Source organism: Pseudomonas sp. B34(2017) (genome assembly GCF_002112915.1).
Lineage (GTDB): Bacteria > Pseudomonadota > Gammaproteobacteria > Pseudomonadales > Pseudomonadaceae > Aquipseudomonas > Aquipseudomonas pharyngis.
In genome coordinates, this window is the sequence record NZ_NEJA01000004.1 from 566,491 (window position 1) to 623,574 (window position 57,084).

General features: G+C 61.5%; 51 protein-coding genes and 2 pseudogenes (2 of these 53 cut by a window edge). 28 read left to right on the forward strand and 25 right to left on the reverse strand.

Going from position 1 to position 57,084, the window contains the following annotated elements; all coding sequences use genetic code 11:
- On the forward strand, positions 1–903 hold the 3' portion of the coding sequence (locus tag CAF80_RS16035; protein WP_085667476.1) for a LysR family transcriptional regulator. It extends 33 nt beyond the left edge of the window; only the last 903 of its 936 coding nucleotides appear in the window; its start codon lies off the left edge, out of view; it ends in the stop codon at positions 901–903.
- A gap of 21 nt (positions 904–924) precedes the next feature.
- Here CAF80_RS16035 and CAF80_RS29220 read toward each other — a convergent pair whose 3' ends face one another.
- The 3 genes and pseudogenes from CAF80_RS29220 to CAF80_RS16045 form a co-directional block, all read right to left on the reverse strand.
- Positions 925–1,746 (reverse strand): methyl-accepting chemotaxis protein, encoded by an 822-nt coding sequence (locus tag CAF80_RS29220; protein WP_371855536.1) that lies wholly within the window; start codon positions 1,744–1,746, stop codon positions 925–927.
- An 84-nt stretch (positions 1,747–1,830) separates the two neighbouring features.
- Positions 1,831–2,607 (reverse strand): annotated as a pseudogene (locus CAF80_RS29225) (cache domain-containing protein); the annotation flags it as partial.
- Between the two features lie 212 nt (positions 2,608–2,819).
- A complete protein-coding gene (locus CAF80_RS16045; protein WP_039770253.1) occupies positions 2,820–4,136 on the reverse strand; it encodes a Na+/H+ antiporter family protein in 1,317 nt (438 codons plus the stop codon).
- A gap of 1,457 nt (positions 4,137–5,593) precedes the next feature.
- Between CAF80_RS16045 and CAF80_RS29230 the strand changes: the two are divergent.
- Positions 5,594–5,740, forward strand: a pseudogene (locus CAF80_RS29230) (HAMP domain-containing protein); the annotation flags it as partial.
- A 102-nt stretch (positions 5,741–5,842) separates the two neighbouring features.
- Positions 5,843–6,598, forward strand: a complete 756-nt coding sequence (locus tag CAF80_RS29235; protein ID WP_371262551.1) for a methyl-accepting chemotaxis protein — start codon at positions 5,843–5,845, stop codon at positions 6,596–6,598.
- A gap of 234 nt (positions 6,599–6,832) precedes the next feature.
- Here the strand turns inward: CAF80_RS29235 and CAF80_RS16055 are convergent, their stop codons facing one another.
- The 4 genes from CAF80_RS16055 to CAF80_RS16070 are packed head-to-tail and all read right to left on the reverse strand — an operon-like array spanning position 6,833 to position 9,434.
- Positions 6,833–8,146 carry a sensor histidine kinase gene (locus CAF80_RS16055; RefSeq protein ID WP_085667473.1) on the reverse strand — a complete coding sequence of 438 codons (1,314 nt, stop codon included), beginning with the start codon at positions 8,144–8,146 and terminating at the stop codon, positions 6,833–6,835.
- The gene (locus tag CAF80_RS16060) at positions 8,143–8,811 is read right to left on the reverse strand and encodes a response regulator transcription factor (protein ID WP_074689156.1); all 669 of its coding nucleotides are present in this window, start codon (positions 8,809–8,811) and stop codon (positions 8,143–8,145) included. The genes CAF80_RS16055 and CAF80_RS16060 overlap by 4 nt, the downstream gene beginning before the upstream one ends.
- 3 nt (positions 8,812–8,814) lie before the next feature.
- A complete protein-coding gene (locus CAF80_RS16065) occupies positions 8,815–9,126 on the reverse strand; it encodes a PepSY domain-containing protein (protein WP_039770259.1) in 312 nt (103 codons plus the stop codon).
- Positions 9,126–9,434 (reverse strand): PepSY domain-containing protein, encoded by a 309-nt coding sequence (locus CAF80_RS16070; RefSeq protein ID WP_039770261.1) that lies wholly within the window; start codon positions 9,432–9,434, stop codon positions 9,126–9,128. Before CAF80_RS16070 ends, CAF80_RS16065 begins: the two co-directional genes overlap by 1 nt.
- Positions 9,435–9,580: 146 nt before the next feature.
- Here CAF80_RS16070 and CAF80_RS16075 point away from each other — a divergent pair, with 146 nt between their 5' ends.
- The 8 genes from CAF80_RS16075 to CAF80_RS28975 all read left to right on the forward strand — a co-directional run bounded on the left by CAF80_RS16075 (position 9,581) and on the right by CAF80_RS28975 (position 17,155).
- The gene (locus CAF80_RS16075) at positions 9,581–10,660 is read left to right on the forward strand and encodes a patatin-like phospholipase family protein (protein ID WP_085667472.1); all 1,080 of its coding nucleotides are present in this window, start codon (positions 9,581–9,583) and stop codon (positions 10,658–10,660) included.
- An 86-nt stretch (positions 10,661–10,746) separates the two neighbouring features.
- The gene (gene queD, locus CAF80_RS16080) at positions 10,747–11,103 is read left to right on the forward strand and encodes a 6-carboxytetrahydropterin synthase QueD (protein WP_007955941.1); all 357 of its coding nucleotides are present in this window, start codon (positions 10,747–10,749) and stop codon (positions 11,101–11,103) included.
- Between the two features lie 85 nt (positions 11,104–11,188).
- Positions 11,189–12,001 carry an alpha/beta fold hydrolase gene (locus tag CAF80_RS16085; RefSeq protein WP_085667471.1) on the forward strand — a complete coding sequence of 271 codons (813 nt, stop codon included), beginning with the start codon at positions 11,189–11,191 and terminating at the stop codon, positions 11,999–12,001.
- 172 nt (positions 12,002–12,173) lie between these two features.
- Positions 12,174–13,445, forward strand: a complete 1,272-nt coding sequence (codB, locus tag CAF80_RS16090; protein ID WP_011335109.1) for a cytosine permease — start codon at positions 12,174–12,176, stop codon at positions 13,443–13,445.
- A 13-nt stretch (positions 13,446–13,458) separates the two neighbouring features.
- Positions 13,459–14,694 carry a cytosine deaminase gene (gene codA / locus CAF80_RS16095; protein WP_085648185.1) on the forward strand — a complete coding sequence of 412 codons (1,236 nt, stop codon included), beginning with the start codon at positions 13,459–13,461 and terminating at the stop codon, positions 14,692–14,694.
- 114 nt (positions 14,695–14,808) lie between these two features.
- Positions 14,809–15,465 (forward strand): carboxymuconolactone decarboxylase family protein, encoded by a 657-nt coding sequence (locus CAF80_RS16100; protein ID WP_085667470.1) that lies wholly within the window; start codon positions 14,809–14,811, stop codon positions 15,463–15,465.
- Between the two features lie 128 nt (positions 15,466–15,593).
- Complete coding sequence (locus CAF80_RS28970; RefSeq protein ID WP_218191732.1) at positions 15,594–16,433, forward strand: alpha-amylase family glycosyl hydrolase; 840 nt, start codon at positions 15,594–15,596, stop codon at positions 16,431–16,433.
- Positions 16,430–17,155 (forward strand): glucan 1,4-alpha-maltotetraohydrolase domain-containing protein, encoded by a 726-nt coding sequence (locus CAF80_RS28975; protein ID WP_218191733.1) that lies wholly within the window; start codon positions 16,430–16,432, stop codon positions 17,153–17,155. Before CAF80_RS28970 ends, CAF80_RS28975 begins: the two co-directional genes overlap by 4 nt.
- A gap of 10 nt (positions 17,156–17,165) precedes the next feature.
- On the opposite strand, the gene CAF80_RS16110 is transcribed toward CAF80_RS28975, so the two are convergent.
- Entirely contained in the window at positions 17,166–18,161 is a 996-nt protein-coding gene (locus CAF80_RS16110) for a diaminopimelate epimerase (protein WP_085667469.1), read from the reverse strand.
- A gap of 136 nt (positions 18,162–18,297) precedes the next feature.
- Here CAF80_RS16110 and CAF80_RS16115 point away from each other — a divergent pair, with 136 nt between their 5' ends.
- Entirely contained in the window at positions 18,298–19,449 is a 1,152-nt protein-coding gene (locus CAF80_RS16115) for an MFS transporter (protein WP_085667468.1), read from the forward strand.
- A 133-nt stretch (positions 19,450–19,582) separates the two neighbouring features.
- Here the strand turns inward: CAF80_RS16115 and CAF80_RS16120 are convergent, their stop codons facing one another.
- The 7 genes from CAF80_RS16120 to CAF80_RS16150 form a co-directional block, all read right to left on the reverse strand.
- Positions 19,583–22,006 (reverse strand): TonB-dependent receptor, encoded by a 2,424-nt coding sequence (locus tag CAF80_RS16120; protein WP_039770275.1) that lies wholly within the window; start codon positions 22,004–22,006, stop codon positions 19,583–19,585.
- Positions 22,007–22,104: 98 nt separating this feature from the next.
- Complete coding sequence (locus tag CAF80_RS16125; RefSeq protein ID WP_039770277.1) at positions 22,105–23,088, reverse strand: FecR family protein; 984 nt, start codon at positions 23,086–23,088, stop codon at positions 22,105–22,107.
- Between the two features lie 40 nt (positions 23,089–23,128).
- Positions 23,129–23,629 (reverse strand): sigma-70 family RNA polymerase sigma factor, encoded by a 501-nt coding sequence (locus tag CAF80_RS16130; RefSeq protein ID WP_039770278.1) that lies wholly within the window; start codon positions 23,627–23,629, stop codon positions 23,129–23,131.
- Positions 23,630–23,836: 207 nt separating this feature from the next.
- The gene (locus CAF80_RS16135) at positions 23,837–24,820 is read right to left on the reverse strand and encodes a hypothetical protein (protein ID WP_085667467.1); all 984 of its coding nucleotides are present in this window, start codon (positions 24,818–24,820) and stop codon (positions 23,837–23,839) included.
- 197 nt (positions 24,821–25,017) lie between these two features.
- Entirely contained in the window at positions 25,018–29,487 is a 4,470-nt protein-coding gene (locus CAF80_RS16140; protein ID WP_085667466.1) for a hemagglutinin repeat-containing protein, read from the reverse strand.
- A gap of 94 nt (positions 29,488–29,581) precedes the next feature.
- Positions 29,582–31,309 carry a ShlB/FhaC/HecB family hemolysin secretion/activation protein gene (locus CAF80_RS16145; protein ID WP_074689175.1) on the reverse strand — a complete coding sequence of 576 codons (1,728 nt, stop codon included), beginning with the start codon at positions 31,307–31,309 and terminating at the stop codon, positions 29,582–29,584.
- A gap of 105 nt (positions 31,310–31,414) precedes the next feature.
- On the reverse strand, positions 31,415–32,548 hold the full coding sequence (locus CAF80_RS16150) for an MFS transporter (protein WP_074689177.1): 1,134 nt from the start codon (positions 32,546–32,548) through the stop codon (positions 31,415–31,417).
- 97 nt (positions 32,549–32,645) lie between these two features.
- Between CAF80_RS16150 and CAF80_RS16155 the strand changes: the two genes are divergently transcribed.
- From CAF80_RS16155 to CAF80_RS16165, 3 genes are all read left to right on the forward strand, one after another.
- On the forward strand, positions 32,646–33,410 hold the full coding sequence (locus tag CAF80_RS16155; RefSeq protein ID WP_074689179.1) for a helix-turn-helix transcriptional regulator: 765 nt from the start codon (positions 32,646–32,648) through the stop codon (positions 33,408–33,410).
- A 97-nt stretch (positions 33,411–33,507) separates the two neighbouring features.
- Positions 33,508–34,629, forward strand: coding sequence for an HlyD family secretion protein (locus CAF80_RS16160; protein ID WP_074689181.1), 1,122 nt, complete (start codon positions 33,508–33,510; stop codon positions 34,627–34,629).
- The gene (locus CAF80_RS16165; protein WP_074689183.1) at positions 34,626–36,218 is read left to right on the forward strand and encodes a DHA2 family efflux MFS transporter permease subunit; all 1,593 of its coding nucleotides are present in this window, start codon (positions 34,626–34,628) and stop codon (positions 36,216–36,218) included. The genes CAF80_RS16160 and CAF80_RS16165 overlap by 4 nt, the downstream gene beginning before the upstream one ends.
- Positions 36,219–36,222: 4 nt before the next feature.
- Here the strand turns inward: CAF80_RS16165 and CAF80_RS16170 are convergent, their stop codons facing one another.
- On the reverse strand, positions 36,223–36,663 hold the full coding sequence (locus tag CAF80_RS16170) for a carboxymuconolactone decarboxylase family protein (protein WP_007955895.1): 441 nt from the start codon (positions 36,661–36,663) through the stop codon (positions 36,223–36,225).
- Positions 36,664–36,903: 240 nt separating this feature from the next.
- Here CAF80_RS16170 and CAF80_RS16175 point away from each other — a divergent pair, with 240 nt between their 5' ends.
- The 4 genes from CAF80_RS16175 (at position 36,904) to CAF80_RS16190 (ending at position 41,266) form a co-directional block, all read left to right on the forward strand.
- The gene (locus tag CAF80_RS16175; RefSeq protein WP_085613166.1) at positions 36,904–37,410 is read left to right on the forward strand and encodes a sigma-70 family RNA polymerase sigma factor; all 507 of its coding nucleotides are present in this window, start codon (positions 36,904–36,906) and stop codon (positions 37,408–37,410) included.
- A complete protein-coding gene (locus CAF80_RS16180; RefSeq protein ID WP_039770287.1) occupies positions 37,410–38,369 on the forward strand; it encodes a FecR domain-containing protein in 960 nt (319 codons plus the stop codon). Before CAF80_RS16175 ends, CAF80_RS16180 begins: the two co-directional genes overlap by 1 nt.
- Positions 38,370–38,468: 99 nt before the next feature.
- The gene (locus tag CAF80_RS16185; RefSeq protein ID WP_085667465.1) at positions 38,469–40,898 is read left to right on the forward strand and encodes a TonB-dependent receptor; all 2,430 of its coding nucleotides are present in this window, start codon (positions 38,469–38,471) and stop codon (positions 40,896–40,898) included.
- 77 nt (positions 40,899–40,975) lie between these two features.
- A complete protein-coding gene (locus CAF80_RS16190) occupies positions 40,976–41,266 on the forward strand; it encodes a hypothetical protein (RefSeq protein ID WP_074689191.1) in 291 nt (96 codons plus the stop codon).
- A gap of 60 nt (positions 41,267–41,326) precedes the next feature.
- Here CAF80_RS16190 and CAF80_RS16195 read toward each other — a convergent pair whose 3' ends face one another.
- The 3 genes from CAF80_RS16195 to CAF80_RS16205 all read right to left on the reverse strand — a co-directional run bounded on the left by CAF80_RS16195 (position 41,327) and on the right by CAF80_RS16205 (position 44,579).
- Entirely contained in the window at positions 41,327–42,898 is a 1,572-nt protein-coding gene (locus CAF80_RS16195) for a GGDEF domain-containing protein (protein ID WP_085667464.1), read from the reverse strand.
- Positions 42,899–43,085: 187 nt separating this feature from the next.
- Positions 43,086–43,859: an aldolase gene (locus CAF80_RS16200; RefSeq protein ID WP_085667463.1), complete on the reverse strand. Its 774-nt coding sequence runs from the start codon at positions 43,857–43,859 to the stop codon at positions 43,086–43,088.
- A 12-nt stretch (positions 43,860–43,871) separates the two neighbouring features.
- On the reverse strand, positions 43,872–44,579 hold the full coding sequence (locus CAF80_RS16205; protein WP_039770295.1) for a haloacid dehalogenase type II: 708 nt from the start codon (positions 44,577–44,579) through the stop codon (positions 43,872–43,874).
- Positions 44,580–44,688: 109 nt separating this feature from the next.
- On the opposite strand from CAF80_RS16205, the gene CAF80_RS16210 reads away from it, so the two are divergent.
- Complete coding sequence (locus tag CAF80_RS16210; protein WP_039770296.1) at positions 44,689–45,546, forward strand: LysR substrate-binding domain-containing protein; 858 nt, start codon at positions 44,689–44,691, stop codon at positions 45,544–45,546.
- A 21-nt stretch (positions 45,547–45,567) separates the two neighbouring features.
- Here the strand turns inward: CAF80_RS16210 and CAF80_RS16215 are convergent, their stop codons facing one another.
- From CAF80_RS16215 to CAF80_RS16225, 3 genes are all read right to left on the reverse strand, one after another.
- On the reverse strand, positions 45,568–46,056 hold the full coding sequence (locus CAF80_RS16215; RefSeq protein ID WP_371855537.1) for a hypothetical protein: 489 nt from the start codon (positions 46,054–46,056) through the stop codon (positions 45,568–45,570).
- A gap of 138 nt (positions 46,057–46,194) precedes the next feature.
- A complete protein-coding gene (locus tag CAF80_RS16220) occupies positions 46,195–46,788 on the reverse strand; it encodes a hypothetical protein (protein WP_237233729.1) in 594 nt (197 codons plus the stop codon).
- A gap of 137 nt (positions 46,789–46,925) precedes the next feature.
- Entirely contained in the window at positions 46,926–47,585 is a 660-nt protein-coding gene (locus tag CAF80_RS16225; protein WP_074689200.1) for a ribonuclease T2, read from the reverse strand.
- 165 nt (positions 47,586–47,750) lie between these two features.
- Here CAF80_RS16225 and CAF80_RS16230 point away from each other — a divergent pair, with 165 nt between their 5' ends.
- The 6 genes from CAF80_RS16230 (at position 47,751) to CAF80_RS16255 (ending at position 53,058) form a co-directional block, all read left to right on the forward strand.
- Positions 47,751–48,233 (forward strand): hypothetical protein, encoded by a 483-nt coding sequence (locus CAF80_RS16230; RefSeq protein WP_064598036.1) that lies wholly within the window; start codon positions 47,751–47,753, stop codon positions 48,231–48,233.
- Positions 48,234–48,328: 95 nt separating this feature from the next.
- Positions 48,329–50,032, forward strand: a complete 1,704-nt coding sequence (locus tag CAF80_RS16235) for a copper resistance system multicopper oxidase (RefSeq protein WP_074689202.1) — start codon at positions 48,329–48,331, stop codon at positions 50,030–50,032.
- 11 nt (positions 50,033–50,043) lie between these two features.
- A complete protein-coding gene (locus CAF80_RS16240; protein WP_085667462.1) occupies positions 50,044–50,934 on the forward strand; it encodes a copper resistance protein B in 891 nt (296 codons plus the stop codon).
- A 31-nt stretch (positions 50,935–50,965) separates the two neighbouring features.
- Entirely contained in the window at positions 50,966–51,340 is a 375-nt protein-coding gene (gene copC / locus CAF80_RS16245) for a copper homeostasis periplasmic binding protein CopC (RefSeq protein ID WP_011335143.1), read from the forward strand.
- Positions 51,341–51,343: 3 nt separating this feature from the next.
- Positions 51,344–52,207 carry a copper homeostasis membrane protein CopD gene (gene copD / locus CAF80_RS16250; protein ID WP_074689206.1) on the forward strand — a complete coding sequence of 288 codons (864 nt, stop codon included), beginning with the start codon at positions 51,344–51,346 and terminating at the stop codon, positions 52,205–52,207.
- A gap of 59 nt (positions 52,208–52,266) precedes the next feature.
- Entirely contained in the window at positions 52,267–53,058 is a 792-nt protein-coding gene (locus CAF80_RS16255; protein WP_170844902.1) for a transporter substrate-binding domain-containing protein, read from the forward strand.
- Positions 53,059–53,061: 3 nt separating this feature from the next.
- Here CAF80_RS16255 and CAF80_RS16260 read toward each other — a convergent pair whose 3' ends face one another.
- On the reverse strand, positions 53,062–53,271 hold the full coding sequence (locus tag CAF80_RS16260) for a hypothetical protein (RefSeq protein ID WP_074689210.1): 210 nt from the start codon (positions 53,269–53,271) through the stop codon (positions 53,062–53,064).
- Positions 53,272–53,423: 152 nt separating this feature from the next.
- Positions 53,424–53,783, reverse strand: a complete 360-nt coding sequence (locus CAF80_RS16265) for a DUF6124 family protein (RefSeq protein WP_007955862.1) — start codon at positions 53,781–53,783, stop codon at positions 53,424–53,426.
- A 928-nt stretch (positions 53,784–54,711) separates the two neighbouring features.
- On the opposite strand from CAF80_RS16265, the gene CAF80_RS28660 reads away from it, so the two are divergent.
- Positions 54,712–56,433, forward strand: a complete 1,722-nt coding sequence (locus CAF80_RS28660) for a hypothetical protein (RefSeq protein WP_134333855.1) — start codon at positions 54,712–54,714, stop codon at positions 56,431–56,433.
- 342 nt (positions 56,434–56,775) lie between these two features.
- On the opposite strand, the gene CAF80_RS29090 is transcribed toward CAF80_RS28660, so the two are convergent.
- Complete coding sequence (locus CAF80_RS29090; protein ID WP_256575073.1) at positions 56,776–56,934, reverse strand: hypothetical protein; 159 nt, start codon at positions 56,932–56,934, stop codon at positions 56,776–56,778.
- Here CAF80_RS29090 and CAF80_RS16270 point away from each other — a divergent pair.
- A protein-coding gene (locus tag CAF80_RS16270) for a hypothetical protein (RefSeq protein ID WP_254778411.1) crosses the window boundary here: on the forward strand, positions 56,933–57,084 show its start. It continues 379 nt past the right edge of the window; the window shows 152 of its 531 coding nt (coding positions 1–152); its start codon is at positions 56,933–56,935; its stop codon lies off the right edge, out of view. The two genes, CAF80_RS29090 and CAF80_RS16270, sit on opposite strands and share 2 nt — an antisense overlap.

The window sequence follows — 57,084 nt, forward strand, 5'->3', positions numbered from 1 at the left end:
CTAAGGCTGTTTGTGGCGGTGCTCGACCACGGCAGTTTTTCCGAAGTCGCCCGCCGCGAGGGCGTGGCGCCCTCCTCGATTTCCCGACAGATCCAGTTGATGGAGCAGGCACTGAACCAGCAACTGCTCTACCGCCACACCCGCGCGGTCACGCCGACCGAAGCCGGGCGCATGCTCGGCCACCACGCGCGGCTGGTGCTGGTGCAACTGGAAGAAGCCGAACAGGCCTTGCAGGAACAGCAAAGCGAACCGACCGGCCTGGTACGGATCAACGCCCCGGTGGTGTTTGGTCAGCGCCACCTGACGCCGTGGCTGGGCCGTTTGTGCGAGCGCTATCCGAAGCTGCAACTGGACATCCAGCAGACCGACCACTACATCGATCCGTTGCAGGAAGGCGCCGACCTGCTGTTCCGCATCGGCCCGCTGCACGACTCAAGCATGCAGGCGCGGATCCTCGCGCCGCACCGCTTTCAGGTCGCGGCCAGTCCCGCGTATCTCAAGCGCTTCGGCACGCCACAACATCCCGAAGACCTCGCCCGCCACCAGTGCCTGGCCTACAAGGGCGCGACCGGCCTGCAGCGCTGGTTCTTCCGGCAGGATCAGGGCGAGTGGACGCCGTATGCAGTCAAGGGCCCGATCACCGGCAACCATGCGGACACGTTGACTCAAGCCGCTGTGCAAGGCCTGGGGCTGGTGATGTTTCCGTCATGGCTGATCGGCGAGGCCGTGCGTGAGGGCACGCTGGTGCCGGTGCTGGGGGATTATCAGGTTTCGAACAGTGTCGAGCCGCAGCAGATTTCGGTGCTATGGCCGGGGAGCCGGCGGTTGTCGGTGAAGGTGCGGACGGTGATTGATTTCTTTATGGAGTGTTTTGGCGAGGTGCCGTATTGGGACAGACCCTGACGGTCTGTCCCGACAACGCCCTCAGATACGGAACTGCCCAACCAGTTTGCCCAACCGCTGCCCCAGGTCAGCCAGACTCCGCGAAGTCTGCGCCCCCAACTGTGTCTCATCCGCCACGTTATCCACCGCCACCGCAATCTGATGCACGCTGCGGTTGATCTCTTCGGCCACCGCCGTCTGCTCCTCGGCAGCACTGGCGATCTGCGCGTTCATCGAATTGATCGTCGCAATCAGATCCGCCATCGCATCCAGCGACGCCCCCGCCTGATTGGCCTGGGCCGACGTGCCGTCACCCGCCTCGCTTGAGCGGCGCATGGCCTCGACCGCCGACTGCGTCCCCGCCTGCAAGCGGTCGATCATGCCCTGAATTTCCTGAGTGCTGATCTGCGTACGCGACGCCAGTGCCCGCACCTCGTCCGCCACCACCGCAAACCCGCGCCCGGCCTCGCCGGCCCGCGCCGCTTCAATCGCAGCATTGAGCGCCAGCAGGTTGGTCTGTTCGGCGATCGAGCGGATCACCCCGAGCACGCCGACAATCGACGACACGTCCTGCTGCAGGCTGTCGAGGGACACGCCGCTGCTGCGGATGTCGTCCACCAGCGCATGAATCTGCTTGATGCTGCCGGCCACCACACGCTTGGCGGTCTGGCCTTCTTCGTCGGTCTGCTGCGCGGCGACGGCGGCGTTCTGCGCGCTCTTGGCGACTTCTTGCGCGGCCGCAGACATTTCGTTGATCGCCGTGGCGACCTGATCGGTTTCGTGACGCTGACGCTCCATGGCCTGATCGGAGCGCTGGGCCTGATCCGACACTTGCGTCACCAGCCCGGTCAGTTGCGAGGTCATTTCGGTGATCTGCCGCACCAGGCCGTGGATCTTGTCGACGAAACGGTTGAACGAGCCGGCCAGTTCACCGAGTTCGTCCTGGCTGGTGATGGTCAAGCGCCGGGTCAGGTCGCCCTCGCCCGCCGCGATGTCATCGAGGTTGGCTTTCATCAGGGTCAGCGGTCGCAGAATGGTGTTGGCCAGCAGCATCCCCGCCGCCGCGATCACCAGCAGTACCACCACCGCCACGCCGACGATACTCAGCACCACGCCCTGCATGCGCTCCTGCACCTTGGCCTCGACCACCGCCACTTGCGCTTCGATACCATCGAGATTGACCGACGTACCCACCGCCATGTCCCACTTCGCCAGGTATTCGGTGTAGCCGAGTTTCGGCACCAGCACTTGCGCGTTGCCCGGCAGCGGCGAGCTGTATTGCAGGTAGTGGGAGCCGTCCTTCGCCACTTTCACCAGGTCGCGGTTGACGTAGACGCCGTTCGGGTCGCGGTTGTCCTTGAAGCTTTTGCCCACGCCTTCGGGGTCGTTGGCCTTGAACAGGCGCACGGTCTCGGAGTCGTAGCCGAAGAAGTAGCCGTCCTTGCCGTACTTGATGCTCGACAGCAGTTTGATCGCTTGCGCCCGCGCCTCGGCGTCGCCGGGAGCGGCAGCGTCGTACAACGGTTTGATCGTGGTCATGGCCACGGCGACGTAGCTGGCCAGCGTGGCTTTGGCATCGCCGAGCAAGCGTTCGCGGGTCTGCTGGACTTCATTGCGCGCCTGTTCCTGAAGGATGAACAGCGTGGTCAGGCTGATCACCAGCGCAAAGAGCAAGACCGGAAGGACGGCAAGGGACAGGACTTTAGCCTTGAGACTCAGGCGCATGGGGGCTCACTCTTTTGGTTTTATTGGCGTGGTTAAAGGCTTTAACGGCACACGAAACCAAAAGTTGAGGTTTACCTCAGATCGTTCCCACGCTCTGCGTGGGAATGCCTCTTGTGACGCTCTGCGTCACGCTTTGGGACGCGGAGCGTCCCGGACTGCATTCCCACGCGGACGGTTCGACGCCTCGACGTGGGAACGATCAGAGTGGATTGTTACAGGACCATCGCAGCCACCCAGCCAAACGCCAGCAGCGGCAGGTTGTAATGCAGGAAAGTCGGAACCACGGTGTCCCAGATGTGATGGTGCTGGCCGTCGATGTTCAGCCCGGAGGTCGGACCGAGCGTCGAGTCCGACGCGGGAGAACCGGCATCGCCCAAGGCACCGGCCGTACCGACGATGCAGACAATCGCCATCGGGCTGAAACCCAGTTGCACGCACAGCGGCACAAAAATCGCCGCGAGGATCGGCACCGTGGAAAACGAAGAGCCGATGCCCATGGTTACCAGCAGCCCGACCAGCAGCATCAGCAAGGCACCGATGCCTTTGCTGTGGTTGATCCACGACGCCGACGACTCGACCAGCGTCTGCACCTCGCCGGTGGCCTTCATCACTTCGGCGAATCCGGAAGCGGCGATCATGATGAAGCCGATCATCGCCATCATCTTCATGCCTTCGGTGAACAGGTCATCCGTCTCGCGCCATTTGACGATGCCCGACGCCGAAAAGATCAGGAAACCGGCCAGCGCCCCGATAATCATCGAATCCAGCAGCAACTGAATAATGAAGGCTGCGGCAATGGCGACACCGGCGATCAACAGACTGCGCGGGTTGTACTGCACCGCCACCTGCTCGACCTGCTCGATTTTTCCCAGGTCGTAGACGCGCTTCTTGCGATAACTGATAAAGGCGATACCCAGCCCTGCCAGCATGCCCAGCGCCGGAATCCCCATGGCATGGGTGACGTTGATCCCGCTGATGTCAACGCCACTGCGGGCAACGTTGGCCAGCAGGATTTCATTAAGGAAAATGTTGCCGAAGCCCACCGGCAGGAACATGTACGGCGTGATCAGGCCGAAGGTCATGACGCAGGCGATCAACCGGCGGTCCAGTTGCAGCTTGGTCAGTACATAAAGAAGCGGCGGCACCAGCAGCGGAATGAACGCGATGTGAATCGGCAGGATGTTCTGCGAAGCGATCGCCACCACCCACAGCAGGCCGATCAGCAGCCATTTGACGCTGCCGCCACCGGTCGCATGCTGGCGGTCGACCATCGCCAGAGCCTTGTCGGCCAGCGCATGGGCCAGGCCGGACTTGGCAATCGCCACGGCGAAAGCGCCGAGCAACGCGTAGGACAACGCCACCGTCGCCCCGCCGCCCAGGCCACTGTTGAAAGCCTTGAGCGTGGCGTCGATACCCAGACCACCGGTCAGGCCACCGACCAGCGCACCGACGATCAACGCGATCACCACATGCACCCGGGACAGGCTGAGGATCAGCATGACGCCGACCGCAGCAATCACTGCATTCATTTCACTACCTCGAAAACACGACGGTAAAGCCATTCACCGCCAGACAGGATGAGTCCGGCCGACAAGCCACGAGGGTCGCCAGCGGATTTGCATAGAGGGTCTTATTAGAAGGGCGCGCACTGTGCCGCAGCGCGGGCGCAGTGTCAAAGCGACTGGTCGCAACACTGTGTAACTTTCCATGATCAGTCCGCTGAACAGGGCATATCCGCCACAACATGCGTCAATTCGCCCTATTGCATTTACGCCATAAAGAAAGCCGAAACGCGGCCGTTACAGTGCAAAGTCTCAGATATTTATCGAATAAGGACGTTTCCATGTCACTCAGACAACTTTCCATCCAATGGAAAATCACCCTGCTCGCCGGGCTCTGCCTGGCCGGTATAGTGACCCTGTTGGTGGGTCTTTCGCTGTATCGCATGGAGCACAGTTCCGAACTGGTGAAAGCTTCCAGCATGGAAATGCTTACCGAATCGGCCCAGGCCCGCATCGAATCCCAAGGCGAGGTCCAGGCCGCCGGCATTCGCCAGCAGTTCATGGACGCCTATCAATATGGCCACGGTTTCTCGCGTCAGGTGCTGTTCCTGCGCGAACAGGCCGAGAAGCGCTTCCTCGATGCCTTCGACCTGCGCGAAGACATGACCCGTCAGGTGAAATCGGCGCTGCAGGCCAACCCGGATCTGCTCGGCCTGTCGCTGGTGTTCGAAGCCAACGCGCTGGACGGCAAGGACGAGCTGTTTGCCGGCCAGGCTGAACTGGGCAGCAACGACAAGGGCCGTTTCGCCTTGTACTGGTCGCAGCCGACGCCGGGCAAAGTGACCTCGATGGCCCTGCCGGAAAGCGACATGAGCGACACCAGCACCGGCCCCAGCGGTCAGGCCGCCAACGCCTGGTTCACCTGCCCGCGCACCACGCTCAAGCCATGCGTGATCGAACCCTATTTCTATGTGATCGACGGGCAAAAGGTGCTGATGACCAGCATCGTGTTCCCGCTGATGGTCAACGGCAAAGTCATCGCCTCGCTGTCGGTGGACATCAACCTCAACAGCCTGCAAGCGATCAGCCAGAGCGCCAGCAAAAAGCTCTACGACGGCCAGACCGCCGTGAGCATCGTCAGCCCCGCCGGCCTGCTCGCCGGTTACAGCCCGGACGCCAATAAACTCAGCCAGCGCCTGGATGCCGTGGACACCACCAGCGGCGCCGAACTGCTGCGTCTGCTCGCCTCGAGCAACACCGTCAGCAGCCTGCACAGCAACGCGCAACTGAAAGTGCTGTCGCCGTTCCAGCCGATTCCCGGCGGCCCGTCGTGGGGCGTGCTGCTCGATGTGCCGGAAAAAGTGCTGGTGAGCCGCGCCGAAGCACTCAAGCAACAACTGGATGCCAGCAACACCTCAGGCACCCTGATCGAACTGAGCCTTGGCGTGCTCGCCGCGCTGATCGGCCTGTTGCTGGTGTGGCTGATGGCGCGCAGCGTGACCAAACCGATCCTCGGCGTGGCCCACATGCTGGAAGACATCGCCAGCGGCGAAGGCGATCTGACCCGCCGTCTGGCCTACGACAAGAAGGACGAGCTCGGCCAGTTGGCCGGCTGGTTCAACCGTTTCCTCGACAAGCTGCAACCGATCATCGCCGAGGTGAAACGCTCGGTGCAGGACGCGCGCAACACCGCCGACCAGTCTTCGGCGATTGCGACCCAGACCAGCGCCGGCATGGAGCAGCAATACCGTCAGGTCGATCAGGTCGCCACCGCGTCCCACGAAATGAGCGCCACCGCCCAAGACGTGGCCCGCAGCGCCGCCCAAGCCGCCGAAGCCGCCAAGGACGCCGACCGCGCCACCCGTCAGGGCCTGACCGTGATCGACCGCACCACCGCCAGCATCGACACCCTCGCCGCCGACATGAGCGCGGCGATGGTGCAGGTCGAAGGCCTGGCCGCCAACAGTGAGAAGATCGGCACCGTGCTGGAAACCATCCGCGCCATCGCCGAACAGACCAACCTGCTGGCCCTCAACGCCGCCATCGAAGCCGCCCGCGCCGGTGAAGCCGGACGCGGTTTTGCGGTAGTAGCCGATGAAGTACGCAACCTCGCCCGCCGCACTCAAGAGTCGGTGGAAGAAACCCGCCAGGTCATCGAGCAATTGCAGACCGGAACCCAGGATGTGGTCGGCTCGATGGGCAACAGCCATCGCCAGGCCCAGGGCAGCGTCGAACAGGTCGGCCAGGCCGTGACGGCGCTGCGCCAGATCGGCGATGCGGTGACGGTGATCAGCGACATGAACCTGCAGATCGCCAGCGCCGCCGAGGAACAGAGCGCGGTGGCTGAAGAGATCAACAACAACGTGGCGACGATTCGTGATGTGACGGAGTCGCTGTCGGGGCAGGCGAATGAATCGGCGCGGGTGAGTCAGTCGCTCAATAGTCTGGCGAATCAGCAGCAGAGCTTGATGGATCAGTTTCGGGTTTGATTCTTGAATGTGGGGGGGGTCAGTTAAATCGCCCCCCTCACCCCAGCCCTCCCGAAACGTCGGACCGCCCCCAAGGGGGCGAGGGGGAAAGGGAGCCGATCTCCGTCGTTGTCAAAACCTGAGTTCAACTCGATAGATCAGGTCAGCGTAACTCGAAAGAACACCTCGGTCAGTCCCCTCTCCCTCCGGGAGAGGGTTAGGCGGGCGGCGTTCCGATGAGGGGGCTCTTGAAGCTCACCGCCGAGGCAACTGAATCCCCACCTTCAACCCGCCCCACTCGCTTTCGCCCAGCACCAGCACCCCGCCCCAGGTGTCGACGATGTCGCGCACAATCCCCAGCCCCAACCCATGCCCATGGGTCTGCTCATCCAGCCGCGCCCCCCGGCTGAACACCTGAGCCCGCTGCGCCTCGGGAATCCCCGGCCCGTCGTCTTCCACACTCAGCACAAAACCATCAGCCGTTTCGACCACGCTCAGTCGCACCTCGGCATCCGCCCACTTGCAGGCGTTGTCCAACAGATTGCCGAGCAGTTCCAGCAAATCTTCACGATCCCACGGCAATTGCAGACCGGGTGGGGCCACATAACTCAGCTCCAGATGCTCGCCATGGATCATGTTCAACGTCGACAGCAGCCCCGGCAGCTCGGCGTCGCAATCGAACAGCGCCCCCGGCAACGCATCGCCAGAGAGCCGCGCTCGATTGAGCTCGCGGTTCAGCCGTTGCTGAACCTGTTCCAGTTGTTCCTTGAGAATCCTGCGCAGTTCCGGATGCGCGTCGAGCCTTTCACTCGACGCCAGACTGAGCAGCACCGCCAACGGAGTTTTCAGCGCATGCCCGAGATTGCCCAGAGCGTTGCGCGAACGCTTGAGGCTGTCTTCGGTGTGCGCCAGCAAATGGTTGATCTGCGCCACCAGCGGTTCCAGTTCCGCCGGCACTTGTTCATCGAGTTGTGAACGCTGGCCCTGCTGCAGCTGGGCGATCTGTTCGCGAGCCTTCTCGAGCGGGCGCAACGCGCGGCGCACGGTCAGGCGTTGCAACAACAGAATCAGCAGCAACCCGGCCAGCCCGAGGCCGAGGCCGATCTGGCGCATGCGCTGGAAGCTCTCGCGCACCGGCGTGTAATCCTGGGCGACGCTGATGGAAATCGACTGACCGAGCCGTCGATAGTCCGAACGCAGCACCAGCAATTGCTGACCGTCCGGCCCCAGTTGCAGGTTGCTGTGCAGCCCGGAGCGTTCGAGCAGCGGCAGATCCTGATCCCACAACGAGCGGGAGCGCCAATGGCTGTCGGCGAAATCGATGCGGAAGTAATGCCCGGAAAACGGTCGCTGGTAGGCCGGCGACAAGTGCCGCTCATCCAGCTGCAAGCCTTGCGGCCCGCGAACCAGCGCCACCAGCAGGCTCTCGCTGTCGTTGCGCAACCCGGCTTCGAGATAGCGCTGCAATCCCACTTCGAACAGCCACAGACTGGTTTGCGCCAGCAGCACGCCGACGACCACCAGCACGCTGATCAACCCCAGGCTCAAGCGGCGCTGGATCGATCTCACGAAGCCCGTCCGCCAAACAGATAACCCTGACCGCGACGGGTTTCGATCACACTTTTGCCGAGCTTTCGCCGCAGGTGATTGACGTGAACTTCAAGCACGTTGGAATCGCGCTCGGTCTCGCCGTCGTAGAGGTGTTCGGCGAGGTGGCTTTTGGAGAGAATCTGTTCCGGGTGCAGCATGAAGTAGCGCAGCAGACGGAATTCGGCAGCGGTCAGCTGAATATCGGCGCCGTCGCGCACGACACACTGGCGGCCCTCGTCCAGGTGCAGACCGGCGGCCTTGAGCGTCGGCTGGTTGGCCTGGCCCTTGGAGCGGCGCAGCAGCGACTGGATGCGCAAATACAGTTCTTCCGGGTGGAAGGGTTTGGTCAGGTAATCGTCGGCACCGGCCTTGAGGCCTTCGATACGCTCGGCCCAGGAGTCGCGGGCAGTGAGGATCAGCACCGGAATCGTCAGACCGCCGGCGCGCCATTGCGCCAACACCTCAAGCCCCGGCACGCCGGGCAGACCGAGGTCGAGGACGATCAGGTCATAGGGCTCGCTGCTGCCCTGATAGACCGCATCGCGCCCGTCCGCCAGCCAGTCCACCGCGTAGCCTTGGCGTTGCAGGCCGGCGAGCAATTCGTCGGCCAGCGGTACGTGGTCTTCCACCAGAAGCAAGCGCATCGGTCAATCTTCCTTGTCTTTCACGAGTTCGCCGGTATCGGCCTTCAAGTGCAGCTCGCGGGCCACACCTTCGACGGTCAGCAACTCGACTTCATAAATGTAGACGTCGTGTTTTTCTTCCAGCTCGACTTCCAGCAGTTTCGCGCCGGGATAGCGGTCCATCGCCTGCTGCAATACCTGCTCGAGCGGCAGGATCACACCCTGCTTGCGCAGATTGAGGGCTTCGTCGGGACCCAAGTCACGGGCCATGGCCGTCGAGCAAAACATCACCAGCGCCAATGCCGTACGGCGGGTGGCGCGAACATTCACCTTCATTACGTATCCTGATGATCCTTGAGCACTTGCCCGCTCACCGCGTCCAGTTCCAGATCCCACTCCAGCCCCTGCGGATCACGCAGTTCGATCTGGTAGATGTACTTGCCGTACTGTTCTTCCAGCTCGGTGTCGGTGATCGTTGAACCCGGGTGTTTGGCCAGCGCGGTGGCGTTGAGCTTCTCGAAGGAGACGATAGTACCAGCGTCGCGCAGGCGCAGGGCTTCATCCGGGCCCAGATCGCGGGCGTGAACGGTGCTGGCGGTGAGGCCGATGATCGAGGCGATGGTCAGGGCAGTCAGGGTTTTCATGGTGTCTCCGTATTTTTATGTGTCGCTACGGGCCGCACCTTAACGGTGCGAACTTAACTGAAACTGAATTGCCATCATTGGGCCTGCTCCTGCAGCCACGGCAACATGTGCTTATAATCTTTCGCTTGCTAACGATCGAGACCGGTATGACCGCCATTCACATCAAGTTCCCTGCCCTCACCCTCAAGGCCGGCCCCAGGGCCATGGCGCGCATTCGTGCCCAAGGCCTGAACGCCGCCGACGTCGGCACCCTGCCCGGCGCTGCCGGTGGGCCCAAGGCATTGGGGATTCAGGGCCTGGATCTGGCGCTGTTCGGCGAGTGGTTGCCGAAGGCGCCGCGCGAGCGCTCGCTGATCGGTGCGTCGGTGGGTTCCTGGCGCTTCGCCAGCGCCTGCCTGCCGGACGCCGCCGAAGGCATCCGCCGCCTCGGTCATCTGTACACCGAGCAGAACTTCAACAAAGGTGTGACCATCGGCGAGGTCAGCCGCAGTTCGCAGCGCATGCTCGATGACCTGCTCGACGGCCGCGATGCCAGCCTTCTGACCAACGCCCATTACCGCTTGAACATCATGGTGGTCAAAAGCCACGGCGGGCTGGCGGACGATCATCGCGGCCGGCTCGGGCTGGCGCTGGGTTCGGTGATCGCCGACAACCTGCGCGGCCGTGCGCGGCTGTCGCGGCATTTTGAACGGCTGATCATCCACGACCCGCGCCTGGCGCCGCCGGTGCATGCGCTGAACGACTTCCCGTCGCGTTTCGTCGCCCTCGACGCCGGCAACCTGCGCCAGGCGCTGCTGGCCTCGGGCTCGATCCCGATGGTCATGGAGGGCGTGCGTGACCTGCCGGGCGCCGGTGCCGGCACGTTCCGCGACGGCGGTCTGCTCGACTATCACCTCGACCTGCCCTACAGCGGCGACGGCATCGTGCTCTATCCACACTTCACCGACCGAGTGATCCCGGGCTGGTTCGACAAGACCCTGCCGTGGCGCAAAGCTTCGGTCGAGCGCTTGCAGGACGTGCTGTTGCTCGCGCCGTCGAAGGAATACCTGGCGCGCCTGCCCTACGGCAAACTCCCCGACCGTAACGACTTCAAGCGCTTCATGGGCGATGCGCCGAGCCGCCAGAAATACTGGCGCGCGGCGATGGACGAGAGCCGACGGCTGGGCGACGAATTCCTCGAACTGACTGCCAATGGTCGCCTCGCCGAACGCTTGCTGACCCTTTAGTCAGCACAGCCGGGAACAAGCTGATAAACTCGCCGCCTGCCCGAATTCGCTGCGGCGAACGCCATCTGAACAGAGCTGAAATCACTGTGGAAATCTTCAAGGAATTTACGTTCGAATCCGCCCACCGCCTGCCCCACGTACCGGACGGCCACAAGTGCGGACGCCTGCACGGTCACTCGTTCAAAGTGGCGATTCACCTGAGCGGCGACCTCGATCCGCACACTGGCTGGATCCGTGATTTCTCCGAGATCAAGGCGATTTTCAAGCCGCTGTACGAGCGTCTGGACCACAACTACCTCAACGACATTCCTGGCCTTGAGAACCCGACCAGCGAAGTGCTGGCCAAATTCATCTGGAATGAATTGAAGCCCCTGCTGCCGGAACTCAGTGCGATCCGCATCCACGAGACCTGCACCAGCGGTTGCATCTATCGCGGCGAGTAATTCCCGCGACACAAAAAAACCACCGAGACCGGTGGTTTTTTTACGCCTATGCTTTTTGGCTCGAACCCGCCAAGAGGACAGGCCCATGACGGACTGGCTGCTGGATCAGGTCTTTGATTTCAACGGGCGACAGATTCGCCACGGGGTGCGCGGCGACGGCCCGCCGCTGGTGTTCGTGCACGGCACGCCCTTCTCGTCTTACGTGTGGCACCGCATCGCGCCGCACTTTTTTGCCACGCATCGGGTGCATTACTTCGACCTGCTGGGCTACGGCCAGTCCGAGCAACCGGACGCCGATGTCTCCCTCGGCGTGCAGAACGAATTGCTCGCGCAGTTGCTCGATCACTGGAATCTGCAACGCCCGGATGTGGTTGCCCATGACTTCGGCGGCGCCACCGTGCTGCGCGCTCATCTGCTCAACGGCAAGGATTACCGCAGCCTGACCCTGATCGACCCGGTCGCGCTGACACCCTGGGGTTCGCCGTTCGTGCAGCACGTGCGCCAGCACGAAGCGGCGTTCAGCGGCCTGCCGGATTACATCCAGCGCGCCATCGTACCGACCTACATTCGCGGGGCGATTCACCGGGAGATTCCCGATGACGAATTGGCGCCCTATGCGCAGCCGTGGCTGGGCGATCCGGGGCAAGCGGCGTTCTACCGGCAGATTGCGCAGATGGATCAGCGCTACACGCTGGAGGCGCAGACGCTGTATCCGACGATTCGCTGCCCGGTGCAGATTCTCTGGGGTGAAGAGGATCAGTGGATTCCCATCGAACGCGGGCGTGAGTTGCACAAGATGATTCCCGGATCGCAGTTTCATCCGGTTCCGAATGCCGGGCATCTGGTGCAGGAGGATGCGCCTGAAGCCATAGTCGCCGCGCTGCTGCGGTTCCTCTGATCCAATCCCGTGACCCTGTGGGACCAGCTGCTCCCACATGGTTCGGTAGGGCGCCCGATGCACTGCTTTCGCGCCGATCATCCGTGTCTCGTCTATAAATACCCGCAACATCGCGTTTGGCACGACCGCTGCAACCACTTCGCGTCCTCCCCTTTCCAGCAAGGAACGCCCCATGACGCAAAACGATCCCGGCAACGATTACCCCCTCAGTGAAGTGCCGATGCACGCGCGCAAAGGCCTGGCCTCCACGGCGATGGTGCTGCTGGGCTTCACCTTCTTCACCGCGACCATGTTTGCCGGCGGCAAGCTCGGCGTGGCGTTCAACTTCGGCGAAATGCTCGCCGTCATCGTCATCGGCAACCTGCTGCTTGGTGTGTACGCCGCAGGCCTGGGTTACATCGCCTTCAAAAGCGGGCTGAATTCGGTGCTGATGGGGCGCTTCTGTTTTGGCGAAGTCGGCAGCAAGCTCAGCGACCTGATCCTCGGGTTCACCCAGATCGGCTGGTACGCCTGGGGCACCGCGACGGCGGCGGTGGTACTTGGCAAGTATTTCGATCTGAATGAAGCCACGGTGCTGGGGCTGATGGTGCTGTTCGGCCTGGTGTTCTGCGCCACGGCGTATGTCGGTTATCGCGGACTGGAGATTCTGTCGTACATCGCGGTGCCGGCAATGATGTTGCTGCTGATGCTGTCGATGTGGGTCGCGACCGTGAAAGTCGGCGGCCTCGACGGTTTGCTCAGCGTCGTACCGACGGGCTCGCTGGACTGGTCGACCGCCATCACGCTGGTGTTCGGCACCTTTGTCAGCGGCGCGACCCAGGCCACCAACTGGACGCGTTTTTCCCGTTCGGCGCGGGTCGCGGTGCTGGCCAGCCTGATCGGCTTTTTCATCGGCAACGGCCTGATGGTGCTGATCGGTGCCTACGGCGCAATCGTCTATCAACAGCCCGACGTGGTCGAAGTGTTGCTGTTGCAGGGCTTCGCCATGGCAGCGATGGCGATGCTGTTGCTGAACATCTGGAGCACCCAGGACAACACCATCTACAACTTCGCCGTCGCCGGCTGCAACCTGCTGCGCACCGGGCGCCGCAAGACCGTGACCCTGGCCGGTGCCGTGATCGGTACGGCGCTCGCGCTGCTGGGCATGTACGACATGCTGGTGCCTTATCTGATCCTGCTGGGCACGGTGATCCCGCCGATTGGCGGGGTGATCATGGCGGACTTTTTCTTCCGCTGGCGCGGGCGTTATCCGCGTCTGGCCGACGCACGGTTACCGGCGTTCAACTGGCCGGGGCTGGCGGCTTACGCGGCCGGAACCGTCGCCGCGTTCGGCTCGCCATGGGTCGCGCCGCTGGTCGGGATCGCCGTTGCCGCGTTAACGTATATCGCAGTGACCGGCCTGCTCGGCGCCCGCAACGCGGCCGCCCCTCTACAAGATCTATAAAAGGATTCGCCCGATGCACATCATCAACGCCCGACTGCGCAACCAGGAAGGTCTGCACGAATTGCACCTCGAAGACGGCCTGATCCGCAGCATCGCGCGCCAGACCGAAGCGCCGACCCTGGGCCCCGACGACCTCGACGCCGGCGGCAATCTGGTGGTGCCGCCCTTCGTCGAGCCGCACATTCACCTCGACGCCACCCTGACCGCCGGCGAGCCGCGCTGGAACATGAGCGGCACGCTGTTCGAAGGCATCGAATGCTGGGGCGAGCGCAAGGTCACCATCACCCAGGAAGACACCAAGACCCGGGCGAAGAAAACCATCCAGACCCTCGCCGCCCACGGCATCCAGCATGTGCGCACCCACGTCGACGTCACCGATCCGCAGCTCACTGCGCTCAAGGCGATGCTTGAAGTGCGCGAGGAAAGCCGTCACCTGATCGACCTGCAAATCGTCGCGTTCCCCCAGGAAGGCATCGAATCGTTCCGCAACGGGCGCGAGCTGATGGAAGAAGCGATCCGCATGGGCGCCGATGTGGTCGGCGGGATCCCGCATTTCGAGTACACCCGCGACCAAGGCGTCAGCTCGGTGAAGTTCCTGATGGACCTGGCCGAGCGCACCGGCTGCCTGGTGGACGTGCACTGTGACGAAACCGACGACCCGCATTCGCGCTTCCTCGAAGTGCTGGCCGAAGAGGCCCGCAGCCGCGACATGGGCGCCCTCGTGACCGCCAGCCACACCACTGCGATGGGCTCCTACGACAACGCCTACTGCGCCAAACTGTTCCGCCTGCTCGGGCATTCGGGGATCAGTTTTGTCTCCTGCCCGACCGAAAGCATTCACCTGCAAGGGCGCTTCGACAACTTCCCGAAACGCCGGGGCGTGACCCGCGTCAACGAACTGCTCGAAGCCGGGATGAACGTCTGCTTCGGCCAGGATTCGATCGTCGATCCGTGGTATCCGCTGGGCAACGGCAACATCCTGCGGGTCCTCGAAGCCGGCCTGCACATCTGCCACATGCTCGGTTATCGCAACCTGCAGAGCGCACTGGATCTGGTCACCGACAACAGCGCCAAAGCCATGCACCTCGGTGAACGCTACGGCCTGGAACAGGGCCGCCCGGCGAACCTGCTGATCCTGTCGGCGGACAGCGATTACGAAGTGATCCGCAGCCAGGGCCTGCCGCTGTATTCGATCCGCGACGGCAAAGTGCTGATGAAGCGGCAGATGCCGGTGGTGGAATTCGTCTAAGGTGTAGAAGTCGGCGCTGCAAGGGCGCCGACTTCTTCCGATGGACGCACTGTCATGCCGTAGTTCGCGCGTAGTTGCTCCGCTGCCATCCTCATTGATCCGTGAGGACGCGACATGAATCAAAAGACCACTTCCGATCCCATGGCCACGCTTTACCAGGAAGGCCGCCATACGTTTGTCGAACTCGTACCCGATGGAGGGGCCAGGCTCGACGCCTTGTTTCATACCGTTCCTGCATTGGGCCAACTGGCCGTCGGCGTGGTGTACGGACATTTACACTCACGTCCCGGTCTTGATCCGCGATTACGCGAAGCGGTGTCGTTTGCCGCCATTGTCGCCTCGGGCATGGTCGGGCCACCGCTGAGCGTGCACCTCAAAACCGGCCTGGCATCGGGCCTCGCACCGGGTGAATTGACTGAAATACTGCTGCAGGCTTCGGCCTTCGCCGGTTTCCCCCGAGCGGTCAGCGCTGCGGAGCAGCTCAATCATCTGTTTGCAGACGCGGACCTTGAATCACCACCGTCACGCACCCCGAGAGAAGTCACTTCGAGATTTTGCTCTGACGTTCGCGAGGGCCATTCACCCATTCCGTTGAGTGCCGCCGTGAAACGCCAATTGCGGCACGCAGACCGTTTGGCGCTGCAAGCCTGCTCGGCGCAGGCTGTGATCGTCGAGTGCTTTCAAAGCCCCGAGACACAGCCCATAGCCCTGCTGTATGTGACGGTGGTCGATGACACTGTTGTCGCCGTGAAACTGTTCAAAGGCCAATGAACGGTTATGGATCGGGGCGGCTTTATCGCAAAACGATAGAGCCGACCTGTCAGATCTGACAGGCGACAAGCGCTGCGTGTCGGCTCACAGTAAACCCCAAGGGATCCATCGTTCCCGGGGGGACGATCATGAAAGGGACTTCACCACTTCTTCTGATTTTCGCGCTTGGCCTCGCCGTCACCGCCACCAGCTCTGCGAGCGCGGCAGTTCGCAACGGCGGCGGTGAAAATATTCTGCTGCAAACCTTCCACTGGAATTCCAGCCGCAATCCAACCCCCTGGTATTCAGTACTTGCTCAACAGGCGGCGACCATTGGCAACGACGGATTCACCCTTGTCTGGTTACCGCCCCCTTGGACGGACAACTCAAGCTGGACCGACAGCCAGGCTCAGACCTCCGGTGGTGGAGAAGGCTACTTCTGGAACAGCTTCGACAAAAACAGCCGTTACGGCACTGATCAGCAACTCAAACAAGCGGTGCTGGCGTTCAACAACGCTGGCGTGAAAGTCGTCTTCGACGTCGTGCCCAATCACACGGACGATAAAGCGGTCTTTCCGCTGTTCCCGGCAGGGAACAACGAACGGCGGCACGACTGCGCAAATTGTGACGAAGGTGACGCGTTTGTGGATGGGAGGGCGGATTTGAACACTGCGAATCCAACAGTCTTCGAAACCTTCAAAAACGAGTTCATCAATCTGCGCGACAACTACGGTGCTCGAGGCCTGCGCTTTGACTTTGTCCGTGGCTACGCGCCGGAAACCGTGGATCGCTGGATGAACGCCTTCGGCAACCAGCAATTTTGCGTCGGCGAGAACTGGAAAAGCCCCGGGGAATACCCGCCGGGCGACTGGCGACACAATGCGAGCTGGCAGGATGTGCTCAAGGACTGGTCGGATCGCTCGCACTGCACGGTGTTTGATTTCGCCCTCAAGGAGCGTATGCAGAACGGTTCGCTCGCCACGGTTTGAATGGCAATCCGGATCGTGCCTGGCGCGAAATCGCCGTGACCTTTGTCGACAACCACGACACCGGTTATTCACCCGGCGCCTACGGCGGCCAACATCACTGGGCGTTGCCCGATCCACTGGTCAATCTGGCTTACGCCTACATCCTCAGCAGTCCCGGCACGCCGACCGTTTACTGGCCGCACATGTATGACTGGCAGCGTGATCAACTGATCCGGCAACTGATCAAACTGCGCAAGAGTGCCGGAATCCGCGCTGATTCGCCGATTCGCTTCAACACTGCCTATTCGGGACTGGTCGCCACCACACAAGGTGTACGCGGCACATTGGTGATCGCCCTCAAATCCGATCTGCAACAGTTGCCGCAAGGCAAGGACGCGCCGACCTTGAACTGGGATAACGGCGATATCCGGATCTGGAGCGGCCCTGTGGAACCGGCGACAGTGGCAGTCAACGTGCATTGCGATAACGCCAATCCGCAACCGGGCGAAAGTGTCTATGCAGCGGGTTCATCGCTGGAGTTCGGGGCGTGGGACCCACAACATGCGATAGCGCTGACACTGAACAACAAACGCTGGAGCACAACCGTGGAGGTGCCAGGTCAGCAACAGCTCGAGTGGAAGTGCATCGTGCGGGGCCAGGCGCCGACCGCAGTGTATTGGCAGGCGGGCGCGAATAACGCATTCAAAAGTGGTGCGGTGAGCGACACTGTCGGGCGGTTCTGATCTTGAGGCTTCAGCAATTTTCGTCGCGCACGGCGGTGCCGAACAGACGCACGCCAGTCAGTTCTCCGTCGCGCGCCTCCAGCAGGATCGGCGCCGTGCCACCCGGCATTACCACCTGCACCTCTCCCGCCGACACCCAGCCTACCCGCCATGCCGCAGACGCCACCGCACTGGCGCTGGTGCCGGAAGACGCCGTCGGCCCCTCGCCCCGTTCGAACACCCGCGCCACAATGCGTTGATCACCGGCGCGCATCGCCCATTGCAGATTGACCCCGGCCGGGCACGGCTGGCCGGCGCCGGTGGGCATGGCGTAGGCGATGGCGGTCAGACGGTCTGCCAGGGGCGATTCAAGCATCTGTGCGTTGCTCGGCAATGCGGCTTCATCCTGCACCAGTGTCACGCAATGCGGATTGCCGATGCGCACGAACTGGCTGTGCACCCAGGCGGGATTGAGTTGCGCCAGCGGTCGAACACCGCTGACTGCCACACCGTTGAACGGCACCGGTTCAACGCCGAGTGCACCGACCGCCGCCGGGCCGAAACCGGGCTGGCCGAGGTCCAGCCAGAAGCCCTGCACGCCCGCCACTTGCGCCGGCTTGACCGAGGTCGGCACTGGCGATTGCGCATCCGGTTTATCGTGATGCACCCGTAGCGTCGCACCCTCCTCCGGCATCAGCCCCTGTTCGAGCAGCGCCCGGGAGAAAATCGTCAGGCCATTGCCGCTGCGTTCAGCCAGCGTGCCGTCGGTGTTGACGATCAGCACATCAAAGGGTGGCGAGGCTTGAAACGGGCCGATCAGCAAGCCATCGCTGCGGTGAGACTTGCTACCGGCGGGGCGTTGACCATCGGGCCAATCGCAGCACAGCGCAATGGCAGCAGCGCTCCATGCCTGTCGCGACAGCGCGCACTGCTCGGCGCCCGTCGGTAATTCGATCCCGGCATCGCGCAGCGCCTGGGGCGATACGACCCCGTAGATATTGCCTCGTGCATCGTAGAACTGCGTCATGAACCGGCCCTTGTTTTTCCCGTCGACAGGGGCGCCACTGTAAATCGCAACGCCCTGCCGAGGCGAGCGGGCTCGCTCCATCGAAAGAGCTGTGCAAGGATGTCCACTGCTGAAACGTTTTTTGCCAAGGATCGTTATGACCAGCCTCACCCCTCAAGACACGTTCGTTCCCGGACGCCTCGAACAGATGTCCACGCGTATCGCCTTCTTCATCGCCGGGCTCGGCATCGCCGCGTGGGCGCCGCTGGTGCCCTACGCCAAGGCGCGCGCCGGGCTCGATGAAGGCACGTTGGGATTGTTGTTGCTGTGCCTGGGCGTCGGCTCGATTCTGGCGATGCCGCTGGCGGGGATTCTGGCCACGCGGTTTGGCTGCCGCAAGGTGGCTACCGGCGGCACGTTGCTGATCTGCGCGGCGTTGCCGTTGCTGGCGACGGTGTCGTCGATTCCGGCGTTGATTGCCACGCTGTTCATGTTCGGCGCCGGGCTCGGCACCGTGGATTCGACGGTGAACCTGCAAGCGGTGATCGTCGAGCGGGCCAGCGGCAAGAACATGATGTCGGGGTTCCACGGCCTGTTCAGCCTCGGCGGGATCGTCGGCGCGGCGGGCGTCAGTGCCCTGCTCGGTATGGGGCTGTCGCCACTGGCAGCGATGCTGGTAGTGGTCGTGGTGCTGATCGCGGCGCTGTTCAAGGCCGTGCCGCACATGCTGCCTTACGGCAGTGAAAGCTCGGGGCCTGCGTTCGCGGTGCCCCACGGGATCGTGCTGTTCATCGGCGGCATGTGCTTCATCGTATTCCTCACCGAAGGGGCGGCGCTGGACTGGAGCGCGGTGTTCCTGGCGCAGGAACGCGGGATCGACACTGCCTATGCGGGGCTGGGTTACGCAGCATTTGCGTTGACCATGACGGCGGGTCGCTTGACCGGTGACCGGATCGTCCGGGCATTGGGCGCAACCCGGATCATTCTGTTTGGCGGTCTGCTGGCAGCGGCGGGATTGTTTCTGGCGACCTTCGCCCCGAGCTGGCAAGCCGCGCTGCTCGGTTATGCGCTGGTTGGCGCCGGCTGTTCGAACATCGTGCCGGTGCTGTACACGGCGGTGGGCAAGCAGACGGTGATGCCGGAAAGCATCGCCGTGCCGGCAATCACTACGCTGGGTTATGCGGGGATTCTGGCAGGGCCCGCGGTGATCGGGTTTGTCGCCCACGCCAGCAGCCTGAGTTTTGCCTTCGGGCTGATGGCGACATTGCTGGTGGCGGTGGCGATTGGCGGGAAAGCGCTGAAGGTCTGAGCCTGATCTGAACACATCAGATCGTTCCCACGCTCTGCGTGGGAACGCAGCCAGGGACGCTCCGCGTCCCAATAAAAGCGGACGCGGAGGTGTTCCCGCGCAGACGGTTCGACGGAGGAACCATCAGTGCAGATCAGAAACCTACGCTGGCCTGCACGAAGAACGTCCGCGGCGTACCCACGTAGATCCCCGAGTTGTTGTCGCTGGAGCGGGTGAAGTACTGCTTGTCGAAGATGTTTTTCACCCCGGCGCCAAGCTTCAGGTTGGAGAGCTGCGAGCCGAAGTCATAGCCGCCGCGCACGTTCCAGGTCACGTAGCCCGGAATGTCGCCGTACTGCCCGTCCGCCGTGCCTTCGGTGATGTAATTGCCATTGAAGCTGCCATCAGCATTCACGCCCGTGCCCGGCGAGCGCTGTTTGGACTGGGCGAAGCCGTCGATGTTGTAGGTCCAGCGGTTGATGTCGTAACGCAGGCCGACGGTGGCCACCTGACGCGAGTAGAACGGCAGGTCGCGGCCCTTGAAGCCGGGGATCTCGCCTTCGTAGGTCGCGCGGGTGTAAGTGAAACCGGCGTTGGCGGTCAGGCCATCAAGGCGCGGGTCAAGCGCCGCCATGTCGTAGTGCACCGACGCTTCGATACCCTGGTGCTTGGTCGCGCCGAGGTTGGTCCAGCCCACGTCGTTGCTGATGTATTGCAGTTCGTCATCGAAGTCGATGTAGAACAGCGTCACTTCCCCGCCCCACACGTCATCGTTGTAGCGCGTGCCGATTTCGTAGGTCTTGGCTTTCTCCGGCTCCAGACCATTGGCGGTCTGGTCACCCGAGCCGCCCTGGCCGAGCTGGAAGTACTGCAGGCTGCCGAACGACGTCTCGTAGTTGGCGAACAGCTTCCACGCATCGGACAGGTGATACATCACGCTCAGGGCCGGCAGAGGCTCGTTGCTTTCGATGCTGCGGTTTTTCTCCGGCACGCGTTTGCCGGCGGTGTCGAGCACGGCGCGATCATGCCAGTCGGTGCTGATGTGCTCGAAGCGAATGCCCGGAGTCACGGTCCAGTTGCCGACGTCGATCTTGTTGTCGATGTACACCGAGTTGGCCTCGGTGCCGCCGGTGCGATCCTGGAATACATGACCGTCGGAGGTCTTGGTGACCACCGGCACATTGTTGACCAGCGCCAGGCGGCTCGATTGTTCGTGCATCGCCTCTTTCAGATAACGGTAACCGACGCTGACTTCCTGAGTGGTCGGGCCGACGTCGAACACACGCGAAACGCGCGGCTCGATGCCCAGCGTGTAGTAGGAACGCGGGAACGAGCTGAGGGTTTTCTGATCGCGGGCGGCGATGGTGCTGCCGCGAAAGCTGTCGGAATAATAGGTCAGCACTTCTGCCTGAGTGCGCTCGTCGATCTGCCGGATCCACTTGAACGACACGTCCTTGCGGCGGCCGCTGAAGCCGTCGTAGTCGCGGTCGGACTGGAACGGTTTGTCGTCGTACTGCTTTTGCGTCAGGCCACCGGGCATGTCGGCGCTGGCGTCGTAGTAGTGGAAGTTGAGGCTGAAATCGTCCTGATCGGTCGGCGCCCAGTGGGTCTTGAGGATCACGTCGTCGATGTCGTTGCCGTTGTTGCGCTCGCGGTAACCGTTGCCGTTGACGCCCGAGTACAACAGCGCCATGCCGATGCCGTTGTCGGCAGTGCCGCCGAGAAACGCGGTATCGATGTGTTTCCAGCCACCGTGCTGCGAGGTTTCAAGGGTGGTGCCGATTTCACCGGTGGTTTTTTCCGGGATCGCGCGGGTCACGAAGTTGATCACGCCGCCGACGTTCTGCGGCCCGTAACGCACGGAGCCGGCACCACGGACCACGTCGATGCTGTCGAGGTTGCCGGAAGAGATCGGCGCCATCGACAGTTGTGGCTGGCCATACGGGGCAAACGCGGCCGGCACGCCGTCGATCAATACGGTGGAGCGTGGCGACAGGCGCGACGTCAAACCCCGTACGCCGACGTTCAGCGAAATATCGCTGCCGCCGGTGCCGTTGGCTTCCTGCACCTGCACACCCGGCACACGGCGCAGCACGTCGCCGACGTTCATCGCGCCCTGCTCGACCATCGCTTCACGGCGAATCACCGTGCGCGCGCCGGGGTGGTTCTGCACCACGGCGGCGTTGGCGTCGCCGAGCCAGTCGCCGACCACTTTGATGTCGGTCACGCCCAGTTCCAGCGGGCCGTTGGCGGCGGAAGTCGGGGCTGGGGACAAGGTCACCGAACCTTCATTGATCTGATAATCCAGACCGCTGCCTTGCAGCAATTGGCGCAGGGCCTGTTCCGGAGAAAGGTTGCCGTCCACGGCCGGCGCCTGTTTGCCGGCGACCAGGTCCGGGCTGAAAAACACCTGCAATGACGTTTGTTGACCCAGTTCGCTCAGGGCCTGACCCAGCGGCTGTGCGCGGATGTGAATGGCTTCGGCGGCAAAAGCCATCGGCACGGCGGCGTTGACCGCCAGCGCGAGCGCCAACGGTAACCAAGGGGATTTATTGTTTTTGGCGGTGGAGTTTTTCACGTCGAACGGAGTCCTGTGGATCGCAAGAGTGTGCGGCTGTTAATGCAAACCAGTTGCAGTTGAACAGGAAGACGACGAACTCGAAAAAAACCTGAATTTTATTTTGAAATTATTTCCTGGCTGCCGTCGGCAAGGGTGCGCACGGCCACCGGAAGAATGCTTGGCAAGGCCTTGAGCAAGGCATCGGTGTTGTCGGATTTGAACACGCTGGTCAGGCGCAAATTGGCCACGGCCGGGTTGGCGACCTTCAGCGGCTTGTCGCGATAACGCGACACTTCCTCGGCGACTTCGCTGAGGCTGGCATTGTTGAACACCAGTTTGCCGCTGCGCCAGGCCGTCAGCTCCGCCGGGTTGACCGCGTAGGCCGGCGCCACTTTGCCCTGGGCATCGATCCGCGTGCCGAGACCGGCAGTGAGGCTGATGAAATCGGCATTGGCCGCATCACGGCCCTGCACCTTGACCGTGCCCTGCTCCACCGCGACCCGGGTCTGCGTCACGTCGCGCCGCACATCGAAGCGGGTGCCGGTCACCGTGACCTTGCCGCTGCCGGTCTCGACCACGAACGGGCGGGAAGTGTCGTGCTCGACGCTGAACATCGCTTCGCCTTCGGTCAGTTCGATGAGCCGCCGATCCTTCTCGAAACGCACCTGCAAACGGCTGCGGCTGTTGAGGTCGATCACCGAGCCGTCCGGCAGCGCGACATGCTTGCGCTCGCCCAGCGCGGTGGCGAACTCGGCGCTGTAACCTTGCGGGTGATTCAAGCCGCTGAACAGACCGAGCCCGAGTGCCACCGCGACCACGCTGGCCGCCACGGCATAACGCAACAACGGACGGCGTTCGCGCCGCGCTGGCGGCGTTTCGCACAAAGCTTTAAGCCGTGGCGCCGGCAGCAGATCCGCCGCTGTCCACAAGCCTTGCAGCAACTGGAATTCGTCCCGGTGCTGGGGATGTTCGTTCAGCCACGCGTCGAAGTTCCGATATTGTTCGGCATCGACCGCTGGCTCCTGCAAACGCACAAACCAGCGTGCCGCGTCATCGCGCACCGTTGTTTGCCCGCACGCGCAATCACGAGTATCCATCATGGAATGTCCTGTTTGGCTGGGGATGAAAAGACGCCACGGCTCATGATTGCGCCCCGTCCAGGCGATCACGCAGATGCCGCAGGGTGCGGATCATATACTTTTCCACCATGTTCCTGGACAGGCCCAGGCGTTCGGCGATTTCCGCCTGGGTCAGGCCTTCGATCTTCTGCCAGACGAAGATTCGTCGGCAGTTGACCGGCAGCTCCGTGAGCGCGCGTTCGATGGAATCGGCCAGCTGGATCGCATGCATGTAATGCTCCGGGTCGCCGGTCGGCGCCTCACTGAGATCGATCGCCTCCGACTCCATGGCGCCCCGCCGGTCCTCACGCCGATAGCCGTCCACCGCGATGTTGCGCGCGGTCTGGTGCAAATACGCCCGGGGTTGCTGCACCGCCGACGAATCGGATTCGAGCACCCGCACAAAGGTGTCGTGCGCCAGATCCTCGGCCTGCGAGCGATTGCGCAGGCGACGGGTCCAGGTGCCGATCAACTCTTCGTAATGCTCGAGAAAGCCGGGTCTGCGGGGCAGCATGGGGATCATTGCGGCGTGCTGAGGAAAGGGGAACGAATGGTAATGCTTCCTATTAAGCCGAGGCAATGGATTCCGACGAGTGCTATACGGAGCACAGGGCATTCATTGAAACGCTTGAGTTTTCTGAACCGGGCCTTTTTCTCAGGTTACGTCGCCTGCCCCAAGCCACTCTCTGACGGATTCCAAAGCCATCACCTCCTGACGGAAAGCATGCCGTCACGCCTCTTCGCCTGACACCCTCGCCTTTTTGGTTTGGCTTTGGTTATCTGGCTCAACCTCATCCTCCCTCAATCTGACGTTACGCTCGCGATACTCGATCGTGATGTCACCATGAGTCGCCCAGAGGTGCTCCAACTGTTTGGCAGGTGGTTTTTCGGCCTTGATTTTCGCAACCGAGGCCTCGCGCAATGAAGTCCTGAAGGTGTCGGAGAACTCAAAGCGCTCTTGAGCCCTTCTCGCGATCAATACGTGCCTTGATTTGAGGGTCGCTTCTATCCGGTTACCCGCTCTCAGGCCTTTGATCAGCTCGGACATACTATGGAGCGCTGCCTGCTTGGGCGCAGCGCTGCCGATGCAATTCTTCTCAGCCTTGGGCGGAGAAATCAGTCCAGTGGTTCGCCACGTAGATCGCTTGAGCGTTCGACTCGACATGAAATGATCGTTCCATAGCACAGCCTGCGAATAGATTGGCCATGCATCTACGGCAATAATCGCTATGGTTTTCAGTGGCTTGCCGTTTACATATCGGATAATCGATTCAGGTTCTTCCCCCTTCCACACAAGGCAAAATCCATGATCTGCCGGCCTGGGTGCCGAAGCGCGCATCACACGCCATTCACTGGAGAAATACTCCCGGCACAACACGTAGGCCAGATCGGCCATTTCCCCGCAATTCCCTGCGCCGACTTCCAGAGCGGCGATCGCTCCTCGCATTGGATGATGGGGACCGCTGTTGGGTCTGACAGGAAGCGCGTACAACTCTTTCTTCAATGCCCGAGCCTCTCTCACCAGATGAGTCGCAGGATAGGCACTGATAACGGCTTTCTGCTCCTTGCTCTCCGGGACAAATACGGTCGGGATATTAGAAGCGACCTGATTTCCCGAGCCATGACGAAGGGATTTTTTGACGGAATAGATAATCAGATCCGCCAACTGTATTGCACGAACGTACTCACTCGGCAACTCAACTGTCTTGTCCATGACATGAAGCTCTCCAGAGACGATGTTCGCGTGAGATTAGCTCATAAATTGCAACCCGCCGTGACGAAAACGTTGACAGAGTCAGTGTCAACCAGAAAGGAATTTTCGGCCGAACGACCACGTTGGCAAGCACGCCGGTTCCCGCAGACGTATAACGTGGCTGTGGGTTCCGGTGCATCCACCGTAGCTGGGTGGATTTAGCGCGCCTCTTCAATTCCAGCTTGAAGATATTGGCTGTCAGCATGACCGCTCAGGGTCACCGGGCCGACTTTCAGGTTGCCGTTTTCAAGGGACACCTTCGGTGCGTTTTCTTCAGTTTTGTGTGGCAGGTCGAGGCCGGCTTTTACGCCGTAGTCGAGGTTGCTCAGATCGCTGCTGCTGACCTTCGAGCCGCCCAGATCGACTTTGCCTTCGGCGGCAGAAATCCGCGCACCGGTCAGCTGGGTAGCGCCGCCGACCGTGAGATTCACACCCTGACCAGCACTGATACCGGAGGCCTGTTTGACGCTGTCCTTGTGCGCGTATTCGCCTCCGGCTTTCAGCGTTGGCTTGTAGTCGGTGCCCGCGAGTTTGCCCTTGTCGTCGGCCGGAGCCTTCTTGGCGGTGAGGCCCAGATCCACGTCAACCTTGGCGTGAGTGCTGGAGTCCTGACGGCTTTCGACCGTCAGATCACCCGCCACGTTGCCGCTGACGTTGCGCGCATCGATCCGCGCGCCGTTCAGGCTCGCATCGCCGCCGCTGTTCAACACCACCGTGTCAGCCTTGATCTGGCTTGTCTGCTGAGTGGTGCCTTGCAGGTAATCCACGCCCACCTTGGCCCCGGCATTGAAGCCGTGATCGCTGCTGACTTTTTCATCGGCGGCGGTCGGTGTGCTTTGGCTCAGATTGCCACCGGCATTCAACGCCACATTCCAGTTATTGCGGCTGTCGGTGGATTGCGCGGATTCCTGAACGAAACCGCCCTTCTGCGCGTCGATGCTGACGTTTGGCGCGCTGACCTGAGTGCCTTGCAGGTGCACCGAATCGCCGCTCAAGGCGATGCCGTTCTGGCTGGTGAGCTGGCCACCGCTGAGGGTCTGCGTGTTCTCGTTGACCCGACCGATGTTGAAGTTGCCGCTAAGGCTGCCGCCCTGATCGCGGCTCTTCTCGCTGCTGGTTTTGCTGCCGCCGGCCTTCAGGCCGCCGCCGAGATTGCTGCCGGTGGCGACGTGCGAGTCGGTGGCCGCTTGCAGGTCGAGCTTGCCGTCAGCTTTGAGGTCGATAGCACCAGCGCTGTCGATCTTCGTGCCTTGCTGAATCTGATTACCGCCGCTGCTCAATTGCACCGTGCCGTTGCCGCTGAGGCTGGCAACATGCGCCTGGCTGTCGGTGGTCTGGTTGCCTTTGTGATCGAGCTGGAACCCGGCGCCGAGATCGACATTAGTGCCTTCGGTGCCCGGCAAAGTGCCGACGGTCAGCGAACCGTTGCCGCGCAGGCTGGAGCTGTCGCTGCTCTGGCGGTCGTTGGCCTGATTGAGTGCCAGATCCCCGCCGGTCTTGACGCTGAGAACGCCCTGGCCGCCATCGAAACGGCTGCCTTCGAACCGGGCATCGCCGCCGACATGGATGTTCACACCCTGATTGCCAGCGTAACCGCCAACCAGCGCCGTGGAGCTGTTCTTGCGCGACTGGCTGCTGCCACCCGCGCCGCTGCCGGCCACGTTCACGTCTTCACCGGTCTTGGTGTAGACGCGCACATCGACCTTGGCATCCACCGACTTTTCGGTGCTGCTGTGGGTGTTGTTCGCGGCATCGGTCACCAGTTTGTCGGCGCTGATGTTCACTTGGCCGGCGCTGGCGTTGTACTGGGTGCCCTGGTCGTGCAGCGTGCCGCCGACCTTCACGTTCACGGTCTGGCCGTCGAACCGGCTGACTAAGGCGTTGCTGCCCTGCTCGGTTTTATCGGCGCCGGCATGACCGATTGCCACGTCGATACCGACGTTCGGCTGACCGAGATTGGCCAGTGCGTCCTTGTCCGGCACCTTGCCGTCGAGCACTTCTTTCACCGCGCCGGCAATCGGCCGGGCGATGTCTTTGTACTCGACGTTGGCGCCGATGTCCGCCGACCAGTTGCTCTCGCTGTGGGTGCTGCTTTCGGTGTTGCTCGCAGCACGGTTGTCGACTTCGTTGGCGGCGACATTCAGACCGTTGCCGGACTTCAGTTGCGCGCCTTCGGTGACGAGTTTGTCAGCGTTGATGTTCAGGCTGCCGCTGCTCTGCACGCCAGTGGTTTGCGCAGCGGTTTTAGCGGTGGTGTCTTGCGAAGTGCTGTGCGAGAAATCCACACCGCTACCCGCGCGGTCGAGGCCGCCGGTGTAGTAGAAACCGCCGCCGGTGTTGCGGGTTTCGGTCGAGGTGCTGTGGCTGTCCTGCTCGGCCAGCAACGAGACGCTCTTGCCGCTCAGGGTGGTGTCGCCGGCGGTGGATTTCACCTCGGCGCCCTTCAGCGTCAGATCGCCGCCCGCCTTCACCTGCACGCTGCCGCCGCTGAGGCTGGAACCCTGCTGCGTGACGTCGTTGACGGTGACGGTTTGCGCCTTGTCTGAGTAATGCACGCCGGCGCGATATTGCTCCGCCGTCTGCTCCTTGGCGTAGGCGTCGAAACCACGAGTCTGCGTGCTCTTGCTGCTGTCGTGGGTGTTCTGCGTCGAATGCACATTTACATCGCCCGCAGCATCGGCCACCAGCGCGCTGCCAGCCTTGACCGTGGAACCGGCGACTTCGATGTCCTTGGCGCTTTTGAGCTTGAGGTTGCTGTCGGAAGCGAGCTCGCTGCGCACCGTGGTGCTGTCCTTGCTGTTCTGCCGGGACTCGTCCTTGGTGATGCCGAAGAACTTGCTGTCCTTGTCGTGGTTGTTGCTGTGCGAGGTGTCCTGCACGCCGTCGATGGTCAGCGAACCGTTGTCGCTGATCACGCTGGCGTCCTGGCCGCCGCGCACCTGGCTGCCGCTGATGCGCACGTCGTCGGCCTTGACCACCAGTTTGCCGGCCGCGTTGATCTTGCTGCCCTGATGCTGGGTCTGGCCCTTGTCGGCGTCGCCGGTCTTGCCGAAGAAACCGCCGCCGACCAGATCACCGGAATAGCGGTTGTCGCTGCTGCGATGGGTGCGGGTCGCGGTGGTGATTTCCACTTGCTTGCCGGCCAGTTGCAGATCTCCGGCGCTGTTCAGCTCGGCGCCTTCGGAGCGCAACAACGCGGCGGTTTGCAGGGCGATGTTGCCGGCCTTCAACTGGCTGGTGACGCTGCGCTGCTCTTCGCTGCTGCTGTCCCAATCGGCTTTCCACAGGTGCTTGCGGTGCTTGCCCTGATCGGTCCGGGTGTGGCTTTCAGTGGCGGCGGTCAGGCGCAGGTCGCCGCCGCTTTGCACGCTGAGGTTGTTCTTCGCGTCGACCTTGGCGGCTTTCAGTTCGGTGTCTTTGCCGGACGACAATTGCGCGTCGCGGCTGGCGACGATCTGGCTGCCGTGCTGACGCGAATCGCTGTCGGTCTTGGTGCGCTCGTAAGTTTCCCAGGTGATGCCGATGGTGCTGTTGTTCCAGTTCTCGCGCTGTTCCTGGAGCTTGCGGCTTTCCACGGTGGTCAGGGTCAGATTGCGCTTGGCCTCGACCTTCACGTCGCGACCGCTCACGTCAGTGGCGGCCAGGGTCAGGTCCTTGCCGCTGTGCAGGCCGACGTCGCCCTGGCTGCTGCGGATACCGGCGCGGGTCAGGTCGAGGCTGTCCGGGATCGCCTGACCGCTGACGTTCAGGTCGCCCGCCGAACGAATCTGCACACCGTCACGCCCGGCGACTTGCACTGCGCCGAGCTTCACGCCCGCGCCTTCAGCGGTGCTGACGATGTTGATGCGCCCGGCCTGCATCGCGCCGAACAGGCTGGCGTCGATCCGCTGATCGGTGGTGTTGCCCGCCGGGTCCACGGCTTTCACCTGGCCGCTGGCGTAGTCGATCTGATTGCGCCCGACGGTGAGGTTCAGTTGATCACGCGCAGCAATCGCGCCCTGGCTGTCGATGCGCGGGGCGATCAGGTTGATCGAACCTTCGCCGTTGCGCAGGCCGCCGCTCTGGATCTGCAACTGACCGGTGGCGTCGCGGGTGCTCAGGGCTTGCAGCTTGCCGTCGTTCAGCTCGGGACGGCCGACCAGCAGATTGGCGTTCGGCGTGTTGATGAAACTGCCGCCGTTCACCGAAATGCCGTTCGGGTTGGCGAGTACGTAGTCGGCGGCGCGACCGAAGATTTCCTGGGCGCCGTTGATGGCCGACGGGTTGCGGCTGATCACTTCGTTGAGGATCACGCTCGCGGCCTGGCCCTGCAATTGCGGGTTGGCCGCCAGTTGCCCGGCAAGCTGCGATTGCCCGGTCTGCAAGGCGTTGTTCAACACCAGGCCCTGTCGGTCGACGTTGTAGTCGAGGAACTGGTTATGCGACAGGCCCTGTCCGTTGGGCGCGACGATGTTGACGATCGGGACGCCGCCCTGGGTCTGCAATTGCGCGGTGCCGCCGGGGCCGGGTGCGACCACCACACCGCCGGCCATGGCGCCCGGCAGGTGAGCGACCAGGAACAGGCTGGCGATGGCCCAGCGTAGTTTGCCCCGTGGGGAAAGATGAAACGCAAAGGTGTTCATTGGCATAAAAAACTCTCCATGTAGTGCGGCATCACGTTGCGCGTTGAGTTGAAGGCCACGGCTGTCGCGCTCAGGTCCGATGGCTGTTGTTCACTGACGTTCATATCTGTAATCCGACCCGCATCAGCCAGGTTTCAGGCTCGCGGTGCAGGCCGGTCGGGGTGTTGAGGCTGCGCTGGTAATCGACATCCACTTGCAGGTTTTTCCAGCCCAGGTTGAGGCCGATGCTGGCGCCGCTCAGACGTTGAACCGAAGCACCGTGATCGGCCTTGATCCAGCCGTGGTCGAGGCCGACGCGCGGGGTGAGCTGCATCGGCAGATCGCTGCGCAACGGCAGGCGCAAGGTGTTGCGCCAGATCGCGCCGCTGGCGCCGGACGCACTGCTGATCCGATAACCGCGCACGGCGGAATCGTCGGTGCCGAGCAGTTGTTCGATCGCCGGCAGCGGATCCGGGCTGTATTGCACATTGAGTTGGCTCTGCCATTGCCAGGCTTGCGCGCCGAGCTGGCCGTTACGCCACTGGCTGAGGCCGGCGCGGTACTTGCGAAATTGCGCCTTGGGTAGGTTGTTGACCTGGCGATCGGCATCGTCATCGGCGCCCAGCCAGCGCAAACCCTGGGCGTAATTGACGTCGAGGTTCCACACCGCGCGGTCGAGCCAGAACAGATTGAGCCCGGCCTCGGCCACGGTCAGGGTCGGGCTCTGGATGCCGAGGCGGACGCTTTCCAGATAGCTGTCGACATCCTTGTGCGCCAGTTGCAGGTTGGCACTGAGCTGATGGCTCTGGTCGCGCCACAACACCCGGTCGGCGCGCAGGTAGAGTTGATCGGTGATGCCGGTGCTGTTCAGGGTCGCCGTGCTGAGTTTGAACGGCGCGCGGTATTCGGCGTGGCTGGCGAAGGTGCTGAACGTCCAGTAACCGTAGGGAATCGCGTAATAGAGGCTGACGTTGCGGCTGTAGCGGTCGCCCTGATTGAGGGTGTCGCTGGCGCTGAGGCTCAACAGATCGTTGAGTTCGAGCGGACTGTCGAGGGTCAGGCTCAGCGTGTCGCGATCACGACCGGTGCTGGCGCTGCCGAGGTTGTCCACGCCCAGGCCCAAGCTCCAGCGCGACTGCCCCGAGGTACGTGAACGCAGGATGATTTTCGACGCCCCGGGCTGACTGCCGGGGGCGATGTCGGCGGTCAGATCGAGCGAGCGCAGACGGTTCAACTGATCCAGCCCCTGCTCCAGATCCCGCAGGTTCAGCGGTTTGCCGAGCATGCCAGGGAACGCCCCGCCGAGTGACACCGGCAGGCTTTGGTCCGCCAGTTCGATGGACTCGATGTAACCTTCGTCGATCAGGATATCCAGCGATTGCCCCGCTGCCGGCGCGCTGCTCAGGTACGGCCGGCTGGCGATGTAGCCCTTCTCCACGTACAGCGCGGTGATGGTCGCCAGCAGATGGTTGATCTGGCCGACGCCCATGCACGGCGCCAGCAGCGGTTTGATCCGGGCGTTGAGCTTGTCTTTGTCGATCAGCGTGACGCCGCCGATGCGCGTCCCGCTCAAGGGCCAGCAGCGCTCATCGGGTTTGATCGATTCAGGAATGGCCGGATTGGCCGGCGCCGGGCCGAACGCGCCGCGCTCCAGCTGCCGCGTGCGCTGTTCGAGTTGCAGCTGTTGCAGATCGCGCTGTTGCAGCTGTTGCTGGCGCAGCACTTCCTGGCCAGGGGCTGAAACTTCGGCGGCGAGAACGCCGGGCGCACACGCACTCAACAACAAGGCCGACGCCAGCGGGCGCGGCAGGAAACGACTACGAGAAACAGCGCGAAGCGAATACGGCACTCAACATCCTTGCAATCAACTGGCGTAATGCCACCCCATCAATTGCGGTGATAGTCAGAGCCTTCCTACACAAATGCAAGACGCTTCCTACGCTGCTTACATTTCTTAAACAAATGCCCTTTTAGCGCGGATCGCCAGCGATAACGCCAGCAAGTTGCAGATCATCAGGGTTTCCCCGAGGGCCTGAGACCAGGCTGCCAACATCAATCCCCCGCCGATCAACAGGTAGTAAAACAGCCCCAGCAACGCGCCGGCGGTACCCAAGCGATCCGTGTAATTGCTCAAGGCTGCTCCCAGAATGTTCGGAATCGCCATGCCGAACGCCAGTACCACCAGCAGCATCGGCAGCACGAACCAGATGTGCGCCTGCAACAGCCACACGCAGATGCCACCGAGCAAACCGGTGACGGCCGCAAGGCGAATCAACTGCAGCGGACTGCAGCCGATGCGCAGCAAGCATTTGTTGAGCCATGCTCCAAAACCTGAGGCCAACGCGAGCATCACGCCGCTGTAGCCGAACGCTGAACTGCTCAGCCCAAGCCGCTCGAACAGAAACGGTCCGAGGCTGTAATAGCTGAACAACGCAACGTTGAACGTTGCGATCCACAAAGCCGAACGCCAGATGCCGGGATCGCGCAGCATGTCGCCCATGGTTGCAAACAGACTAATGGAGGTGAGTTGTGGAGCACGGGTTTCCGGCAAGACGCGCCAGCTCCAGAGCCACAAGGCCGACGCCAGTAGCAACAACGCAGCAAGCACGCCGCGATAACCAAAGCCCTGAACCAGACTCGCCCCGCTGAACAAACCGATGGCTGGGCTGGCCGCCAGCGCCATGCCTGCCAGAGAAAAGACCTGGGCCAGTTCGCTCCCGCGAAAACGATCGCGCAACAACGTCTGGGTCACCACCGAGCCAACCGCAGCGCCGAATGCCGCCAGTGCCTGGGCCATCAACAAGCCGTTGAAACTGCGAACGCTCAAACCGAGTACGCAGGCAAAAACATAAATCGCCAGACCGGCGAGCATCGAGGGCCGGCGGCCGATCCGGTCGCACACCCGCCCCCACGTCACCACACCCAACGCGAACGCCAGGAAGTACACCGACAGGGTTTGCGCCGCCGCTTGCGGGCCGACATCAAATGCCCGGCCGATATCCCCCAGCGCCGGGCTGAACAAGGTCTGGGCGATCTGCGGGAACATCAGCAGTGCAATCGCCAACATCAACAACTTTCTTTGGTCCATCACCAAGACTCCTCAACAAAAACGCCGGGGAGTTTAAAAAACGGTGGCTGACGTATTATCCGAATCCTGACAATTTATCGTTGAAATCGGACAAACCATGGCCTGGCTCGAAGCCCACGATCGTTTTGACCCTGATCGCTTCCCGGCGCCGGTGATCGGCATCGCCTCTACTCTCGGCGATCACGACTCCGGCCTGCATCGGCATCAGCGCGGGCAACTGCTCTACACCCGACAGGGCTGCACCCGCATCACCCTGGCGCAGCAGTTGTGCCTGCTGCCGCCGTCGCGGGCGGCGTGGATTCCCGGTGGCGTCACGCATCGGGCGGTGATGCAGCAAAGTGTCGATTACCGCTCCATCTACCTGACGCCCGAGTTGTGCTGTGAGCTGCCGCAACAGGTTTGCGTGATTGAGGTCAGCCCGTTGCTGCGCGCGGTGCTGGAACCGATGGCGATTGCCGATTTCGCCACCGATTGGCAGCAAGGCAAATTTGTCCATTTGCTGGGGCTGTGCCTGAGTGAAATCCGTGATGCGGCGCAGCAACCGATGCTCCTGCCCCTGCCGGAAGACAAGCGCCTGGCGCTCCTGCTGGCACAACCCGAGCGACTGCCACCAGAACTGCAAGTGCTTGAGCAACAGATCGGCGCCAGCAGCCGCACCATCGGCCGGATCTTCCAGCGCGAAACCGGCATGAGCTATCAGCAATGGCGCCAACAGTGGCGGCTGATGCGCGCGATGGAATTGCTCGCCACCGGGCGCAACCTCGGCTACTGCGCGTTTGAACTGGACTTCGCCAGCGACAGCGCATTCATTGCGTTCTTCAAATCCATGACCGGCAGCACACCCGGCGCCTGGCTCAAGTAAGCAACTGACGATCGGCGACAAAAATCAATTGCCACAAAATATTACTCGCGTCATATTACGGTCGTAATAGCCATTCCGCTTTCTCAGGTATTACGCCATGACCAGCATGCCCACCGTAGAACCCGATCTCGCCGTTCCGGTCAGCGCTCCCAAACCGACCCTGCTCAAACGCCTGCTGTTGCCCGCTGCTGGCTTGGCCGCGTTAGTGTTGGCCGGGTTGTACGCCGTGCATTGGTGGGGCACGGGGCGATTTCTCGAGGAAACCGACGATGCCTACATCGGCGGCGACGTCACGGTGATCGGACCGAAAGTCGCCGGTTACATCGAGGAAGTGCTGGTCAGCGACAACCAGAAGGTGAAGGCCGGCGACGTGCTGATCCGCCTCGATGCCCGCGACTACCGCGCCAATCTGGCCAAGGCTGAAGGCGCGGTCGCCGCCGAAGAAGCGTTGCTGGCCAACCTCGACGCCACCGAACAATTGCAGCAAGCGGTGATCGGTCAGGCCCGCGCCGGGATCGATGCCGCCAGCGCCGAAACCGCCCGTTCGCGGGACGACAATGCGCGCTACAAACGCCTGGTGACCACCAATGCAGTCTCGGTGGAAAGCGCGCAACGGGCCGACGCCACCTTCAAGACCGCGCAAGCCTTGAGCGCCAAAGCCCAGGCCGAATTGCTGGCCGCGCAACGCCAGCTCACCGTGATCGAAACCCAGAAACAACAGGCCCGCGCCGCCCTCCAGCAAGCCCGGGCCGAGCGTGATCTGGCGCAACTCAACCTCGGCTACACCGAACTGCGCGCTCCGGTTGACGGCGTGATCGGCAATCGCCGCGCGCGGGTCGGCGCTTATGCGCAGGCCGGTTCGCAGCAGTTGTCGGTGGTGCCGGCCAGCGGCCTGTGGGTCGATGCGAACTTCAAGGAAGACCAACTGGCGCGGATGAAACCCGGCCAGCGTGTGAGCATCCGCGCCGACGTGTTGTCCGGCCAGGAATTCCACGGTCGCCTCGACAGCCTCGCCCCGGCCACCGGTTCGCAGTTCAGTGTGCTGCCGCCGGAAAACGCCACCGGCAACTTCACCAAAATCGTCCAGCGCGTGCCGGTGCGGATCCTGCTCGACCCGGCCGACGGCGTGCTCGGCCACCTGCGTCCGGGACTGTCGGTGACGGCTGAAGTCGACACCCGCGCCCAACCTGAAACCACGGCTGTGGCCAGCGCGCCATGAGCACCGCCCTCACCGCCGCCGCGCAGCCATTCAACGCCGCCGAGATGGCAACGGCGACCAAGGTGTTCGCCTTCGCCACGATGTGCATCGGCATGTTCATCGCGCTGCTGGATATCCAGATCGTCTCGGCCTCGCTGCGCGATATCGGCGGCGGGTTGTCCGCCGGCACCGATGAAACGGCGTGGGTGCAGACCAGTTACCTGATCGCCGAAATCATCGTGATCCCATTGTCGGGTTGGCTGTCGCGGGTGTTTTCGACGCGCTGGCTGTTCTGCGCTTCGGCGGTCGGTTTCACCCTCGCCAGCCTGCTCTGCGGCATCGCCTGGAACATCCAGAGCATGATCGCCTTTCGCGCGCTGCAAGGGTTTCTCGGCGGGTCGATGATTCCGCTGGTGTTCACCACGGCGTTCTTTTTCTTCACCGGCAAACAGCGGGTAATCGCCGCTGCCACCATCGGCGCCGTGGCTTCGCTGGCGCCAACATTAGGCCCAGTGATCGGCGGCTGGATCACCGACATTTCGTCCTGGCACTGGCTGTTCTACATCAATCTGGTGCCGGGAATTTTCGTCGCCGTGGCGGTGCCGATGCTGGTGAAGATCGACCAGCCGGAACTGTCGCTGCTCAAGGGCGCGGACTATTTGAGCATGGTGTTTCTGGCGCTGTTTCTCGGTTGCCTGGAATACACCCTCGAGGAAGGCCCGCGCTGGAACTGGTTCAGCGACCAGACCATCCTGACCACCGCATGGATCAGTGGCCTCGCGGGGCTGGCCTTCATCGGCCGCACGCTGCACGTGGCCAATCCGATCGTCGACCTGCGCGCGCTCAAGGATCGCAACTTCGCCCTCGGCTGTTTCTTTTCCTTCGTCACTGGCATCGGCCTGTTCGCGACGATTTACCTGACGCCGCTGTTTCTCGGCCGGGTGCGCGGCTACGGGGCACTGGACATTGGTCTGGCGGTTTTCTCCACCGGGGTGTTCCAGATCATGGCGATTCCGCTGTACGCCTTTCTGGCCAATCGCATCGATCTGCGCTGGATCATGATGGCAGGCCTGGCGTTGTTCGCCTTGTCGATGTGGGAATTCAGTCCGATCACCCATGACTGGGGCGCCGGAGAATTGCTGCTGCCGCAAGCCCTGCGCGGGATTGCCCAGCAACTGGCGGTGCCGCCAGCAGTAACGTTGACGTTGGGTGGCCTGGCACCGGCGCGGCTCAAGCATGCGTCGGGCCTGTTCAACCTGATGCGCAATCTGGGCGGTGCAATCGGGATTGCTGCGTGCGCGACCATTCTCAATGACCGTACCAACCTGCACTTCACGCGGTTGGCGGAGCATCTGAACAGCAGCAACGAAGCGGTGAATCAGTGGCTGGCCCAGGTCGGCGGCAACTTTGCCGCGCTGGGTCAGAGCGGCGATGTCGGCCTCACCGCCAGCCTGCGTCAGCTATGGCTGCTGACCTACCGTGAAGCGCAGACGCAAACCTACGGCGACACGTTCCTGCTGATCATGGTGTGCTTCGGCATCGCCACGGCGATGGTGCCCTTGATGCGCAAGGTGCAACCACCGGCCGCGCCGAGTGCCGATGCACATTGATCGATCAGGCTTGCGGGGTTTTACGGAAGCCCACGGCCAGACGGTTCCAGCTGTTGATGGTGCTGATCGCGACACTCAGGTCGACCATTTCCTTGGGCGAGAACTGCGCAGCGACCACTTCGTAGTCTTCGTCCGGGGCGTGGGTCAGGCTCAGTTGGGTCAGGGTTTCGGTCCACAGCAGCGCGGCGCGTTCACGTTCGGTGAAGAACGGCGCTTCACGCCACGCGGTCACGGCGAACAGCCGGCGCGGGGTTTCGCCGCCCTTGATCGCGTCGGCGGTGTGCATGTCGATGCAGAACGCACAGCCATTGATCTGCGAGGCGCGCAGCTTGACCAGTTCGATCAGGGTCTTTTCCAGCGGCAATTTCGAGACGGCGGTTTCCAGGGCGATCATCGCTTTCAGGGCATCGGGGGACGCGGTGTAGAAATCGATACGAGGTTTCATCGGGGATCTCCGGGGCAAGTGAATGTGGGGCTACGTTAGTCCCGGCGCCCGGACCGGCAAATAGCCAATCTCCCGGAAGATGGGTAGGCCACTGCGCGGGTGTCAGAAAAGAAAGTGTGAATGGGCAATTGCCAGCACTCGTTGCGCGCCACTAGAATGCGATCAATTCTTAATTGCACCCTAATCGCACTCTCGATTGCATCTCTGGCAACGGACGCCCGAAACGAGTACCTGCCCTCCATGTCGTCCCTCGATCAGCCGTTGAATCAGCAAGTCCAGACGCTCTACAGCGAACACCACGGGTGGCTGCAGGGCTGGCTGCAGCGCAAGTTGGGCAACCGCTGCGAGGCGGCCGATCTGGCGCACGATACCTTTTTGCGCCTGCTCACCCGGCAGGTGATCAAGCCGCTGGGCAACGAGCCCCGGGCGCTGCTGACGCACATCGCCAAAGGCCTGATGATCGACCGCTGGCGGCGTCAGGACCTGGAGCGCGCGTACCTGGAAACCATCGCGCACCTGCCCGCCGCCGAAGTGCCGTCGCCGGAAACCCGCTACCTGATTCTCGAAACCCTGTGGCGCATCGAAGCGCTGCTGCGCGAACTGCCGGAGCAAACCCGCGAGACCTTCCTGCTGTCGCAGATCGAAGGCCTGACCTACGCGCAGATCGCCACGCGCCTGAATGTTTCGCTGATCACCGTCAAACGGCACATGCGTGCCGCGTTCATTGCCTGCCTGAGTGTCGCCTGATGAATTCGTCGATGATCAATCCGCAGATTCTCGGCGAAGCCGCCGACTGGCTGGTGCAACTGCATTCCGGCACCGCGACCCCGTCCGACCATCAGGCCATCGCCCAGTGGCGCACCCGCAGCGCCGAGCACGCCATCGCCTGGCAACGGGCCGAAGCCCTGCTGGGGGACTTGCGCAGCGTGCCGGCCAACGTCGCGATCCAGACCTTGAAACGCGCCTCGCGCAAAGAAGGCCTGAGCCGCCGCCAGACCCTCACCCGCCTCGGCTTGCTGTTGATGGCCGGGCCGCTGGGCATCGCTTCGCAGCATGTGCCGTGGCAGCAATGGACCGCCGACCAGCGCACCGCCGTCGGCGAGCAGAAGAACCTGCAATTGCCGGACGGCACCCAACTGGTGCTCAACACCGACAGCGCCGTGGACATCGCTTTCAGCCCGGTGGAGCGTCGCGTCCTGCTGCTCAACGGCGAAGTGCTGATCAACACCGCCGCAGACGCCAGCGCCCGTCCGTTCATTGTCGAAACCCCGCAAGGCGTGGCCCGCGCACTGGGCACGCGATTCTGCGTGCGCACCGAGGGTTCGCGCAGCCAAGTGTCGGTGCTCGAAGGCCAGGTTCAGATCACCCCGCAACTGCTCAAGCACAGTGCGATTCTTCAGGCGGGCGAGCGCCAGCGCTTCAAGCTCAACAGCTTCGACAGCGCCGAAACCTTCGACACCGCATCCCTGGCCTGGGACAAAGGCATGCTGCTGGCCAGCAACATGCGTCTGGACGAATTGCTCGGCGAGCTGAGCCGCTATCGCCGGGGCGTACTGCGCTGTCATCCGGACGTCGCGGCGATGCGCGTGTCCGGGGCGTTTTCCCTGCGCGACACCGACGCCAGCCTGCGTTTGCTCAGCGATACCCTGCCACTGAACATCAACAGCCTGACCCGTTATTGGCTGTCGGTGGAGCCCCGTGTCTGAGCCCTCGGAAAATAATTTCAATGTTCACTGATACCTTTTCGTTTCTCGTCCGGTGAGTGGATAGACCTTCCCATTCCACGCCCCCGACAGGAACACCGAATGACCGCAATGCCATCGCCCCGCCCCGCCACGTTTGCGCTCAAGGCCCTGAACCTGAGCCTGGCCCTGGCCTTCAGCGCGCTGCTGCCGACCGCCGCCCACGCCGCCGACAGCGTCAGTGAAAGCGCCAGCCGCAGCGTCAACATCGGTCCCGGCCTGCTCAGCCATGTGCTGGCGCAATTTGCGGTCAGCGTCGGCGTGCCGCTGTCGTTCGATCCGGCGCAACTGGGCAATCGCCAGAGCCCCGGCCTGCAAGGCAGCTACACCGCACAGAGCGGTTTTGCCCGGTTGCTGGAAGGCAGCGGTTTCGAGCTGATCAGCACCGGCCACAACGGTTACACCGTGGCCCCGAAAGTCGCGGCGGACGGCGCGCTGGAACTGGGCGCCACCAACGTCAGCGCCCTGCGCGACGACAGCGGTGATACCTACGGCGGCGAACAGGTCGCGCGCCGCGCGCAGATCGGCATGCTCGGCAACCAGGAGGTCAACGACCTGCCCTTCAGCGTCACCAGCTATACCGCCAAGACCATGGCCGATCAGCAGGCCCAGACCGTCGGCGATGTGTTGCTCAACGATGCTTCGGTGCGCCAGTCCAACGGCTTCGGCAACTTCTCGCAGATGTTCATGATCCGCGGCCTGCCGCTGGCCTCCGATGACATTTCCTATAACGGCCTCTATGGCGTGCTGCCCCGGCAGATCATCGCCGTCGAAGCGCTGGACCGGGTCGAACTGTTCAAGGGCCCGAATGCATTCGTCAACGGCGTGACCCCGAGCGGCAGCGGCATCGGTGGCGGGATCAACCTGCAACCCAAACGCGCGATGGACACGCCGACCCGCAGTGTCACCCTCGATTACAGCGCCGACGGTCGGGTCGGCGGGCATCTGGATCTGGGCCAGCGCTTTGGCGAGGACAACCGCTTCGGCGCGCGGGTCAACCTGATGCAGCGCGAAGGCGACACCGCCGTCGATGACGAAGACCAGCGCTCGTCGCTGTTCAGCGTCGGCCTGGACTATCGCGGCGATCGCCTGCGGGTCTCGACCGATTTTGGCTATCAGAAGCAGGTCATCAACCAGGGCCGCTCGGTGGTCTATGTCGATTCGAGCCTGACCAAAGCCCCCAAGGTGCCGCACGCCAACGCCAGCTATGCCCAGAGCTGGAGCTATTCGCAACTCGAAGACACCTTCGGCATGGCCCGCGCCGAGTACGACCTGAACGACAACTGGACGGCCTACGTGTCCGGCGGCGCCAAGCACACCCGCGAGAACGGGGTTTACTCGTCGCTGACCGTTACCGACCTGAACGGCAGCGCCCGTGGCGGCATGCTCTATTCACCCCACGACGAAGACAACCAGAGTGCCATGGCCGGGCTCAACGGCCGTTTCGACACCGGCCCCGTCACGCACCAGTTGAACCTCGGCTGGGCGGGCATCTGGGGCGAGCAGCGCTCGGCGTTCGAAACCATCGGCACCGCCGGGCGCTACAGCACCAACCTGTACAACGTCACCGACAAGCCGCGCCCGGCGCCCACCTCGTTCGCCAGCGACATCAGCGACCCGCGCATCACCGGCAAGAACACCCTGCGCAGCGAGGCGATTTCCGACACCCTCGGCTTCGTCGATGACCGCATCCTGCTGACCCTCGGCGTGCGTCGCCAAGAATTGAAAGTCGACGGCTGGAGCACCGCCACCGGCGCCCGCACCTCAAGTTATGAAGAGTCGATTACTACCCCGGTCTACGGCCTGGTGATCAAGCCGTGGGAACACGTGTCGTTCTACGCCAACCGTATCGAAGGCCTGGCCAAGGGCCCAACCCCGCCGACCACAGCAATCAACCGCGACGAAACCTTCGCCCCGGTGCGCAGCAAACAGATCGAAGCCGGCGTGCGGCTGGACATGGGCAGCTACGGCGCCAACCTCGGCGTCTATCGCATCGAGCAACCGTCGAGCTACACCCAGGACGGGATCTTCCGGGTCGACGGCCAGCAGACCAACAAAGGCGTGGAACTCAACGTCTACGGCGAACCGCTCGACGGTCTGCGCCTGCTCAGCGGCGCAACCGTGATGAAGACTGAACTGGAAGGCAGCAGCAACGGCGTGAATGACGGCAACCGTGCCGTCGGGGTGCCGCGCTTCCAGTTCAACCTCGGCGCCGACTGGGACATTCCGGGGCTCGAAGGCGCGGCCCTCAGCGCGCGGATGTTGCGCACCGGCGGTCAATACCTGAACGCGGCCAATACCCAGAGCATTCCGGCGTGGAACCGTTTCGACCTGGGCACGCGCTATGCCTTCAAACTGGATGAAAAGCAGATCACGCTGCGGGCCAATCTGGAGAACGTCGCCAACGAAGCCTATTGGGCCTCGGCCAACGGCGGTTACCTGACCCAGGGCACGCCGCGTACGCTGAAGGTGTCGGCCACCGTGGACTTCTGACCGCTCGTCATCCGGCCGGCACCAAGGGTTCGGCGCGTTTGACCAATATCAGGTAATCCCCTTTCTGGAGACAGACCATGATGACGCGCAAACTCACCTCGCTGTTGTTGATCGGCCTGCTGGCCACAGGCTCAGCCGCAACATTCGCCGCCAACGACGGCGCCGATGCCACGGGCACCAAATCCGGCTCGACCAATGGCTCGCCGATGCCACCGGACAATACGCCGGGCGCGCCGTCCGGCGGCAGCGGCGCGGGGGGCGGCACCGGCACCAATGGCGGCGCCAGCGGTTCGGGTTCGGGAGCAGGCGGGGGCACTGGTTCGGCCGGTGGCGGCACGGGCGGTGCCGGCGGTGGCACTGGCGGCTGAACGAACAAGAGCAGGCCGTGGTGAACGCCTTGGCCTGTGTCTGAACCCTATCGTTTTTTGTCAGCGATCCGAACGTAGCAATTCGCCGAAACCGACGTCCATCGACAACACGGCCGCACGATTGCGGCCGGCGTTTTTGGCCTGATACAGCGCCGCATCGGCGCGCTGGATGAACAGCTCCGGGCTGTCGTTGCCCAGCGGAATAAACGAGTAGCAGCCCAGACTCACCGTCAGATAACCGGTGGGCGAACCGCTGTGGGTGATGTGCTTGTCCATGACGCTGCGGCGGATCTGCCCGGCAATCGCCAGCGCGCCGTTGATGTCGGTGTCCGGCAGCAACACCGCGAACTCTTCCCCGCCATAGCGCACCGCCAGATCGGACTTGCGCTGGCAGCAGTTCTTCACCACCTGCGCGACCTGCGTCAGGCAATGGTCGCCGGCCACGTGGCCGTAGGCATCGTTGTAGCTTTTGAAGAAATCGATATCGAGCATGATCAGGCTCACCGGGCTCGACTGCCGCGCGCCCCGGGCAAACTCCACCTCCAGCGAGCGCTCGAACAGACGCCGGTTGGCCAGCCCGGTCAGGCTGTCGTGGGTGGCGATCTGCTCCAGCGTCCGCTGGGCCTTGCGCAGGTTTTTCTCGATCCGCTCGCCATCGCGCACCTGATGAATGAACACCCAGCCGAACAGCCCCACGCCGAGCATCACCAGCGCCACGATGACGCTGGACTGGAACGCCCGGTCATACCAGCCCTGGAGGATCGTGTCCCGGGACGAAGACGCCGCGACCACCAACGGGTAGCTTTCCAGCTGCCGGTAACCATAAAGACGGGTGACACCGTCGACCACCGAATCGATCATCGCGGTGCCGGCGGCTGCATTGGGCAGCAACTTCTGGTAGATCTCGCCCTTGGCCAGCGAGGTGCCGATCAGGCTCTCGTCGAACGGCCGCCGGGCGAGCAAGGTGCCGTCGGTCAGGCCGAGGAACATGGTGCCGTTGTCGTCCAGGCTGAAGCTTTTGAAGAACCGGTCGAAGTAGGACATCTTGATCCCGGCCAGCAGCACGCCCTGAAAATTGCCGGCGTGGTCGTTGACCCGTTTCGAGATCGGGATGATCCACTCGCCGTTCTCGCGGCTGCGGATCGCCGGGCCGATGTGCGCCACGGCCGAGACGTTCTGCTGGTGAAACTTGAAGTACTCGCGATCGGCCACGCCATTGCCGCGTGGCAGATCCGCGAACGAGGTAATCACCCACTGCCCTTCGCGGTCGAACAGGAACATGCCGTGCAACTGCTCCAGTTGCTGCACCCGCCGCGCGAGGGTTTTCTGCAAGCGCGGCTTCTGCTCCGCGCCATAGCCATCGTCCTGAACCCAGTCGACCAGGCTGGTCAGCACCAGATCCGCTGCCAGAAAAGTGTCTTCGGCCTGCTGCGCCATGGCCCGGGTCAGGTTGGCCGACGACACCTGTGCGTTGGCCAGATCCTGGCGCCGCGACTGTTCGATCTGCAAATACAACAGACCGGACAGGCTCAGACACACAGCCACGATGAACAACACCGCCGCCTTGCGCAGGGGCAAACGCTTGAGGGTGCCGCCGGGGGCCTGGTGCGGATCGTGAATGGGGATAGGCAAAAGCGTGTCCTGGGCAGGTACGACAGGGGCAAAAGCCCGAAACCCTTGTTCTTGTGAGCGTAGCCCACCGGGTTGTGTGGGGCAACCAAGTGCCACCGAGACAATCCCGACCCTGTTGCTATCGGCGCGCAGCGCAATTGGATGACCTGCGACGCGAATTATTTTTGCCTGTCCGTTTTCCTCGCTTTTACCCCCGCCTCGCCAACCGCCGCATCGCGCTGTACAGATGCGCCCGCGCACTTTCCGGATCGCCCTCACGCATCTGCTCGTAGGCCCGTTGCGCAATCGCGTGCGGCACCGGTTTCAAGACCCGTTGCGTGGCCATCGCCAGCAGTTGCACCTGCGCGGCACGCTCCAGGTAATACAGATCGTCCCAGGCTTCGGCGATGGTCGGCGCCCCAACGATCACCCCATGATTCTTCAGAAACAGAATGTCGGCCTCGCCCATGACCCCGGCAATCCGGTCGCCTTCACGCTCATCCAGCGCCAGCCCGTTGTAATGCTCGTCCACCGCCGTGCGCCCGTAGAACTTCAGCGCGGTCTGGCTCAGCCACAACAGTGGCGGCCCCTCCAGCAGGCACAACGCCGTCGCGTTCGGCATGTGCGTATGGAATGCGACCTTCACCCGTGGCAATCGCTGATGCAGGCGCGCATGAATATAGAAAGCAGTGGCCTCCGGTTGGCCCTCGCCGTCCACCACGTTGCCGGCGAAGTCGCAGATCAGCAGGTTGTGCGCGGTCACTTCGGAAAACGCATGGCCGTACGGATTGACCAGAAACAGGTCAGCGTGTCCCGGCAACATCGCCGAAAAGTGATTGCAGATCCCCTCCTCCAGCCCGTGCAGCGCCGCCAGTTGAAAGCACGCCGCCAGTTCTTTGCGAGCGGTGATGATGGCTTCGCTGTCGAGGTTCAACGAGGCGTAACGCGCGGGTCGGGCGCTGCCGGTCAGGGTATGGGCCATGGCGAAACTCCTTTACGACCAGCCAAGGGACGAGAACAGCGGCAGCACTTCGTCCAGCGTGTTGAGGATCGCGTCGGGCCGATAGTCCGGCAGCAACTGCCGACCGGTGCCCCGGTCGATCCAGACGCAACGAAAATGCATGTCGCGGGCCGCCGTGTGGTCGAGCATCGGGCTGGCGCAGATGTGCACCACCTGATTGCGGCTGACGCCCAATTGCTCATGAGCGTAGTCGAACAGCCGCGGCGCCGGTTTGTAGGCACCGGCCTGTTGCGCGGTGATCACCCGGTCGATATGGCCGCCGAGTTGAGCGACGTTGCCGGCGATGATGTCGTCATCGGTGTTGGAGACGATGCACAGCTTGAAACCCTTGGCCTTGAGCTGCGCGAGGGTCTCGACGACTTCGGGGAACGGTGGCATCTGCGGGATCGCGGTGGCCAGGCGCTGACTGTCTTCGCTGGCACTCGCCAGCCCCAGCTCCTCCAGGGCCAGTTGCAGGCCGAGGGTGCTCAGCTCGCGAAACGAGCGGTGCGGCGGCGTCTGTTCCAGGCGATGTTCGTGGCGGTCGTAGACCTCGATCAGGCGCCCGGCATCGACCCGGTGTTCGCCCTTCTCGCTCAGGATCCGCTCAGCCACGGCGCGCAGGCCTTCGTCCCATTGAATCAAGGTGCCGTAGCAATCGAATGTCAGCCATTGCGGGCGCGGTGTGTTGATCAAGGTCATGGGGAATTCCTCTGCAAGTGAGGGCTTCAGCTTATGAACTCGGGGTGATAGTGTGAAATTAAATAAATAGCCGACTGTCAGTTGCCAAACAAATATCGAGGCCGCCGCCATGCTGGATCTGGAACTGCTGAAAACCTTCGTCTGCGTGGTCGATGAAGGCAGCTTCACCCGCGCCGCCGAACGCGTCCACCGCACCCAGTCCACGGTCAGCCAACAGGTGCGCAAACTGGAAGACCTGGTCGGTCACGCCCTGCTGTTGCGCGACCGCACCGGGTTGAACGTCAGCGTCACCGAGCACGGCGAACTGCTGATCCACTACGCCCGTCGATTACTGGCCTTGTCGGCCGAGGCCAGCGAAGCCCTGGCCAGCGATCTGGATCTGGAAATCCTGCGCATCGGCATGCCGGAAGACTTCGACGCCCGACGCATGGCGCTGATCCTCGCCGGCTTCACCCGCAGCCACCCGCAAGCGCGACTGGAAACCGTCAGCGGCATGAGCCTCGACCTGCGCCAACGCCTCGACAGCGGCGAAATCGACATCGCCCTGATCAAACGCGAACCCGACAGCGGCACGGCCTGGGCGACCTGGCCGGAACGACTGGTTTGGGTCAAGGGTGCTGAGTTCGACTCATCCAGTGCCGTGTTACCGCTGGCGCTGTTTCCCCAGGGCTGCCTGTACCGACAACGGGCGATCCGCCTGCTCGACGTGGCGCAACGCCCATGGCGTGTGGCCTTCGGCAGCCACAGCCTGACCGGCATTCAGGCGGCGGTCGCCTCCGGGCTCGGGGTTTCGGTGCTGCCGGCGTCGGCGGTGTTGCCGGAGCATCGGGTGTGCACGGACTTGCCGCCGCTGCCACCGACGGAACTGGCGCTGGTCAGTCGCGAGGGGGTGTTGAGTGGATTGCAGCGGGGTTTGGTGGAGTTTCTGCGGGGGGAATTGGGGGTGGATGCGGGGGGATTTGCTTGATCCCCCCAAATGGCGCTGAGCTCAGGGCTTGTTGACTTCGCGCAGCAGGTCTGCGACCGGGAGGTTCATGGTGTTTGAGTAGTAGGGTTTGTAGCCGTAAGCGGTGACGACGACTTTGCAGGGGATTTGTTGTTTGCCAGAGAGGAGTTGGTTCAGTTCGGCCGCTGACAGATTTCTGTCCGTACTTCTATCGCTAGAGGTTTCGATCAAAAACGCGCTGGTCAGATAGGAAAATCCCGTTTTGTTCGCCTGCCCCTTGTCCGAGGTAATCAAACCGAGGGCAGAAAACTGCATTGATTTATCAACCGCAAAGTCTTCGTCGTCTCCCAAGGCGCACTCAAGAGTACCCGACGCCATTCCTTTACGTTCACCTCGGTCAAAAAGATCCAGAACATCCACGTCCGATTGATACCGAACGTCGTAGAGCGTTCGTTCTCTTGCGACAGACACGAAGCTCAAATTTGCCGGAGGTTTTACATGATCCTTTGCACACCCGGAGCAGATGACCATAAATATGCATAGAAGAAATTTGTACCTCACGAGAAATCTCCATGATCGATTCAAGCAGCAAGTCGCTGGCCGATTTACTGCCTACTTCTCTGGTGGAAAATCGCCCTGACCCAAGTATGTTCCCTTTTAGCAATGAGCTCAGAACTTGTTACCTTCGCGCAGCAGGTCTGCGACCGGGAGGTTCATGGTGTTTGAGTAGTAGGGTTTGTAGCCCCAGGCGGTAATGACGACTTTGCAGGGGACCTGGAGCTTTCCGGACAACAGGCCATTCAACTCCTGAATTGAAAGAAATTCCTGAGTTGAACCGTTATTTACGGTTTGCCTTAAAGTTGCACTCGTCACGTAGTTGTATTTCCCGCCGGCTTTGTTCGTCTCATCTACATCAATCAGTCCGTACGCCGAATATCTGAATCGGTTAGTGATAGAAAAGTCCTGATCGTCACCCAGTGCACACTCCAACATTGTCGAAGCGGCGCCTTCCCTCATTCCTCTCCCAAACAGATCCAAAAGGTTTACATCAGAGGCGTAGTAAATTTCGTAATACAGGCTGCTGGGTTTTCTCTCTATAGTCAGAAAATTGAGATTTGCAGGCTGGACCGTATGGTTTTTAGCGCAAGCTGAACACAAGATGGTCAATAGAAGAAGCAATAAGGTTTTCTTACCGCTGGTGCCATGTCCCGGCAATGGGCAGGCGGTCGGGTCGGTCACTCGGGCAGCGGGTTTTCCGCTCATGAAAAGCTCCTTGCGGTGTCGCGTCATCATCCATTGGCGCGCAAGCATGAACAAAGTCGCGGCGTTGTTCAAACCCGCATGCAAAAAAACAGGCGCCTGAAGAGGCGCCTGTTTTCCATGGACGGTAACTGCTCCGGTCAACGCGACGGCGGCACTCGAATATCCCCCGCCCGGCACTGGGTTTTCACACCCTTGCCGCAGGCGCCGAATTGCAGGTCCTTGCCCATGCACACGCGCACTTCCGAGAGTTCCGGGCCGTTGCAAATGACGGCGATGCCGTCTGACGGGATGCCCGGATTGCTCCTGCGGAACAGGTCGGCAATTTCCTGCGCTTCGAAGTAATAAGAGCTACTGAACGGTTGCAGCTCTTCCGGGATTTTCACCGCGCCCACCGCTTTGTCCGCTTCGTCCAGATAGCCCATCGCGCCGAGGCCGCTGCAGGTGCCGTGTTTGCTCCATTCGTGATCGAGCAGTTTTTTGGTCGGGAACAGCGTCAGGCCTTTGGCCGTTTCGGCGGCCGACAGGTTGGTCAGCGGTGGGCAGGATTGCGGCCAGCCGCCCTTGGCGTATTGCGGCCACAGGCCATGCAGGACAAAACCGTAACCCTTGCCGGTGCATTGAGGGTCGCTCTTGTGGGTCAGGCAAAAGGTCGGCGACCAGGACAACGCCAGCAGGTAGTAATCGAACACCCCCGCCACCGATTCCGCCTTGCTGGCAGACGACTGGCGCGCCGAACTCAGGCCGATGCTACCGACCGTCAGCGCAATCAGCGCCATAATTGTAAAAAGCTTTTTCATGTTCCCGTTCCTTGGGACGCGTGCGTCCGTGGTTTCTGTGGTCTGACCATCACTTGGCCAGACGCTGATTGAGTCATGCCCGTGTTGCAGGCGCATGACGCAGGGCAAAACGTGCATTACTTTGAAAGGACTACGATGAAGTTGAAATCACCACAGGGAACCGACATGAGTAAAGCAGACGAACTCGCCGCGAAACTCAAACAAACCCGGCACACCCATGCTGACGAAATCACCTGCGCTGAACTGGAGATCGATTGCTGGCCGGCTCAGGTCTACGCCTTGTATCACCGAATCGAAGGCTGGTTGCAACCGGTCACCGAGGTAGGCCTGAAGATTCGGCGCAATCCTACGCATGTTTGCGAATCTTCTTCGGATGGCGAGACCCACGACTACGCCATCGACCAGTTGATCATCGAAGCCAACCACCACAGCCTGACGTTCGACCCCATCGCCCGCTTCACCGAAGACGGCGCAGGGCGAGTGCAAATCGTCCTGCCGGGGCGCGAAGCATCGCTGCTGCGCACGGTCGATGAGCACGGTGAAAGCCATTGGTGGTTGCAGACGCTCGAAACCGGGCAACAGCTGGATGCGATTGCGTTGACGGAAAACAACCTGCTGCTGGTGGTCCAGGAAGGTCTCGGTTTGTAGGTTGAACCTGACACAACTGTAATCCGCCCCTCAGCCTGCTGAAAGCTGCCGCTGGTTAGCCTCCCCGTCATTGGTCAAACGGGGACTTCCAGCGCATGCCTTCCACCACCTCAAGACGCACCTTCGTCAAAGGCCTCGCCGCCGGCGGTCTGCTCGGCGGCCTCGGCCTGTGGCGCACGCCGGTCTGGGCCTTGAACAGCCCTGGCCAGGTGAACGAGTTAAGCGGCACCGACTTCGAGCTGTTCATCGGCGAAACCCCGGTCAACTTCACCGGCCAGCCCCGCACCGCCCTGACCATCAACGGCAGTCTGCCCGGCCCGCTGCTGCGCTGGCGCGAAGGCGACACCGTGACGCTGCGGGTGCGCAACCGGCTCAATACAGACACATCGATCCACTGGCACGGCATTCTGCTGCCGGCCAACATGGACGGCGTGCCGGGCCTGAGTTTCAAGGGCATCGAGCCGGGTGGCGTGTACGTCTACCAGTTCAAGGTTCGCCAGCACGGCACCTACTGGTATCACAGCCATTCCGGCTTGCAGGAGCAGGCCGGGGTCTACGGGCCGTTGGTGATCGACGCCCGGGAACCGGAGCCGTTCGACTACGACCGCGACTACGTGGTGATGCTCAGCGACTGGTCCGACGAAGACCCGGCCAGCCTGATGAAGACCCTGAAAAAACAGTCCGACTACTACAACTTCCACAGGCGCACCGTCGGCGATTTCATCCACGACGTCGGCGAAAAAGGCTGGGGCGCCACCGTCGCCGATCGCACGATGTGGGCGCAGATGAAGATGAACCCCACCGATATCGCCGACGTCAGCGGCGCCACGTACACCTTCCTGATGAACGGCCACGCCCCGGATAACAACTGGACCGGCCTGTTCCGCCCCGGCGAAAAATTGCGTCTGCGGCTGATCAACGGCTCGGCCATGAGCTACTTCGACGTGCGCATTCCCGGATTGAAAATGACCGTGGTCGCCGCCGACGGCCTGCACGTCAAACCGGTCAGCGTCGACGAATTGCGCATCGCCGTGGCGGAAACCTATGACGTGATCGTCGAACCCGCCGCCGACGCCTACACCCTGTTCGCCCAGGCCATGGACCGCACCGGTTACGCCCGAGGCACCCTCGCCGCCCGCGCCGGTTTGTCGGCCCCGGTGCCGGCGCTGGACCCGCGACCGCTGGTGACCATGGACGACATGGGTATGGGTGGAATGGATCATGGCTCCATGGACATGAGCGCCATGGATCACTCAAGCATGAACATGGGCCCGATGCAGTCGCACCCCGACAGCGAAAAGGACAACCCGCTGGTGGACATGCAAGCCATGACCACCGCGCCGAAACTCGACGACCCCGGCCTCGGCCTGCGCAACAACGGTCGCCGCGTGCTGACCTACGCCGACCTGCGCAGCACGTTCGAAGACCCGGACGGCCGCGACCCGAGCCGCACCATCGAGTTGCACCTCACCGGCCACATGGAGAAATTCGCCTGGTCGTTCAACGGCATCAAGTTCTCCGACGCCGAGCCGCTGCTGTTGAAGTACGGCGAGCGGATCCGCCTGGTGCTGGTCAACGACACGATGATGACTCACCCCATTCACCTGCACGGCATGTGGAGCGATCTGGAAGACGAAAACGGCAATTTCCAGGTGCGCAAACACACCATCGACATGCCGCCCGGCACCCGTCGCACTTACCGCGTCACCGCCGATGCGCTCGGCCGTTGGGCCTATCACTGCCATCTCCTGTACCACATGGAAATGGGCATGTTCCGCGAAGTGCGGGTGGAAGAATGAGGACGCCGACCATGACTCGATTTGCCGCGTTTTCGTTGTCGCTCCTATCGATGGCTCCGGCATTCGCCGCCAGCGACATGCAGGGCATGGATCACAGCCGGATGGCTGACATGCAAGGCATGGATCACAGTCAAATGACCGGCATGCAAAGCATGGACGACGGCATGATGCAGCCCGCCGCGCCGACCGAAAGCCGCACACCTATCCCGGCGCTGACCGACGCCGACCGCGCCGCCGTGTTCACCAGCCACGCCGGGCATCAGGTCCACGACAGCGCCATCAACACGTACTTCCTCGCCGACAAACTCGAATGGCAAGACGCCGACGACGCCAGCACCCTGGCCTGGGATTTGTCCGGCTGGATCGGCGGCGACATCGATCGGCTGTGGCTGCGCTCCGAGGGCGAACGCAGCAACGGCAAGACCGAAGACGCGGAAATCCAGGCGCTGTGGGGTCACGCGATTTCGCCGTGGTGGGACGTGGTCAGCGGCGTGCGCCAGGACTTCAAACCCGGCGCCCCGCAAACCTGGGCCGCGTTCGGCCTGCAGGGCATGGCGCTGTACAACTTCGAAGCCGAAGCCACGGCGTTCCTCGGCGAAAACGGCCAGAGCGCGATTCGGCTGGAAGGCGACTACGACATCCTGCTGACCAATCGCCTGATCCTGCAGCCGACCGCCGAACTCAACGTCTACGGCAAAAACGACCCGCAACGCGGGATCGGTTCGGGCCTCGCGAACACCGAAGCCGGGCTGCGCCTGCGCTATGAAATCCGCCGCGAATTTGCGCCCTACATCGGCGTGACCTGGAACCGCACCTACGGCCACACCGCCGATTACGCACGGGAAGAAGGCGAGGATCGCAGCGAAGCGCGACTCGTCCTCGGCGTACGGTTGTGGTTCTGAATCCCTTCAAAAAACAACACCGAGGTCTTGCATGCGCACATTAAAAATCTCCCTCGTCCTCGCCAGCGGTTTGCTCCTGAGTACTCTGGCCCAGGCCCATCCGAAACTGCTGTCGTCGACCCCGGCCGAAGGTGCCGACGGCGCGGCACCCGGCAAGATCGAACTGCGGTTTTCGGAGGATCTGCTGACCCAATTCTCCGGAGCCAAACTGGTGATGACCGAAATGCCCGGCATGGCCCACTCGCCCATGCCGATGAAGGCCAAAGTCAGCGCCGGCAGCGACCCGAAAACCATGCTCGTCACCCCGCTCGCACCTCTGCCGGCCGGCACCTACAAGGTCGAATGGCGCGCGGTGTCATCGGACACGCACCCGATCACCGGCAACGTCACATTCAAAGTGAAATGAGTGATGGCTGAACTGATCAACATCCTCCTGCGTCTGGCGTTGTATGTGGATTTGCTGATGTTGTTCGGGCTGGCGTTGTTCGGGCTATACAGCGTTGACGCAGTGCTGCGGTTTCGGCCGATGCTGCGCGGGATGGCGTTGATCGGGGCATTGCTGTCAGTGGCGGGACTGGTGCTGATGACCCGCGCCATGAGTGGTGAAACGGAGTTCGCGGCGCTGTGGCCGCACCTGCAAATGATGGTGCTGGAAACCGACGTCGGGCTGGCGTGGGCGCTGCGGATGATTGCGCTGATCGCCGTGATGATCTGGCCGGGATTGTGGCTGGCATCAATGGCCGGCGCCGTCGCCCTCGCCTCTCTGGCCTGGAGCGGACACGGCGCGATGGATAACGCGTGGCATCTGCTCAGCGACATCCTGCACCTGCTCGCGGCGGGTGCGTGGCTGGGCGCGATGCTCGCGCTGATCTTGATGTCGCGGCTCGACGCACTGTGCAGCGAAGCGCGCATTCGTTCGCTGGCGGATTCCGTCAAACGCTTCGAAGGCGTCGGCGCGGCGATTGTGCTCTTCCTCTCGATTACCGGCGTGGCGAATTACCTGTTCATCGTCGGCCCGACACTGGGCGAAGTCCTGCTCGGCACCTACGGCATTCTGCTGGCGATCAAGGTTGCGTTGTTCGGGGGCATGCTGGTGCTGGCCGCGTTGAACCGCTTCCACCTCGGGCCGTTGCTCGAGCAATCTTTGCGCGCCGGGCAGCATCAAGTGGCGGCCAATGCCTTGCGCCGCAGCGTGGCACTGGAGCTGATGATTGCGCTTCTGATCGTGGGACTGGTGGCGTGGCTGGGCACGTTGAGCCCGGAACCGGGATGACACCCGGCAAACCCATTCACTACACTGGCCCGCACTCCCACTGCACAAGCCAGATCCCCATGACAATTCAAAAAAGCACGATGATCTTTTGCAGCCTGCTGGCCATGGCCGGCGCCGCCCAGGCACAAGAACCGGCCTCGCACCTCGACACCATTCAGCAACAAGGCCAGTTGCGCGTCTGCACCACCGGCGACTACAAGCCCTACACCTTCAAACGCCCGGACGGCGGATTCGAAGGCATCGACATCGCCATGGCGCAAACCCTGGCCGACAGCCTCGGCGTCAAGGTCGAATGGGTGCAGACCACCTGGAAAACCCTGATGCCGGACATGCAGGCCGGCAAATGCGACATCGGCGTCGGCGGCATTTCGGTAACCCTGGAACGCCAGAAAAAAGCTTTCTTCAGCAACACCCTCGACGTCGACGGCAAGATCCCGCTGGTGCGCTGCGCCGACCAGTCCAAATACCAGACCATCGACCAGATCAACCAGCCGAACGTGCGCCTGGTCGAACCCGCCGGCGGCACCAACGAAGCCTTCGTCCACGCCTTCCTGCCCAAGGCGCAACTTGCGTTGCATGACAACGTGACGATCTTCGAACAACTGCTCGACAGCAAGGCCGACGTGATGATCACCGACGCCTCCGAAGCCCTCTACCAGCAGAAACTCAAACCCGGCCTGTGCGCCGTCAACCCGAGCCAGTACATGCAATACGGCGAAAAAGCCTACCTGCTGCCGCGCGACGACATCAGCTGGAAACTCTACGTCGACCAGTGGCTGCACCTGAGCAAAGTCACCGGCAAATACCAGAAAGTCCTGAGCGAATGGATCGCCGTACCAGCAGCTCAGTAACCCTCAATCGTCATGCATCAGGCCGGAGCTGTACTGGTTGAAACTGTTACCGATATTGCTCCCGCCGAACTTCAACGTATTCACGTTCCGCGCCTCCGGCGACTGACAGTCGCTGGAGAAACAACTGGTGGTGGTCAGGCCACCGGAGCCGGAACAGGCGCTTAGAACCGAGATGGTGGCGACGAACAGCAGCGCTTTGAGTGGATTGTTCATGGTGGGTGGCGCTCGGGTGGGGTCGGGAACTTGTAGAGGGATCGTAGGCCTGTGCGGGTGGCGGGAAGATGAAACTTGCGGGGGTTTCAGCGTGGGTTCAGGTTGAACCCACGCCTGACGATCAACCCTCCACCGCAGAGGGTTGCCCGAACCTACTTCGGCTCGACGTTATCCAACGCCTGATTCACCGCCAAAGATCCCAACATCACCAACTGCGCAATGCCGATGGCGGTTTTGCGGTGGGCGGGTTCCAGGGTGGCGGCGAAGTTGTTGAGCATTTCGGAGGCTGATCCCAGGGATTCGCTGGCGTTGGCGAGCAGGGATTCGGTGTCGTAAGCCGGGTTAGCGAAGTACATCGGGTCATGTTGGGTGTGGCTGCCCATGATCCGTTGTTGTGGGGTGAGGTAGTGATCGAGGGCGCGTTCGGCGGCTTCGTTGAGCGTTCGTGAATCGGGGAATTTGTAGGGGGAGACTGGATCGGTTTCTGGTGGGTTGGGTGTTGGTTTGAACATGGATGAATCCTCTAGCGCGATTACCAAAAGGAACCATCACCCTTCGCTACCAAACGTTGGGTGGCGGCCATACGCGGGTTGGTAGACCGGTCGCACTAGAACCCGGCGCCCACGAATGAGCCCCACGCATGACCACCATGAAATCCGAGCCCTGAAAAAGGGCTGCACACGGTGACGCCATGAGTCTAGAACGAAGCGGGCTACCAAACCCGATCACTGGTCTGCAGTGACGTAGAGACGATAAAACCCGCGTGCTAGACGCACAAGCCGGCGGATTCTGTCTTAGGTGTAGGGGGTGGCGCAAGGTGGTGTAGGGTTTGGATGACGAAAGAATGAATCATTTAAACGAGTGAGTTTTTAGGTTTAAAACACTCCCGTTTTTTTGCTTGCAAGACGCCGTCTCTAGCGCGGCGTCTAAGTCTGACCAGTGATGGATTGGGCGTAGTTCCTCGCCTGCACCCCGGCCAACCAAGCTAACCCCGCGAAACGACAACGCTTTGTAGCAATTTCTAAGCATCGCCGACAACGGACACTACCGGTACTATGCTTTTCTTTTTCGAAAGGAGTCGATGCCTTGTCAGACGAATACTCGCTATAGGACGTGCTAGAAGGGATGTACGAGAACCAACTGGGGTCAGTGGCCGCCGATATGGTCTGACTGCTCATGCTGAAAAAGCAAGGTTTGACCGTTACCGGTGACAATGTTCGAGGGGCTTTATGGGCCATTGGTAAGAACACTGGATATATCAAGCAGGGGCTAGGCAGACTGAAGGGTAAGACTGCGCGCTAATTTCCAGAAGCTGGATACTATTTGTGCCCGACACTGAGCATATCTAGGCTCATGGGTATTGCAGGAAGGCGAGACGGGCGAGCTCCAGAACCGGAGCTGCAATGACCTCCATTTGGTTCAATGTGTTTAAGGATAATCATGTTTGAAATCACACCCGAGTATTTTTCTCCCGAAGAGTTCATTGACAATCATAGTTCTTTAGGCGGGCTCCATAACCAGCGACTCGTTGAAGTATTGAAGGGCGCCCTGGCTATAATTCCTCTCATAAAAAACAAATACTCTGAAGAACAATCAGATATACCTATAAGGATATCCAACAGTGAAAGCCTGTCAGCCGAGAGCAATCCATACTCTATAGTCATAAGTTCAGGAATGATTAAGCACTGTATCGCGGCTCCGTGCATGCCTATTGACGAAATATGCCCAGCATTACCAATCGAAAATTTTGACTATAATGCTATGGCAGCTACAGCGCTTGCATGGATTATTGCACACGAGTATTTCCATATAGTAAGACGCCATAATGAAGTCGCTATAGCTGCTAGGGACTTACCGGGTAGACCGTACGCGAATTCCATTGATAACGCTCTAGAGCATGACGCAGACCTCATGGCAACCGCCGCCCTATACCGTCTGACACAAATGCGACTGGGCAATGCGATTCATGACTTGGATGTGAGACGAATAACAGTTCATGGAATATTTCTCACTCTCCGCACCTTTCCTCAAGAAAGTGCTGACAACATCCACTCAGCAATGCCGGAGCGCCTATTTCAAATTTATCAAAAACTGGTTCAAGTGACCAAAGGTGGAAGTGAGAAGGTTTCAGCATCAGGACTGACAGATTATTCGGTGGAACGAGTTATTCCAATATTACATGCATTTGCGCAGTGCGAAAGGTATTTCCAGCTTTTGGGCGGAGAAAATGAACCAAGCCTTGATATACAATTTGCTGAATTTTGCAACAACAAAGACGCTCCGGCGGTTGTTAAGTCTTGGCAGTGGATTAGTCCCGTCGTGGAAAGGATTACAGGAACAAAATCAGATAACAGAAATCACAAAGGCCTTAATATCAATAGGGTATGCGTTTTCTGCGGGGCTAACAACCCCATCGGTGTTCCTGTGTTTGCTCCTTGGATAAGTGAAAAACTCAACATAGGTAGAGGTAAGCAGCTGCTCACCGATATGGCGCACAGCATATCCGAGTCGGATAACAACACCATTTTTATTAAGCAACCCTATTTACGTGATTCGGCTTTAGGATCTGATAATATTGACCGTATATGCGCAGCCTGCATAAATGACTGGCTTGCCCCCTTGGACTTGGCGACGAGGCCTCTCATAGATTCCCTCATTGATGGAAAAGTAATTAGCATCGCTAAAGATGAAGCGAAACGAATTTCGATCTATATGTGCGCAATCGCAGTATTACATGAATATACTGACCCCAATCCAGACAACAGATGCATTCCTGAAAATCATAAAAGACTGCTCAGAAAAAACAGAATTCCCAGTAACTGGGCAGTGGCTATTAGGCCGATGGAAAAAAACGTTAATTATGGTATCAGAACCCATCATGCACGCATCGAAAATCGACCAAGCCACACCATTTGCAACATCCACCTAGGCTGTTTTTATGTTCAGATAGTATGCTTTATAAATTGCAACTACCCATTGCACTTTGACAAGTCTAAGTTTATTTCCACCCACCCCTTCAAAGGACAATCAAATGTCGGACAAATTGAAAAACTTTCATTAAGCAATCGGGAAGAGGCATTCAACAACCTACATTTCTGCATTCTTAACTGGACATCTGAAAAAGCTATAGAGCTAATGGTAAAGAATAAAAAAACACAATAAACCACGTTAAATCCTCATCAAAATACACACTCACGCACAGTACAAATTAAATCACCTAATACAGGGAAACAATGGGAAACAATGGGGACGGAAACAATGGGGACAGATTTATTTACCACCTAGAAGTGAAAAACAAACCAATCCGTCCCTTTTGTCGTCCCTTTTGTCCGGACAAAACGCCGTGCTGGAGCTGACCGTTTAAAAAAGGCTTCACGTATGCAATCCGTCTGGACCTTCACTTCCACTCTCATGTTTTTTCATAGGCCGTCGATACCCTGCTAATTCAGACGTTCAAGGAATGACGACATGCCCCTTTCAATCAATTCTGTATTTATCCGGCCATCAACCGCTCAGCTGAGCCAAACCAGCCAGCCATTGACCACCAAATCCCTCAGTGAAAACTTGCTGAAAACCACGGTCAACATCAATCCGGCTGCAATTTACCATCCAAACAATGACCCCCCCCGCGCCGAGCCCGGAAACGGAATCGATCGAGAGCATGATCGCGCGCACCCAGTCGCCGGATTACCCGCAAATTGCCGAAGGGCACAAAAGCGCCCATCAATCGCTGAAACTCGCTTTCGAGGAGTTCCAATCAGCGTTGGCTCACAGCGATCCGGATCTCGCCGACAAGAAATTTGGCTTCACCAT

What these genes read in the sequence shown, in the direction of transcription:
- CAF80_RS29220 (WP_371855536.1), bottom strand. Translation starts at nt 1,746, where the DNA reads ATGACCTCGCAACTGACCGGGCTGGTGACGCAAGTGTCGGATCAGGCC.
- CAF80_RS16045 (WP_039770253.1), bottom strand. Translation starts at nt 4,136, where the DNA reads ATGAATGCAGTGATTGCTGCGGTCGGCGTCATGCTGATCCTCAGCCTG.
- CAF80_RS29235 (WP_371262551.1), top strand. Translation starts at nt 5,843, where the DNA reads ATGGAGCAGCAATACCGTCAGGTCGATCAGGTCGCCACCGCGTCCCAC.
- CAF80_RS16060 (WP_074689156.1), bottom strand. Translation starts at nt 8,811, where the DNA reads ATGCGCTTGCTTCTGGTGGAAGACCACGTACCGCTGGCCGACGAATTG.
- CAF80_RS16065 (WP_039770259.1), bottom strand. Translation starts at nt 9,126, where the DNA reads ATGAAGGTGAATGTTCGCGCCACCCGCCGTACGGCATTGGCGCTGGTG.
- CAF80_RS16070 (WP_039770261.1), bottom strand. Translation starts at nt 9,434, where the DNA reads ATGAAAACCCTGACTGCCCTGACCATCGCCTCGATCATCGGCCTCACC.
- CAF80_RS16075 (WP_085667472.1), top strand. Translation starts at nt 9,581, where the DNA reads ATGACCGCCATTCACATCAAGTTCCCTGCCCTCACCCTCAAGGCCGGC.
- CAF80_RS16085 (WP_085667471.1), top strand. Translation starts at nt 11,189, where the DNA reads ATGACGGACTGGCTGCTGGATCAGGTCTTTGATTTCAACGGGCGACAG.
- codB (WP_011335109.1), top strand. Translation starts at nt 12,174, where the DNA reads ATGACGCAAAACGATCCCGGCAACGATTACCCCCTCAGTGAAGTGCCG.
- codA (WP_085648185.1), top strand. Translation starts at nt 13,459, where the DNA reads ATGCACATCATCAACGCCCGACTGCGCAACCAGGAAGGTCTGCACGAA.
- CAF80_RS16100 (WP_085667470.1), top strand. Translation starts at nt 14,809, where the DNA reads ATGAATCAAAAGACCACTTCCGATCCCATGGCCACGCTTTACCAGGAA.
- CAF80_RS28970 (WP_218191732.1), top strand. Translation starts at nt 15,594, where the DNA reads ATGAAAGGGACTTCACCACTTCTTCTGATTTTCGCGCTTGGCCTCGCC.
- CAF80_RS16110 (WP_085667469.1), bottom strand. Translation starts at nt 18,161, where the DNA reads ATGACGCAGTTCTACGATGCACGAGGCAATATCTACGGGGTCGTATCG.
- CAF80_RS16115 (WP_085667468.1), top strand. Translation starts at nt 18,298, where the DNA reads ATGACCAGCCTCACCCCTCAAGACACGTTCGTTCCCGGACGCCTCGAA.
- CAF80_RS16125 (WP_039770277.1), bottom strand. Translation starts at nt 23,088, where the DNA reads ATGATGGATACTCGTGATTGCGCGTGCGGGCAAACAACGGTGCGCGAT.
- CAF80_RS16130 (WP_039770278.1), bottom strand. Translation starts at nt 23,629, where the DNA reads ATGATCCCCATGCTGCCCCGCAGACCCGGCTTTCTCGAGCATTACGAA.
- CAF80_RS16135 (WP_085667467.1), bottom strand. Translation starts at nt 24,820, where the DNA reads ATGGACAAGACAGTTGAGTTGCCGAGTGAGTACGTTCGTGCAATACAG.
- CAF80_RS16140 (WP_085667466.1), bottom strand. Translation starts at nt 29,487, where the DNA reads ATGCCAATGAACACCTTTGCGTTTCATCTTTCCCCACGGGGCAAACTA.
- CAF80_RS16150 (WP_074689177.1), bottom strand. Translation starts at nt 32,548, where the DNA reads ATGGACCAAAGAAAGTTGTTGATGTTGGCGATTGCACTGCTGATGTTC.
- CAF80_RS16155 (WP_074689179.1), top strand. Translation starts at nt 32,646, where the DNA reads ATGGCCTGGCTCGAAGCCCACGATCGTTTTGACCCTGATCGCTTCCCG.
- CAF80_RS16160 (WP_074689181.1), top strand. Translation starts at nt 33,508, where the DNA reads ATGACCAGCATGCCCACCGTAGAACCCGATCTCGCCGTTCCGGTCAGC.
- CAF80_RS16165 (WP_074689183.1), top strand. Translation starts at nt 34,626, where the DNA reads ATGAGCACCGCCCTCACCGCCGCCGCGCAGCCATTCAACGCCGCCGAG.
- CAF80_RS16170 (WP_007955895.1), bottom strand. Translation starts at nt 36,663, where the DNA reads ATGAAACCTCGTATCGATTTCTACACCGCGTCCCCCGATGCCCTGAAA.
- CAF80_RS16175 (WP_085613166.1), top strand. Translation starts at nt 36,904, where the DNA reads ATGTCGTCCCTCGATCAGCCGTTGAATCAGCAAGTCCAGACGCTCTAC.
- CAF80_RS16180 (WP_039770287.1), top strand. Translation starts at nt 37,410, where the DNA reads ATGAATTCGTCGATGATCAATCCGCAGATTCTCGGCGAAGCCGCCGAC.
- CAF80_RS16185 (WP_085667465.1), top strand. Translation starts at nt 38,469, where the DNA reads ATGACCGCAATGCCATCGCCCCGCCCCGCCACGTTTGCGCTCAAGGCC.
- CAF80_RS16190 (WP_074689191.1), top strand. Translation starts at nt 40,976, where the DNA reads ATGATGACGCGCAAACTCACCTCGCTGTTGTTGATCGGCCTGCTGGCC.
- CAF80_RS16200 (WP_085667463.1), bottom strand. Translation starts at nt 43,859, where the DNA reads ATGGCCCATACCCTGACCGGCAGCGCCCGACCCGCGCGTTACGCCTCG.
- CAF80_RS16205 (WP_039770295.1), bottom strand. Translation starts at nt 44,579, where the DNA reads ATGACCTTGATCAACACACCGCGCCCGCAATGGCTGACATTCGATTGC.
- CAF80_RS16210 (WP_039770296.1), top strand. Translation starts at nt 44,689, where the DNA reads ATGCTGGATCTGGAACTGCTGAAAACCTTCGTCTGCGTGGTCGATGAA.
- CAF80_RS16215 (WP_371855537.1), bottom strand. Translation starts at nt 46,056, where the DNA reads ATGGTCATCTGCTCCGGGTGTGCAAAGGATCATGTAAAACCTCCGGCA.
- CAF80_RS16220 (WP_237233729.1), bottom strand. Translation starts at nt 46,788, where the DNA reads ATGAGCGGAAAACCCGCTGCCCGAGTGACCGACCCGACCGCCTGCCCA.
- CAF80_RS16225 (WP_074689200.1), bottom strand. Translation starts at nt 47,585, where the DNA reads ATGAAAAAGCTTTTTACAATTATGGCGCTGATTGCGCTGACGGTCGGT.
- CAF80_RS16230 (WP_064598036.1), top strand. Translation starts at nt 47,751, where the DNA reads ATGAGTAAAGCAGACGAACTCGCCGCGAAACTCAAACAAACCCGGCAC.
- CAF80_RS16235 (WP_074689202.1), top strand. Translation starts at nt 48,329, where the DNA reads ATGCCTTCCACCACCTCAAGACGCACCTTCGTCAAAGGCCTCGCCGCC.
- CAF80_RS16240 (WP_085667462.1), top strand. Translation starts at nt 50,044, where the DNA reads ATGACTCGATTTGCCGCGTTTTCGTTGTCGCTCCTATCGATGGCTCCG.
- copC (WP_011335143.1), top strand. Translation starts at nt 50,966, where the DNA reads ATGCGCACATTAAAAATCTCCCTCGTCCTCGCCAGCGGTTTGCTCCTG.
- copD (WP_074689206.1), top strand. Translation starts at nt 51,344, where the DNA reads ATGGCTGAACTGATCAACATCCTCCTGCGTCTGGCGTTGTATGTGGAT.
- CAF80_RS16255 (WP_170844902.1), top strand. Translation starts at nt 52,267, where the DNA reads ATGACAATTCAAAAAAGCACGATGATCTTTTGCAGCCTGCTGGCCATG.
- CAF80_RS16260 (WP_074689210.1), bottom strand. Translation starts at nt 53,271, where the DNA reads ATGAACAATCCACTCAAAGCGCTGCTGTTCGTCGCCACCATCTCGGTT.
- CAF80_RS16265 (WP_007955862.1), bottom strand. Translation starts at nt 53,783, where the DNA reads ATGTTCAAACCAACACCCAACCCACCAGAAACCGATCCAGTCTCCCCC.
- CAF80_RS28660 (WP_134333855.1), top strand. Translation starts at nt 54,712, where the DNA reads ATGTTTGAAATCACACCCGAGTATTTTTCTCCCGAAGAGTTCATTGAC.
- CAF80_RS29090 (WP_256575073.1), bottom strand. Translation starts at nt 56,934, where the DNA reads ATGCTCTCGATCGATTCCGTTTCCGGGCTCGGCGCGGGGGGGGTCATT.